73 protein-coding genes and 7 tRNA genes (2 of these 80 running past the window's edge) are annotated in these 51,737 nt (G+C 53.0%); 66 read left to right on the top strand and 14 right to left on the bottom strand.

Annotated features, from left to right (window positions below; all coding sequences use genetic code 11):
* From rplV to E3E23_RS03770, 48 genes are all read left to right on the top strand, one after another.
* Positions 1-232, top strand: partial view of a 50S ribosomal protein L22 gene (rplV, locus tag E3E23_RS04005; RefSeq protein ID WP_167906422.1) — the 3' portion only. It extends 239 nt beyond the left edge of the window; the window shows 232 of its 471 coding nt (coding positions 240-471); its start codon lies off the left edge, out of view; its stop codon occupies positions 230-232.
* 5 nt (positions 233-237) lie between these two features.
* Positions 238-861, top strand: a complete 624-nt coding sequence (rpsC, locus tag E3E23_RS04000) for a 30S ribosomal protein S3 (protein ID WP_167906420.1) — start codon at positions 238-240, stop codon at positions 859-861.
* Positions 858-1,058: a 50S ribosomal protein L29 gene (gene rpmC / locus E3E23_RS03995; protein WP_068665893.1), complete on the top strand. Its 201-nt coding sequence runs from the start codon at positions 858-860 to the stop codon at positions 1,056-1,058. The genes rpsC and rpmC overlap by 4 nt, the downstream gene beginning before the upstream one ends.
* A gap of 36 nt (positions 1,059-1,094) precedes the next feature.
* The gene (yciH, locus tag E3E23_RS03990) at positions 1,095-1,361 is read left to right on the top strand and encodes a stress response translation initiation inhibitor YciH (RefSeq protein ID WP_206204400.1); all 267 of its coding nucleotides are present in this window, start codon (positions 1,095-1,097) and stop codon (positions 1,359-1,361) included.
* Positions 1,247-1,624 carry a ribonuclease P protein component 1 gene (locus tag E3E23_RS03985; protein WP_167906418.1) on the top strand — a complete coding sequence of 126 codons (378 nt, stop codon included), beginning with the start codon at positions 1,247-1,249 and terminating at the stop codon, positions 1,622-1,624. The genes yciH and E3E23_RS03985 overlap by 115 nt, the downstream gene beginning before the upstream one ends.
* Positions 1,621-1,956, top strand: a complete 336-nt coding sequence (locus E3E23_RS03980; protein WP_167906416.1) for a 30S ribosomal protein S17 — start codon at positions 1,621-1,623, stop codon at positions 1,954-1,956. The genes E3E23_RS03985 and E3E23_RS03980 overlap by 4 nt, the downstream gene beginning before the upstream one ends.
* Positions 1,957-1,961: 5 nt before the next feature.
* The gene (locus E3E23_RS03975) at positions 1,962-2,387 is read left to right on the top strand and encodes a 50S ribosomal protein L14 (RefSeq protein WP_068665902.1); all 426 of its coding nucleotides are present in this window, start codon (positions 1,962-1,964) and stop codon (positions 2,385-2,387) included.
* A gap of 10 nt (positions 2,388-2,397) precedes the next feature.
* Positions 2,398-2,760, top strand: coding sequence for a 50S ribosomal protein L24 (gene rplX, locus E3E23_RS03970; RefSeq protein WP_167906414.1), 363 nt, complete (start codon positions 2,398-2,400; stop codon positions 2,758-2,760).
* Between the two features lie 2 nt (positions 2,761-2,762).
* Complete coding sequence (locus tag E3E23_RS03965; protein ID WP_167906412.1) at positions 2,763-3,509, top strand: 30S ribosomal protein S4e; 747 nt, start codon at positions 2,763-2,765, stop codon at positions 3,507-3,509.
* Between the two features lie 11 nt (positions 3,510-3,520).
* Complete coding sequence (locus tag E3E23_RS03960; protein WP_167906410.1) at positions 3,521-4,072, top strand: 50S ribosomal protein L5; 552 nt, start codon at positions 3,521-3,523, stop codon at positions 4,070-4,072.
* A 1-nt stretch (position 4,073) separates the two neighbouring features.
* On the top strand, positions 4,074-4,244 hold the full coding sequence (locus E3E23_RS03955; RefSeq protein ID WP_012571038.1) for a 30S ribosomal protein S14: 171 nt from the start codon (positions 4,074-4,076) through the stop codon (positions 4,242-4,244).
* An 11-nt stretch (positions 4,245-4,255) separates the two neighbouring features.
* Positions 4,256-4,648: a 30S ribosomal protein S8 gene (locus tag E3E23_RS03950; RefSeq protein ID WP_012571039.1), complete on the top strand. Its 393-nt coding sequence runs from the start codon at positions 4,256-4,258 to the stop codon at positions 4,646-4,648.
* A gap of 10 nt (positions 4,649-4,658) precedes the next feature.
* On the top strand, positions 4,659-5,213 hold the full coding sequence (locus E3E23_RS03945) for a 50S ribosomal protein L6 (protein ID WP_167906409.1): 555 nt from the start codon (positions 4,659-4,661) through the stop codon (positions 5,211-5,213).
* A gap of 10 nt (positions 5,214-5,223) precedes the next feature.
* Positions 5,224-5,604 (top strand): 50S ribosomal protein L32e, encoded by a 381-nt coding sequence (locus E3E23_RS03940; protein WP_167906408.1) that lies wholly within the window; start codon positions 5,224-5,226, stop codon positions 5,602-5,604.
* 11 nt (positions 5,605-5,615) lie between these two features.
* Positions 5,616-6,062, top strand: coding sequence for a 50S ribosomal protein L19e (locus E3E23_RS03935; RefSeq protein ID WP_012571042.1), 447 nt, complete (start codon positions 5,616-5,618; stop codon positions 6,060-6,062).
* A gap of 10 nt (positions 6,063-6,072) precedes the next feature.
* On the top strand, positions 6,073-6,678 hold the full coding sequence (locus tag E3E23_RS03930; RefSeq protein ID WP_167906407.1) for a 50S ribosomal protein L18: 606 nt from the start codon (positions 6,073-6,075) through the stop codon (positions 6,676-6,678).
* On the top strand, positions 6,675-7,382 hold the full coding sequence (rpsE, locus tag E3E23_RS03925; RefSeq protein WP_167906405.1) for a 30S ribosomal protein S5: 708 nt from the start codon (positions 6,675-6,677) through the stop codon (positions 7,380-7,382). Before E3E23_RS03930 ends, rpsE begins: the two co-directional genes overlap by 4 nt.
* 11 nt (positions 7,383-7,393) lie before the next feature.
* A complete protein-coding gene (locus E3E23_RS03920) occupies positions 7,394-7,861 on the top strand; it encodes a 50S ribosomal protein L30 (protein WP_167901100.1) in 468 nt (155 codons plus the stop codon).
* Between the two features lie 11 nt (positions 7,862-7,872).
* The gene (locus E3E23_RS03915) at positions 7,873-8,319 is read left to right on the top strand and encodes an uL15m family ribosomal protein (protein ID WP_167901101.1); all 447 of its coding nucleotides are present in this window, start codon (positions 7,873-7,875) and stop codon (positions 8,317-8,319) included.
* A 35-nt stretch (positions 8,320-8,354) separates the two neighbouring features.
* Entirely contained in the window at positions 8,355-9,800 is a 1,446-nt protein-coding gene (gene secY / locus E3E23_RS03910; RefSeq protein WP_167906404.1) for a preprotein translocase subunit SecY, read from the top strand.
* 74 nt (positions 9,801-9,874) lie between these two features.
* Complete coding sequence (locus E3E23_RS03905) at positions 9,875-10,465, top strand: adenylate kinase (protein WP_167906403.1); 591 nt, start codon at positions 9,875-9,877, stop codon at positions 10,463-10,465.
* Entirely contained in the window at positions 10,458-10,985 is a 528-nt protein-coding gene (locus E3E23_RS03900) for a DUF106 domain-containing protein (protein ID WP_167906402.1), read from the top strand. The genes E3E23_RS03905 and E3E23_RS03900 overlap by 8 nt, the downstream gene beginning before the upstream one ends.
* 42 nt (positions 10,986-11,027) lie before the next feature.
* A complete protein-coding gene (locus E3E23_RS03895) occupies positions 11,028-11,294 on the top strand; it encodes a 50S ribosomal protein L34e (RefSeq protein WP_167906400.1) in 267 nt (88 codons plus the stop codon).
* A gap of 10 nt (positions 11,295-11,304) precedes the next feature.
* Positions 11,305-11,886 (top strand): (d)CMP kinase, encoded by a 582-nt coding sequence (cmk, locus tag E3E23_RS03890; RefSeq protein WP_167906702.1) that lies wholly within the window; start codon positions 11,305-11,307, stop codon positions 11,884-11,886.
* Positions 11,887-12,138: a 50S ribosomal protein L14e gene (locus E3E23_RS03885; RefSeq protein WP_167906398.1), complete on the top strand. Its 252-nt coding sequence runs from the start codon at positions 11,887-11,889 to the stop codon at positions 12,136-12,138.
* 52 nt (positions 12,139-12,190) lie between these two features.
* Positions 12,191-12,907 carry an SDR family oxidoreductase gene (locus E3E23_RS03880; protein WP_167906700.1) on the top strand — a complete coding sequence of 239 codons (717 nt, stop codon included), beginning with the start codon at positions 12,191-12,193 and terminating at the stop codon, positions 12,905-12,907.
* 60 nt (positions 12,908-12,967) lie between these two features.
* Positions 12,968-13,972, top strand: coding sequence for an RNA-guided pseudouridylation complex pseudouridine synthase subunit Cbf5 (locus E3E23_RS03875; RefSeq protein ID WP_167906698.1), 1,005 nt, complete (start codon positions 12,968-12,970; stop codon positions 13,970-13,972).
* Positions 13,973-14,989: 1,017 nt separating this feature from the next.
* Positions 14,990-15,952, top strand: coding sequence for a hypothetical protein (locus tag E3E23_RS03870; protein ID WP_240920725.1), 963 nt, complete (start codon positions 14,990-14,992; stop codon positions 15,950-15,952).
* 50 nt (positions 15,953-16,002) lie between these two features.
* A complete protein-coding gene (locus E3E23_RS03865) occupies positions 16,003-16,386 on the top strand; it encodes a hypothetical protein (RefSeq protein ID WP_167730747.1) in 384 nt (127 codons plus the stop codon).
* Between the two features lie 94 nt (positions 16,387-16,480).
* On the top strand, positions 16,481-16,660 hold the full coding sequence (locus E3E23_RS03860) for a hypothetical protein (protein ID WP_167906396.1): 180 nt from the start codon (positions 16,481-16,483) through the stop codon (positions 16,658-16,660).
* A gap of 43 nt (positions 16,661-16,703) precedes the next feature.
* Positions 16,704-16,973 (top strand): hypothetical protein, encoded by a 270-nt coding sequence (locus E3E23_RS03855; RefSeq protein WP_167906394.1) that lies wholly within the window; start codon positions 16,704-16,706, stop codon positions 16,971-16,973.
* Positions 16,974-17,031: 58 nt separating this feature from the next.
* Positions 17,032-17,619 (top strand): class I SAM-dependent methyltransferase, encoded by a 588-nt coding sequence (locus E3E23_RS03850; protein WP_167906392.1) that lies wholly within the window; start codon positions 17,032-17,034, stop codon positions 17,617-17,619.
* Positions 17,605-17,691: transfer RNA gene (locus E3E23_RS03845), tRNA-Ser, on the top strand. The genes E3E23_RS03850 and E3E23_RS03845 overlap by 15 nt, the downstream gene beginning before the upstream one ends.
* Positions 17,692-17,730: 39 nt before the next feature.
* The gene (locus E3E23_RS03840; RefSeq protein ID WP_167906390.1) at positions 17,731-18,180 is read left to right on the top strand and encodes a 30S ribosomal protein S13; all 450 of its coding nucleotides are present in this window, start codon (positions 17,731-17,733) and stop codon (positions 18,178-18,180) included.
* Between the two features lie 10 nt (positions 18,181-18,190).
* Positions 18,191-18,730: a 30S ribosomal protein S4 gene (locus E3E23_RS03835; RefSeq protein WP_167906389.1), complete on the top strand. Its 540-nt coding sequence runs from the start codon at positions 18,191-18,193 to the stop codon at positions 18,728-18,730.
* A complete protein-coding gene (locus tag E3E23_RS03830; RefSeq protein ID WP_167906387.1) occupies positions 18,727-19,146 on the top strand; it encodes a 30S ribosomal protein S11 in 420 nt (139 codons plus the stop codon). Before E3E23_RS03835 ends, E3E23_RS03830 begins: the two co-directional genes overlap by 4 nt.
* Before the next feature lie 30 nt (positions 19,147-19,176).
* Positions 19,177-19,953 (top strand): DNA-directed RNA polymerase subunit D, encoded by a 777-nt coding sequence (locus tag E3E23_RS03825; protein ID WP_167906385.1) that lies wholly within the window; start codon positions 19,177-19,179, stop codon positions 19,951-19,953.
* Between the two features lies 1 nt (position 19,954).
* A tRNA-Leu gene (locus tag E3E23_RS03820) sits at positions 19,955-20,042 on the top strand.
* A gap of 52 nt (positions 20,043-20,094) precedes the next feature.
* Positions 20,095-20,457, top strand: coding sequence for a 50S ribosomal protein L18e (locus E3E23_RS03815; RefSeq protein WP_167906696.1), 363 nt, complete (start codon positions 20,095-20,097; stop codon positions 20,455-20,457).
* Positions 20,458-20,463: 6 nt separating this feature from the next.
* Positions 20,464-20,892 carry a 50S ribosomal protein L13 gene (gene rplM, locus E3E23_RS03810; RefSeq protein WP_167906383.1) on the top strand — a complete coding sequence of 143 codons (429 nt, stop codon included), beginning with the start codon at positions 20,464-20,466 and terminating at the stop codon, positions 20,890-20,892.
* A gap of 11 nt (positions 20,893-20,903) precedes the next feature.
* Complete coding sequence (locus E3E23_RS03805) at positions 20,904-21,311, top strand: 30S ribosomal protein S9 (protein ID WP_055430131.1); 408 nt, start codon at positions 20,904-20,906, stop codon at positions 21,309-21,311.
* Between the two features lie 39 nt (positions 21,312-21,350).
* Positions 21,351-21,548, top strand: coding sequence for a DNA-directed RNA polymerase subunit N (locus tag E3E23_RS03800; protein ID WP_068665962.1), 198 nt, complete (start codon positions 21,351-21,353; stop codon positions 21,546-21,548).
* A 16-nt stretch (positions 21,549-21,564) separates the two neighbouring features.
* Positions 21,565-21,642 (top strand) — tRNA-Pro (locus E3E23_RS03795).
* Between the two features lie 21 nt (positions 21,643-21,663).
* Positions 21,664-21,837: a DNA-directed RNA polymerase subunit K gene (locus E3E23_RS03790; RefSeq protein WP_167906381.1), complete on the top strand. Its 174-nt coding sequence runs from the start codon at positions 21,664-21,666 to the stop codon at positions 21,835-21,837.
* A 6-nt stretch (positions 21,838-21,843) separates the two neighbouring features.
* Positions 21,844-22,869 (top strand): hypothetical protein, encoded by a 1,026-nt coding sequence (locus E3E23_RS03785; protein ID WP_167906379.1) that lies wholly within the window; start codon positions 21,844-21,846, stop codon positions 22,867-22,869.
* A gap of 18 nt (positions 22,870-22,887) precedes the next feature.
* A complete protein-coding gene (gene rpsB, locus E3E23_RS03780; RefSeq protein WP_167906377.1) occupies positions 22,888-23,493 on the top strand; it encodes a 30S ribosomal protein S2 in 606 nt (201 codons plus the stop codon).
* A 40-nt stretch (positions 23,494-23,533) separates the two neighbouring features.
* Positions 23,534-23,621 (top strand) — tRNA-Leu (locus tag E3E23_RS03775).
* 59 nt (positions 23,622-23,680) lie between these two features.
* Complete coding sequence (locus tag E3E23_RS03770) at positions 23,681-23,839, top strand: 50S ribosomal protein L40e (protein WP_088855862.1); 159 nt, start codon at positions 23,681-23,683, stop codon at positions 23,837-23,839.
* 83 nt (positions 23,840-23,922) lie between these two features.
* Here E3E23_RS03770 and E3E23_RS03765 read toward each other — a convergent pair whose 3' ends face one another.
* Positions 23,923-24,249, bottom strand: a complete 327-nt coding sequence (locus tag E3E23_RS03765) for a PadR family transcriptional regulator (protein WP_068665971.1) — start codon at positions 24,247-24,249, stop codon at positions 23,923-23,925.
* A gap of 113 nt (positions 24,250-24,362) precedes the next feature.
* Between E3E23_RS03765 and E3E23_RS03760 the strand changes: the two genes are divergently transcribed.
* Positions 24,363-24,662, top strand: coding sequence for an FUN14 domain-containing protein (locus E3E23_RS03760; protein ID WP_167906694.1), 300 nt, complete (start codon positions 24,363-24,365; stop codon positions 24,660-24,662).
* 24 nt (positions 24,663-24,686) lie between these two features.
* Positions 24,687-26,012, top strand: coding sequence for a lipopolysaccharide biosynthesis protein (locus E3E23_RS03755; protein ID WP_167906375.1), 1,326 nt, complete (start codon positions 24,687-24,689; stop codon positions 26,010-26,012).
* Here the strand turns inward: E3E23_RS03755 and E3E23_RS03750 are convergent.
* From E3E23_RS03750 to E3E23_RS03740, 3 genes are all read right to left on the bottom strand, one after another.
* Positions 25,981-26,736: a metallophosphoesterase gene (locus E3E23_RS03750; protein ID WP_167906692.1), complete on the bottom strand. Its 756-nt coding sequence runs from the start codon at positions 26,734-26,736 to the stop codon at positions 25,981-25,983. The two genes, E3E23_RS03755 and E3E23_RS03750, sit on opposite strands and share 32 nt — an antisense overlap.
* A gap of 74 nt (positions 26,737-26,810) precedes the next feature.
* Positions 26,811-26,951 (bottom strand): hypothetical protein, encoded by a 141-nt coding sequence (locus tag E3E23_RS03745; RefSeq protein ID WP_167906373.1) that lies wholly within the window; start codon positions 26,949-26,951, stop codon positions 26,811-26,813.
* Between the two features lie 141 nt (positions 26,952-27,092).
* A tRNA-Arg gene (locus E3E23_RS03740) sits at positions 27,093-27,170 on the bottom strand.
* 67 nt (positions 27,171-27,237) lie between these two features.
* Here E3E23_RS03740 and E3E23_RS03735 point away from each other — a divergent pair.
* Entirely contained in the window at positions 27,238-27,690 is a 453-nt protein-coding gene (locus E3E23_RS03735; RefSeq protein WP_206205635.1) for an Lrp/AsnC family transcriptional regulator, read from the top strand.
* On the opposite strand, the gene E3E23_RS03730 is transcribed toward E3E23_RS03735, so the two are convergent.
* The 5 genes from E3E23_RS03730 to E3E23_RS03710 are packed head-to-tail and all read right to left on the bottom strand — an operon-like array spanning position 27,676 to position 30,866.
* Entirely contained in the window at positions 27,676-28,002 is a 327-nt protein-coding gene (locus E3E23_RS03730) for a hypothetical protein (RefSeq protein ID WP_167906371.1), read from the bottom strand. The genes E3E23_RS03735 and E3E23_RS03730 overlap by 15 nt on opposite strands.
* Positions 28,003-28,007: 5 nt before the next feature.
* Positions 28,008-28,724, bottom strand: a complete 717-nt coding sequence (locus E3E23_RS03725) for a phosphoribosyltransferase family protein (RefSeq protein WP_167906369.1) — start codon at positions 28,722-28,724, stop codon at positions 28,008-28,010.
* Positions 28,725-28,778: 54 nt separating this feature from the next.
* The gene (locus E3E23_RS03720; protein ID WP_167906368.1) at positions 28,779-29,279 is read right to left on the bottom strand and encodes a YkgJ family cysteine cluster protein; all 501 of its coding nucleotides are present in this window, start codon (positions 29,277-29,279) and stop codon (positions 28,779-28,781) included.
* Positions 29,280-29,283: 4 nt separating this feature from the next.
* A complete protein-coding gene (locus E3E23_RS03715) occupies positions 29,284-29,523 on the bottom strand; it encodes an Lrp/AsnC ligand binding domain-containing protein (protein WP_167906367.1) in 240 nt (79 codons plus the stop codon).
* Positions 29,520-30,866, bottom strand: coding sequence for a signal recognition particle protein Srp54 (locus tag E3E23_RS03710; RefSeq protein WP_167906366.1), 1,347 nt, complete (start codon positions 30,864-30,866; stop codon positions 29,520-29,522). The genes E3E23_RS03715 and E3E23_RS03710 overlap by 4 nt, the downstream gene beginning before the upstream one ends.
* 423 nt (positions 30,867-31,289) lie before the next feature.
* Here E3E23_RS03710 and E3E23_RS03705 point away from each other — a divergent pair, with 423 nt between their 5' ends.
* The 5 genes from E3E23_RS03705 to E3E23_RS03685 all read left to right on the top strand — a co-directional run bounded on the left by E3E23_RS03705 (position 31,290) and on the right by E3E23_RS03685 (position 36,136).
* Positions 31,290-32,141 (top strand): damage-control phosphatase, encoded by an 852-nt coding sequence (locus E3E23_RS03705; protein WP_167906365.1) that lies wholly within the window; start codon positions 31,290-31,292, stop codon positions 32,139-32,141.
* Between the two features lie 85 nt (positions 32,142-32,226).
* Complete coding sequence (locus E3E23_RS03700; protein ID WP_167906689.1) at positions 32,227-32,436, top strand: hypothetical protein; 210 nt, start codon at positions 32,227-32,229, stop codon at positions 32,434-32,436.
* A 91-nt stretch (positions 32,437-32,527) separates the two neighbouring features.
* Complete coding sequence (locus E3E23_RS03695; protein ID WP_167906688.1) at positions 32,528-33,829, top strand: hypothetical protein; 1,302 nt, start codon at positions 32,528-32,530, stop codon at positions 33,827-33,829.
* A 41-nt stretch (positions 33,830-33,870) separates the two neighbouring features.
* Complete coding sequence (mtnP, locus tag E3E23_RS03690) at positions 33,871-34,674, top strand: S-methyl-5'-thioadenosine phosphorylase (RefSeq protein WP_167906364.1); 804 nt, start codon at positions 33,871-33,873, stop codon at positions 34,672-34,674.
* A 124-nt stretch (positions 34,675-34,798) separates the two neighbouring features.
* Positions 34,799-36,136: an FAD-dependent oxidoreductase gene (locus E3E23_RS03685; RefSeq protein WP_167906363.1), complete on the top strand. Its 1,338-nt coding sequence runs from the start codon at positions 34,799-34,801 to the stop codon at positions 36,134-36,136.
* 263 nt (positions 36,137-36,399) lie between these two features.
* Here E3E23_RS03685 and E3E23_RS03680 read toward each other — a convergent pair.
* Positions 36,400-36,477, bottom strand: a tRNA-Arg gene (locus E3E23_RS03680).
* Positions 36,478-36,582: 105 nt separating this feature from the next.
* On the opposite strand from E3E23_RS03680, the gene E3E23_RS03675 reads away from it, so the two are divergent.
* Positions 36,583-36,660: transfer RNA gene (locus E3E23_RS03675), tRNA-Gly, on the top strand.
* 192 nt (positions 36,661-36,852) lie between these two features.
* On the opposite strand, the gene udp is transcribed toward E3E23_RS03675, so the two are convergent.
* Positions 36,853-37,689 carry a uridine phosphorylase gene (gene udp, locus E3E23_RS03670; protein ID WP_167906362.1) on the bottom strand — a complete coding sequence of 279 codons (837 nt, stop codon included), beginning with the start codon at positions 37,687-37,689 and terminating at the stop codon, positions 36,853-36,855.
* Positions 37,690-37,759: 70 nt separating this feature from the next.
* Between udp and E3E23_RS03665 the strand changes: the two genes are divergently transcribed.
* The 8 genes from E3E23_RS03665 (at position 37,760) to E3E23_RS03630 (ending at position 45,738) form a co-directional block, all read left to right on the top strand.
* Entirely contained in the window at positions 37,760-38,827 is a 1,068-nt protein-coding gene (locus E3E23_RS03665; protein WP_167906361.1) for a pyridoxal-phosphate dependent enzyme, read from the top strand.
* A 35-nt stretch (positions 38,828-38,862) separates the two neighbouring features.
* Complete coding sequence (locus E3E23_RS03660) at positions 38,863-39,738, top strand: MEMO1 family protein (RefSeq protein ID WP_167906687.1); 876 nt, start codon at positions 38,863-38,865, stop codon at positions 39,736-39,738.
* 45 nt (positions 39,739-39,783) lie between these two features.
* Positions 39,784-40,806: a mevalonate kinase gene (locus E3E23_RS03655; protein ID WP_371807516.1), complete on the top strand. Its 1,023-nt coding sequence runs from the start codon at positions 39,784-39,786 to the stop codon at positions 40,804-40,806.
* The gene (locus tag E3E23_RS03650; RefSeq protein WP_167906359.1) at positions 40,803-41,579 is read left to right on the top strand and encodes an isopentenyl phosphate kinase; all 777 of its coding nucleotides are present in this window, start codon (positions 40,803-40,805) and stop codon (positions 41,577-41,579) included. The genes E3E23_RS03655 and E3E23_RS03650 overlap by 4 nt, the downstream gene beginning before the upstream one ends.
* A gap of 6 nt (positions 41,580-41,585) precedes the next feature.
* Positions 41,586-41,975 carry a hypothetical protein gene (locus E3E23_RS03645; protein WP_167906357.1) on the top strand — a complete coding sequence of 130 codons (390 nt, stop codon included), beginning with the start codon at positions 41,586-41,588 and terminating at the stop codon, positions 41,973-41,975.
* 64 nt (positions 41,976-42,039) lie between these two features.
* A complete protein-coding gene (gene fni, locus E3E23_RS03640) occupies positions 42,040-43,164 on the top strand; it encodes a type 2 isopentenyl-diphosphate Delta-isomerase (protein ID WP_167906686.1) in 1,125 nt (374 codons plus the stop codon).
* Positions 43,165-43,317: 153 nt separating this feature from the next.
* The gene (locus tag E3E23_RS03635; RefSeq protein WP_167901134.1) at positions 43,318-44,640 is read left to right on the top strand and encodes an RNase J family beta-CASP ribonuclease; all 1,323 of its coding nucleotides are present in this window, start codon (positions 43,318-43,320) and stop codon (positions 44,638-44,640) included.
* A 69-nt stretch (positions 44,641-44,709) separates the two neighbouring features.
* Complete coding sequence (locus E3E23_RS03630; RefSeq protein WP_167906355.1) at positions 44,710-45,738, top strand: polyprenyl synthetase family protein; 1,029 nt, start codon at positions 44,710-44,712, stop codon at positions 45,736-45,738.
* Between the two features lie 3 nt (positions 45,739-45,741).
* Here E3E23_RS03630 and E3E23_RS03625 read toward each other — a convergent pair whose 3' ends face one another.
* Positions 45,742-46,551 (bottom strand): class I SAM-dependent methyltransferase, encoded by an 810-nt coding sequence (locus tag E3E23_RS03625; RefSeq protein ID WP_167906353.1) that lies wholly within the window; start codon positions 46,549-46,551, stop codon positions 45,742-45,744.
* A gap of 311 nt (positions 46,552-46,862) precedes the next feature.
* Between E3E23_RS03625 and E3E23_RS03620 the strand changes: the two genes are divergently transcribed.
* Positions 46,863-47,033, top strand: coding sequence for a hypothetical protein (locus E3E23_RS03620; protein ID WP_167906351.1), 171 nt, complete (start codon positions 46,863-46,865; stop codon positions 47,031-47,033).
* Between the two features lie 51 nt (positions 47,034-47,084).
* Here E3E23_RS03620 and leuS read toward each other — a convergent pair whose 3' ends face one another.
* The gene (gene leuS / locus E3E23_RS03615) at positions 47,085-49,979 is read right to left on the bottom strand and encodes a leucine--tRNA ligase (protein ID WP_167906349.1); all 2,895 of its coding nucleotides are present in this window, start codon (positions 49,977-49,979) and stop codon (positions 47,085-47,087) included.
* A 215-nt stretch (positions 49,980-50,194) separates the two neighbouring features.
* Positions 50,195-51,737, bottom strand: partial view of an MMPL family transporter gene (locus tag E3E23_RS03610; protein WP_371807515.1) — the 3' portion only. The gene runs 1,820 nt beyond the window's last position; only the last 1,543 of its 3,363 coding nucleotides appear in the window; its start codon lies off the right edge, out of view — the gene reads right to left on this strand; it ends in the stop codon at positions 50,195-50,197.

Here is a 51,737-nt window from a genome sequence, read left to right as displayed (position 1 = left end):
TCCAGGTAGGTACCCGGTCAAGGTCGCCAAGGCCGTCAAGAAGGTTCTCCTCAACGCCAAGAACAACGCCGAGCAGAAGGGCCTCGACCCGGACAGGCTTAAGATAATCCACGCCGCCGCCCACAGGGGACCAGTGCTCCGCGGATACATTCCAAAGGCCTTTGGTAGGGCCACACCGTTCAACGAACAGACCACCCACATAGAGATAGTTGTGGAGGAAGTTAGGAGGTGAGCCTTTTGGCGATCGAGAGATACTTCATCAAGGAAGGCGTTAAGGAGATGCTCATCGACGAGTACCTCGAGAAGGAGCTCAGGCGCGCGGGCTACGGTGGTATTGACATCAAGAAGACCCCCCTTGGAACCAAGGTTATCATCTTCGCCGCCAACCCTGGCTACGTCATAGGAAGGGGTGGAAGGCGCATTAGGGAGCTCACCAGGGTTCTCGAGAGGCAGTTTGGCCTCGAGAACCCGCAGATCGAGGTCGAGGAGATAAAGAACCCCTACCTCAACGCCAAGGTTCAGGCCGTGAGGCTCGCCCAGGCCCTTGAGAGGGGCGTCCACTTCAGGAGGGCTGCCTACGCTGCCATAAGGGCCATCATGAGGAACGGCGCCAGGGGTGTCGAGATCAGGCTCAGCGGCAAGCTCACTGGCGAGAGGGCTAAGAGCGTCAGGTTCTACCAGGGCTACCTTGCCAAGGTCGGAAACCCGGCCGAGACCCTCGTCAGCAAGGGCTACGCCCAGGCACTCCTCAAGCTCGGTGTCATAGGTGTCAAGGTCTCCATCATGCCACCTGACGCCAAGCTTCCGGACGAGATTGAGGTCATTGAAAAGCCCGTTGAGGAAGAGGTGAGTGGAGAATGAAGCCGAGCGAGATTAGGGAAATGAGCATTGAGGAGATCGACAAGAAGATCAGGGAGCTCCGCCTCGAGCTTGCCAAAGAGAGGGGTGTGCTCACCATGGGGGCCTCTATGGAGAACCCCATGGTCATCCGCAACCTCAGGCGCGACATCGCGCGCCTGCTTACCATAAAGAAGGAGAAGCTTAGGGAGAAAAGGTGATGGTTAGTGCCTAGGATCGTTAACCCTCTGGATGAGATGCTCTTTAAGGAGGTCCTGAAGGAGCAGCAGAGAATTAGGGTATACATAGAGAAGGCCCGTTACGGAAAGCTTAAGACCATAATCGAGGGCATAGATGAGAAGGAGTTTGACCTCGAGGACATAGCCAAAAAGCTGAAGGCGAAGCTGGCATGCGGCGGAACTGTAAAGAAAGGAAGGATAGAGCTCCAGGGCGACCACAGGGAAAGGGTCAAGAAGTTGCTAGCAGACCTTGGATTTTCAGAGGACTTGATAGAAATCGAGTGACAGCGAGAAACATCATCTGGCACGAGCTCATAGGCCTGAAAGCAAAGATTATAAGGGCATCTCATCCAGAGCTGGTTGGCATCGAGGGCTACGTCCTTGATGAGACGAGGAACACCCTCACCATCGGCGGTGAGAGGGTTTGGGTTATCCCTAAGGACGTGGTGGAGCTCGAGTTTGAAGTTGGCGATAAAAGGATACGAATCGATGGAAGGGAACTGATTGGAAGACCCGAGATGAGATTGAAGAAGAGGTGGAGACGATGAGAGAGATAGGATTGAAGATTCAGCCTCCCGCTGAGAAGTGTGACGATCCCCACTGCCCGTGGCACGGACACCTCAAGATACACGGCAGGTACTTCGAGGGCATAGTCGTCAGCGACAAGCCCAAGAGGACCGTCACCGTTGAGAGGCAGCACTACCACTACCTCAAGAAGTACGAGAGGTATGAGCTCAGGAGGAGCAGGATACACGCGCACAACCCGCCGTGCATTAACGCCAAGCCTGGCGACAAGGTTCTCATCGCTGAGACCAGGCCGCTCAGCAAGACCAAGAGCTTTGTCGTCGTTGGCATTCTCCAGAGGGCCGGTGAGAGGTGATAGCGATGGCGAAGAAGGGTGCTGGTGCTACTAGGGGTATTAGCCCCGTCAGGCCGACTCGCGCTCTGCCGATAGGTGCTTACCTTAAGGTTGCAGACAACAGCGGTGCCAAGGTCATCCAGATCATCGGCGTCGTCGGCTACAAGGGAACCAGGAGGAGACTTGCCAGTGCCGGTGTCGGCGACATGGTTGTCGCTACCGTTAAGAAGGGTAGGCCTGACATCAGGCACCAGGTCGTCAGGGCCGTTGTTGTCAGGCAGAGGAAGGAGTACAGAAGGCTCGACGGTATGCGCGTCAAGTTCGAGGACAACGCTGCCGCGATAGTCACCCCCGAGGGTGTTCCGAGGGGAACCGAGATCAGGGGTGCCATAGCCAGGGAGGCCGCCGAGAGGTGGGTTAGGCTCGGCAGCATAGCGAGCATTGTGTTGTGAGGTGAGAAGGATGAAGTTGGATACCAAGCAGCCGAGGAAGCAGAGGAAGTTCCTCTACAACGCTCCCCTTCACCTTAGGAGCAAGATAATGAGCGCTCCCCTCTCGAGGGAGCTCAGGGAGAAGTACGGTGTCAGGAACCTTCCGATAAGGGAGGGCGACAAGGTCAGGATAATGCGCGGCGACTACAAGGGCAAGGAAGGAAAGGTCGTTGAGGTCAACCTCAAGAGGTACAGGATCTACGTCGAGGGCGTCACCCAGAAGAAGGTCGACGGCACCGAGGTCTTCTACCCGGTTCACCCGTCGAATGTTATGATAGTCGAGCTCAACCTTGAGGACGAGAAGAGGGAGAAGATAATTGAGAGGAGGGCTTGAAGATGGCGAGAAAGGGAGCCAAGAGACACCTTAAGAGGCTTGCCGCTCCAAATCAGTGGTATATTGAGAGGAAGGCCTATAAGTGGGCGGTCAGGCCGAGGCCGGGTCCGCACAGCATGAAGACCTCAATACCGCTGATCTACATAGTCAGGGACTACCTCGGCTACGCCAGGACCGCTCGCGAGGCCAGGAAGATCCTCAACGAGGGCAAGATCCTCGTCGACGGCCGCGTTAGGAAGGACTACAAGTTCCCGGTCGGTATTATGGACGTCGTCTCCATCCCAGAGACCGGCGAGCACTACAGGGTTCTCCCGAACAGGATCGGCAAGCTCATACTCCACCCGATAACCGAGAAAGAGGCCAACATAAAGCCGCTCAGGATAAGCAACAAGAGGATGGTCAAGGGAGGCAACCTCCAGCTCAACCTCCACGACGGAAGCAACCACCTCATCAGGCTCAGCTCACTGACCGACGAGACCAAGGACAAGTTCAAGACCGCCGATACCATACTCATGCGCGTTCCCGAGAGGGAGATAGTCGAAGTCATACCCTTCGAGGTCGGTGCTTACGTCTTCGTTACCCAGGGTAAGAACGTCGCCAGGAAGGGTAAGGTCGTCGAGGTCAGGCAGTTCCCAATGGGATGGCCGGACGTCGTCACCATCGAGGACGAGAACGGTGAGCTCTTCGACACCCTGAAGGAGTACGCCTTCGTGGTTGGAAAGGACAAGCCGGAGATTTCCCTTCCGTGAGGTGAGATGAGATGCAGATCAACAGAGAGACCATACTTGCTGACTGGGAAGCTCACCCCATGAGGAAGCCCAGGATTGCGAAGGTCACCATCAACATTGGAGTTGGCGAGAGCGGTGAGAGGCTTACCAAGGCCGAGACCATGCTCGAGCAGCTCGTCGGCCAGAAGCCGATAAGGAGAAGGGCCAAGCAGACCAACAAGGACTTCGGAATCAGGCGCGGTGAGCCGATAGCCGTTAAGGTCACCCTCAGGGGCAAGAAGGCTGAGGAGATGCTCAGGAGGCTCCTCGCTGCGGTTGACAACAAGCTCAAGGCGAGCAACTTCGACGAGCACGGCAACTTCTGCTTTGGTATAGACGAGCACATCAACATCCCGGGCGTTGAATACGACCCCGAAATCGGTATATTCGGTATGGACGTCTGCGTCACCCTTGAGAGGCCAGGTTTCAGGGTCGCAAGGAGGAAGAGGCAGAGGAAGAAGATACCGAACAGGCACAAGCTGACCAAGGAGGAAGGTATCGTCTTCGCTATGGAGGAGTTTAACGTCCAGGTGGAGGGATTGTGAGATGGCGAAGGCTGACTACAACAAGAGGAAGCCGAGGAAGTTTGGAAAGGGCGCCAGGAGATGCGTCCGCTGCGGACAGTACGGCCCAATTATCAGGATCCACGGCTTGATGCTCTGCAGGCACTGCTTTAGAGAGATAGCCCCCAAGCTGGGCTTTAAGAAGTACGAGTGAGGTGAGAGGAGATGACTTTGCTTGACCCGTTGGCGAACGCGCTTTCACACATAACCAACAGCGAGAGGGTCGGGAAGAAGGAGGTTTACATAAAGCCCGCCTCCAAGCTCATCGGAGAGGTCCTCAGGGTTATGCAGGAGAACGGCTACATAGGCGAGTTTGAGTTCATAGACGACGGAAGGGCCGGCATCTACAGGGTTCAGCTCATAGGCAAGATAAACAAGGCCGGCGCGATAAAGCCGAGGTTCCCGGTCAAGGCGAGGGAGTACGAGGCCTGGGAGAAGAGGTTCCTTCCGGCCTTCGAGTTCGGTATCCTCATCGTCTCGACCTCTCAGGGTGTCATGACCCACAAAGAGGCCATAGAGAAGGGAATCGGCGGAAGGCTGATAGCGTACGTCTACTGAGGTGAGAGAGATGCCGATAGACGCGTGGGTAAGGGAAGAGGTTGAGATTCCAGAGGGAGTTGAGGTCACCGTCGAGAACAACGTTGTCAAGGTCAAGGGGCCGAAGGGAGAGCTCGAGAGGGAGCTCAAATACCCTGGCGTTAGGATATTCACCGAGGACGGCAAGGTCGTCGTTTACAAGGAGTTCCCGAGGAAGAAGGACATAGCCATAGCGAGGACCTTCAAGGCCCACATCGCCAACATGGTGAAGGGTGTCACCGAGGGCTTCACCTACAAGCTCAAGGTCGTTTACAGCCACTTCCCGATGACCGTCAAGGTTCAGGGTGACGAGGTCGTCATCGAGAACTTCCTCGGTGAGAAGAACCCGAGGAGGGCCAAGATACTCCCGGGAGTTACCGTCAAGGTCATGGGTTCAGAGGTCATCGTCGAGGGCATTGACAAGGAAGCCGTTGGCCAGACCGCGGCCAACATCGAGCAGGCCACCAGGATAACCAAGTGGGATAGGAGAGTCTTCCAGGATGGTATTTACATTGTCGAGAAGGCTGGTAAGCCGATAAGGTTCTGAGGTGTGAGAAATGAACGAGAAGGCGAGACTCCTTAGGATTAGGGCCAAGCTCAAGAGGAAGAAGCCAAGGTTCCTCAGGCAGGAGTGGTGGCGCTATCCCAAGTTCAAGAACAACCCGAAGTGGCGCAGGCCCAAGGGAATTGACAGCAAGATGAGGCTCAAGAAGAAGGGCAAGGCGCGCTCACCCAGCATCGGTTGGAGCTCCCCCAAGGCTGTCCGCGGGCTCCACCCGAGCGGATACGAGGAAGTCCTCGTCCACAACGTCAAGGAGCTTGAGGCAATCGACCCGACCAGGCAGGCTGCGAGGATAGCGAGAACTGTCGGTGCCAGGAAGAGAGAGATGATACTTGCCAAGGCCAAGGAGCTTGGTGTGAAGGTACTCAACCCGTGAGGTGAACGGTCATGCTTAAGATGCAGAGAAGGATTGCCGCTGACATTTTGAAGTGCGGTGAGAACAGGGTCTGGATTGACCCTGAGAGGATTGATGACGTCGCCGCTGCCATCACGAGGGAGGACATAAAGAGGCTCATCAACGATGGCGTCATAAAGAAGAAGCCCATCAAGGGCCAGAGCAGGGCCAGGGCGAGGGCCTACCAGGAGGCCAGGAAGAAGGGCCGCCACAGGGGCCCGGGAAGCAGGAAGGGTAAGAAGACCGCCAGGATGGGCAAGAAGGAGCGCTGGATGATGACCATCAGGGCCCTCAGGAAGGAGCTCAGGAAGCTCAAGGCCGAGGGCAAGATAGACGAGCACACCTACAGGAGGCTCTACATCAGGGCCAAGGGTGGTCAGTTCAAGAACAAGAGGCAGCTCTACCTGTTCATGCAGGAGCACGGCATACTGAAGGAGTGAGGTGAGAGAGATGGCGCACGGACCGAGGTATAGGGTTCCCTTCAGGAGGAGGAGAGAAGGTAAGACTAACTATCACAAGAGGCTCGCTCTCCTTAAGTCGGGCAAGCCGAGGCTTGTCGTGAGGAAGAGCCTCAACCACCACATCGCCCAGATAGTGGTTTACGATCCAAAGGGTGACAAGACCCTCGTTTCAGCTCACACCAGGGAGCTTATGAGGGACTTCGGCTGGAAGGGCCACGGTGGCAACACGCCAAGCGCTTACCTGCTTGGCCTGCTCATCGGTTACAAGGCCAAGAAGGCCGGCATTGAAGAGGCCATACTTGACATAGGCCTCCACCCGCCGACCAGGGGCTCGAGCGTCTTCGCCGTCCTCAAGGGAGCCGTTGATGCCGGCTTGAACGTCCCGCACAGCGAGGAGATCTACCCGGAGGACTACAGGATAACCGGCGAGCACATTGCCAACTACGCCAAGGCCCTCAAGGAGGAGGACGAGGCCCTCTACAGGAAGCAGTTCGGTGGCTATCTCGTTAAGGGCCTCGAGCCCGAAAAGCTCCCAGAGCACTTTGAGGAGGTCAAGGCGAGAATAATCGAAAAGTTTGAGGAGGCGAGAGAATGAGCGACCCAAGGGAGATCGCCCAGAGGGTTTTGGAGGAGTGGCAGCCGAGGACCAAGCTCGGTATGCTCGTCAAGGAGGGCCAGATAACTGACATTCACGAGATATTCCGCAAGGGCTACCAGATTAAGGAGCCCGAGATAGTTGACGTGCTCCTTCCTGAGGTTAACCTCAGGGAGAACCAGGAAGTGCTCGACATCGCTCTGACGGTTAGGATGACCGACAGCGGTAGGAGGATTCGCTTCCGCGTTCTTGCCGCTGTGGGCAACAGGGACGGCTACGTTGGCCTTGGAATCGGCCACGGCAAGGAGGTCGGAATAGCCATCAGGAAGGCCATCAACTACGCCAAGATGAACATCATCGAGATAAAGCGCGGCTGTGGAAGCTGGGAGTGCAGGTGCAGGAGGCCACACTCAATTCCGTTCGCCGTCGAGGGCAAGGAGGGAAGCGTCCGCGTCAGGCTCATGCCCGGACCGCGTGGCCTTGGACTGGTCATCGGTGACGTTGGAAAGAAGATACTCAGCCTCGCTGGCGTTCAGGACGTCTGGTCCCAGACCCTCGGTGAGACGAGGACCACTGTCAACTTCGCCAAGGCAGTCTTCAACGCGCTTTACAACACCAACAGGGTTGCAATCAAGCCGGAGATGGTTGAGAAGTACGGCATCGTCGTTGGAAGGGAGATGGCAGCCAACTTTGAGCTGGAGTGAGGTGAGAGAGAATGGCAAAGCTTGCACTCATCAGGCTTAGGAGCGGAATCAGGGCGAGGGGAGAAGTGAGAGACACCCTCGCCATGCTCCGCCTCCACAGGATCAACCACCTCGTCCTCATCGACGACACCCCGAGCTACAAGGGCATGGTTCAGAAGGTCAAGGACTACATCACCTGGGGCGAGATAGATGCGGAAACCTTGGCCAAGCTCATCAGGAAGAGGGGCAGGCTCATAGGCAACAAGCCGGTTACCGATGAGTACGTCAAGGAGAAGCTCGGAATGAGCATAGAGGAGTTCGCCAAAAAGGTCGTCGAGGGCGAGATGAAGCTCACCGACCTCCCGAACATCAAGCCCGTCTTCAGGCTCCACCCACCAAGGGGCGGTCTCAAGGGAAGCAAGAAGCGCTCATTCAAGGAAGGCGGAGCCCTCGGTTACCGCGGCGAGAAGATTAACGAGCTCATTGAGAGAATGCTCTGAGGTGGCGAGAGATGATTAGGAGAAGGAAGAAGGTTAGGAAGCTCCGCGGAAGTCACACTCACGGATGGGGCTGCAAGAAGAAGCACCGTGGCGGTGGAAGCAAGGGCGGTAAGGGAATGGCTGGAACTGGAAAGAGGAAAAACACCAAGTGGACCTGGACCATCAAGTACGCCCCGGACCACCTCGGCAAGAGGGGCTTCCACAGGCCGAAGGCTGTTCAGTACACCCCACAGACCGTAAACCTGAGCTTCCTCGACGAGAACCTCGACGAGCTCATGCAGATGGGCATCGCCTACGAGGAAGGTGGAAAGATAATCGTCGATACCACTCAGCTCGGCGTTGACAAGGTTCTCGGCTCAGGAAAGCTCACCAGGGCCATAGTCGTTAAGGCCTACTACGTCACCCCCAAGGCCGAGGAGAAGATTAAGGCCGCTGGCGGCGAGGTTCTCCTCGCCTGATTTTCCTTTAATTTAACTTCTGGCGGGTGTTAATCATGGGATTAAGGAACGTAGTGTTCGCGATAGAGAGGTACTTCCCTGAAGTTGAAAGGCCCAAGAGGCACGTCCCACTCAAGGAGAAGTTCATGTGGACAGGCATTGTTCTGCTGCTGTACTTTATCCTCGCCGAGATTCCGCTCTATGGAATCCCAGCGCAGATTCAGGACTACTTCGCCACGCTCAGATTCGTTCTCGCCGGTAGGAGCGGTTCTCTTCTGACCCTTGGTATCGGTCCAATTGTCACCGCTAGTATTATCATGCAGCTTCTCGTCGGTTCCGACATAGTTCACCTTGATCTCTCAAACCATGAGGATAGGAGGTTTTATCAAGCGGCTCAAAAGCTCTTCGCGGTATTCATGAGCTTCTTTGAGGCCGCCATATACGTCTTTGCAGGAGCGTTCGGTAAGGTTGATATGGGTCTCGGTGCGTTCCAGACGGTTACGACACCAGATGGAGCCATTTTCATAGGCCTAGGTCTTGCGATACTCATCCTTCTCCAGCTAGGATTCGCTTCCGTGATGCTCATCCTTCTCGATGAGCTGGTTAGCAAGTGGGGAATTGGCAGCGGTATCAGTCTCTTCATTGCCGCGGGAGTTTCCCAGACGGTTATCGTTAAAGCCCTCAACCCAATGACCACCGCCGAGTACATCGATCCGATCACAGGAGGACCAGCGATAATCGGTGCAATCCCGGCTTTCATCCAGCATCTGCTTCATGGGGACGTTACGGGAGCCATCTACAGAGGTACCCTGCCGGACATGATGGATCTCATGGCAACTATCGTAGTGTTCCTGGTCGTCGTTTACCTCGAGAGCATGCGTGTTGAGATACCCCTCAGCTACGGCCGCGTAACCGTTCGCGGAAGGTACCCGATAAGGTTCATGTACGTCAGCAACATACCGATAATCCTTACCTTCGCGCTCTACGCCAATATACAGCTCTGGGCCAGGCTGCTTAACAACTTTGGCTACACTTGGCTTGGGACATTCGACAGCAACGGCTATCCAATAAGTGGCTTTGTCACCTATCTCTCGCCCCCAAGGGACATCTATCATGTCATAGCCGACCCCCAGAGGGCACTCGTCTATGCCCTGATGACAATAGGCTGGTCAGTAATCTTTGGATTCCTGTGGGTTGAGCTGACTGGCCTAGATGCCAAGAGCATAGCCAGGCAGCTTCAGAGTGCCGGGCTTCAGATCCCAGGATTCAGAAGGGATCCAAGGATACTCGAGAGGGTGCTCAACAGGTACATACCCTATGTTACCTTCCTGGGTTCATTCACCCTGGCGCTGGTTGCAGTGCTGGCAGACTTCCTTGGAGCGCTCGGTACTGGAACAGGAATCCTCCTTACCGTCGGTATCCTCTACAGGTTCTACGAGGAGATAGCAAGGGAGCAGGCAACAGAGATGTTCCCGATGCTCAGGAAGTTCTTCTCCAAGTGACCCTTTCTTTTCTTCACAAAACCTTTTAAACCAGCTTGGAGTAGGTTCTCCCAGAACCTCCTTGGGTGAGCATGATGCCGTTTGTGGTCATGATAACAGGAATCCCAGGTGTTGGAAAGAGCACAATAACCAAGCTTGCCCTTAGAAAGGCTCGGATGAAGTTCAAACTAGTGAACTTTGGCGACCTGATGTTCGAGGAGGCAGTGAAGGCAGGCCTAGTGAAGCACAGGGACGAGATGAGGAAGCTCAATCCGAATGTGCAGAAGGACCTACAGATGAAGGCCGCTCGGAGGATAGTTGAGATGGCCAAAACTGAGCCCATACTCATCGACACCCACGCCACTATAAGAACTCCAGTTGGCTACCTGCTCGGATTCCCCAAGGAGGTTATAGAGGTCATAAACCCCAACTTCATAGTCATAATTGAAGCCACTCCGAGCGAGATACTAGGTAGAAGGCTTAGGGACCTCAAGCGCGACAGAGACGTCGAAACTGAGGAACAGATACAGAGGCATCAGGACTTGAACCGCGCCGCTGCGGTTAGCTACGCAATGCACTCCAACGCACTTATAAAGATAATCGAGAACCATGAGGACAAAGGTCTTGAAGAGGCCGTTCACGAACTTGTTGAAGTATTAGATCTGGCGGTGGGAGAATATGATTGAAGGAATATACTCTTTCCTTGACAGCTTGTTTGGGCCGTTGATAACTTCATACCAGCCAATATGGGTAGTCACGGTATCGGGAATAATCCTAGGTGCGTTATTTACCATAATCAACTACGTCCTGGTTGACCAGGAGAAGGTCAAGCTGCTCCAGAAGAAGAGTAAGGAGTTCCAGAAGAAGTATAAGGAAGCCCAGGCTTCCAAGGACGAGAAGAAGCTCAGGAAGCTCCAGCAGGAGCAGATAGAGCTCATGAGGCTCCAAAGCGAGGTCATGAAGGACACCATGTTCAAGGTCACCCTTCTGACCCTACCGATATTCTGGATATTCTTCGGCTGGCTCAGGAGATGGTACGTAGAGGTCGGCATAGCCAAAGCACCCTTTGACTTCTTCCTCTTCGACTGGTTCCACAAGCTCTACCACTCGGGCCTTCCAGCCAACGAGCTGGGATACATAGGTTGGTACATCATGACTTCCATGATAACCGGTTACATCCTTAGGAAGCTCCTCGATATGGGTTAAATTTAAAAACGCTTGACAAAAAGGCATTGCGAGGTGAGAGAAATGAAGCCCATGTACAGGTCAAGGTCATGGAGAAGGAAGTACGTCAGGACTCCGGGCGGGAGGACGGTCATACACTTTGAAAGGAAGAAGCCAAAAATAGCTCACTGCGCTATGTGCGGCAGACCTCTCAACGGCGTTCCACGCGGCAGGCCGAGCGAGCTCCGGAAGCTCCCGAAGACCAAGAAGAGGCCAGAGAGGCCGTATCCGAACCTCTGCCCGAGCTGCATGAGGAAGGTCATAAAGGCCCAGATCAGGGCTGCCCTCTGAAGTGATGCACATGCCCCGGGACTGCCTCGTCATAACCGTCAGCGGCCTGGCCGGTTCAGGCACCACGACCCTTTGCAGGAACCTCGCCAGACACTATGGCTTCAAGCACATCTACGCTGGCCTAATCTTCCGCCAGATGGCCAAGGAGATGGGCATGACCCTGCAGGAGTTCCAGGAATATGCGGAGCTCCACCCCGAGATAGACCGGGAAGTTGACAGGAGGCAGATCGAGGCGGCCAAGGAGTGCAACGTCGTCATCGAGGGCAGGCTCGCCGGCTGGATGGTTAAGGATGCGGATCTTAAGATATGGCTCGATGCGCCCATGCGCGTTAGGGCCGAACGCGTCGCCCGTAGAGAGGGTATCTCCGTAGAGGAAGCCTTCATGCAGATTGCCGAAAGGGAGAAGGGCAACAGGAAAAGGTATTTAAACCTCTACGGTATTGACATCGAAGACAAGTCGATATATGATTTAATCATAAACACTTCGAAATGGTCGCCCGATGGGGTCTTCGCAATCGTGAAGGCCGCCATCGACCACCTTTACCCCGATGGCGACACGGGGTTGAAAAGAAAAAATGTGGAGGTGGGATGAATGCCAGCTATTGAGGTTGGAAGAATCGCCGTTGTTATTGCCGGAAGGAGGGCCGGTCAGAAGGTCGTCGTCGTTGACGTCATCGACAAGAACTTCGTCCTCGTTACCGGCGCTGGCCTCAACAAGGTCAAGCGCAGGAGGATGAACGTCAAGCACCTTGAGCCCCTCCCAGAGAGGGTCAGCATTGAGAGGGGCGCCGACGACGAGGCCGTTAAGGCCGCCCTTGAGCAGGCTGGAATAAGCTTGGCTTGAAGTTAAGCCAAGCTATTTAACCTCTCTTTTCTATCTTACTCGGGTGGGATCTATGAAAAATGCGCTTGTCACTGGTGCTTCTGGCGGGATTGGTAGGCTCCTTGTGAAGGGGCTGGTAAAGAGAGGTTATTTTGTCATCGGCGTTGGCAGGAATGAAAAAGCTCTTGAAGAGCTAAAATCCCTAGGGAATTTTGACTACATTGTTGCGGATTTAAGTAAAAGAGGGGCGGCAAAGGAGATCAGAGATGAGCTGAAACAAAAGGAAATTGAACAGCTCGATCTCCTCATCAACAATGCCGGCTTTGCCGTAGCCAAGCCCCTTCTTGAGCAGAGCGAGGAGGAGCTTGAGGGGCTTTTCAGGGTGAATATAATAGCCCCAGTCCTGCTCACAAAGGAGCTCTTAGATATGATTCCCAGAGATGGAAAAGTCGTCTTTGTGATAAGCGCGGCGGCGTTCGTGAACACCGTTGATTTACCCTCCTATGGCGCAATGAAGGCTGCCCTCCACTACATGGTGCTCAACTTTGAGAGGGAGCTGAAGGATAAAGGCATTCACGTGATAAGGGTCTACCCCAAGCAGGTGAAGACGGCTTTCTTCACGAGGAACGACTTAGCTTATCCGAAGGGTTCAATTGAACCGAAAGACGTTGCCGATGCCATCCTGCGGGCAATTGAGAAGAACAGGAGTGAGGTCTTCGTGCCGTCTTACGTAAAGGCCGTTAAATACCTGCCGGGATGGCCCGTCTTTGATTATAAATTCAAATTCTGAGGGCAGGTTTATAAGGCAAGACCGTAACACTCCCACAGTAACGATCATCGGGTGATGCTCATGGCGAGGGATGAAGTTAGGAGAATCCTTCCAGCTGACATAAAGCGCGAGGTTCTGATAAAGGACGAGAAGGCCGAGACCAATCCTAAATGGGGCTTTCCGCCCGAGAAGAGGCCGATGGAGATGCACATGCAGTTCGGCATAATCAACCTCGACAAGCCTCCAGGCCCTACAAGCCACGAGGTAGTTGCCTGGGTTAAGAAGCTCTTCAACCTTAACAAAGCCGGTCACGGTGGAACCCTCGACCCCAAGGTGAGCGGCGTTCTTCCCGTTGCCCTCGAGAGAGCTACAAGGGTAGTTCAGGCTTTATTGCCGGCCGGAAAGGAGTATGTCGCTCTGATGCACCTCCACGGCGAGGTTCCGGAGGACAAAATCTACGCCGTCATGAAGGAGTTTGAGGGGGAGATAATCCAGAGGCCGCCCCTTAGGAGTGCCGTGAAAAGAAGGCTGAGGACGAGGAAGGTGTACTACATTGAGATACTCGAAATAGATGGCAAGGACGTGCTCTTCCGGGTTGGAGTAGAGGCGGGAACCTACATCCGTTCACTGATCCACCACATCGGCCTTGCCTTGGGTGTTGGGGCCCACATGGCCGAGCTTCGCCGTACCAGAAGCGGCCCATTCAAGGAAGACGAAACTTTAGTGACCCTCCACGACCTTGTTGATTACTATCACTTCTGGAAGGAGGACGGCATTGAGGAATACTTCCGCAAGGCAATACAGCCGATGGAGAAGGCCGTTGAGCACCTGCCTAAGGTGTGGATTAGGGACTCTGCTGTAGCTGCCGTCACTCACGGTGCCGACTTAGCCGTTCCAGGAATAGTCAAGGTTCACAAGGGTATCAAGAAGGGCGATTTAGTTGCTGTGATGACCCTTAAGGACGAGCTCGTCGCACTCGGTAAGGCCACCATGACGAGCGGTGAGATGCTCCAGAAGAGCAAGGGAATAGCGGTTGACGTCGATAAGGTCTTCATGCCGAGGGACTGGTACCCAAAGATGTGGTAGAAACTTTGCGGGGCAAAGTTTCATCAAAGTTGGTAGCTCCTTCCCAAAGTTCCTTTTTTGAGTGGTTCCTTAATCAATAGGATTGTTTGAAAGGGAGAACTAAGTTAAATACTCTTTTGCCGAGGTTTAGCTCTAAAAAGACGCCCGAAGGGCGTCAAAAGAAAAGCAAACCTATACAAAAGGGCCCCTACAAAAGGATTCTCACTTAAAACGTCGGGCCTTAAGTTGGGAAACCAGCCCTTCAGGGGTAACGCAATGAGGAGCTACAATTTTTTGGTGAAGCTCTTTCCCAAAGTTTCCTGTACTCTCAAACCCCCGGAGTGGGGCTTTGTCCCACGAACCCTGTTTTCTCTTAAACTACGGGGGGCTCCGCCTCCACACCCCCGATCAGCCCTTGCTTGCGCAAGCGCTGGCGGAAGAGTGAGTGCTATTTTAAGAGTGGCAATTTTCAAGGGGTTTACTCGTTAATTGCCATCTCTCAGGGTTTGCCCTCCACAAGGCGTCTTTTGGATGCCAGGATAAAGTGCAAACTGTTTGAAGGGCTTCTTTTGGGGTAAACCCACGCTTCAACAGGTTTTGAAAAGTGCACTCTAATACTATCCGTTATTTTATGAGAAGGAGACTCTTTTGGTCAAGCTTTTCCCAAAGCTTGCTTGCCTGCGCGATGTTGGAGCGAAGCTCCAACGCACGGGACGATAGTCCCGTTGAGTTTCATCAAGGTTTGTGATTCTTTCCTTAGTTCCCCTCTCCATTATGTTTGCCTTTGTCATGTTGGCTTGATGGGTGGAATTCAACTCGTCCCGCGCCCCTGAAACTCTGGTTGCACAAGTAACGGTTGTTTGTGTTCATTTGTCTACTCTTTTACTCTCCCCTCTTTTGACTCACTCTCGTCGTTTTGATATTGTTGAAAATTGAAAATGATGACGAAAAAAAAACGGAACTAATTCAAACTTGTAATTAGAAAAATTTTTAAGGTGTTTAACATTACATTTGGTGACAATCTTTGGGGTGTCTATCATGGAAGGCTGGGCTAAGAAGGTTGGTGCTGTCTTCTTGCTTGCCCTGCTGTTGAGTCTCCAGTTTGGAACTGTCCAGGAGACTAAGGCTTTGACTGAGAACGCCACGAGCATAACCTTTAGGAGAGCCGTGGTCGCTTGGTATGATGACAAGGGAAAACTCCAGCTTAACATTACTTGGGTAAATCAAACAATAGACTTCGCGAACTTGACGAACTCTTCATGCGCTTGTCATAATTCAAGCTCATGCAGTGCTTCGAATCTGACTGCTAACCTCAACGTTTCCGTGGTCACGCTTTATAACATGAGTGAAGGGCATGAGCAGTTGCTGTTCTTTGGGATTAACCTGTACAATGAGACGTTCAATTACACGATGTACGCGCTCGTTTACAAGGCTGAGAGAAGCCAATACAACTTCACTCTGGTCACTAGAATATTCACGGATCCAAAGACCGGTGAGTATAGGGTCTTCCTTACGGGCATGGACATTGCTCCGAAGGATGAGGATAGGGTTGTGCCCGTTGGGGACACGATTATTACTGCCGACAACCTGACCCTTTCGGAGTACTACTGGACGCTGAATAAGGTTCTCATGGAGCTACGCAGGGGTGATGAGACGAACTGGATTTGGGGCAGGAGCGCTTATGAGCTGAGACACCTCTCGCACTTGGTAAGACTCAAGCTCCCAGAATATAACCAGGAGAAAGCAGGAGGAACAGCTTTTATTATGGACACAAATATTATCTGGTGTTCTATTAACTGTACGCTGTGTGGCTCTGTGATCCAGGCTATACTTGGATGCATTGCCATAACTGGAGGGACAGGAGTTATATTCTGTGTTGCTACTGTACTTGGGATTTCTATCGCTACAGCATATCTTCAGCTTGCAGCAGCTTCAGGGATTGCATATGTTTGTATCTACTGTTGCTTTGGTGTACCAGCATGTTGTAATGCACTACCATGAGTGTCAAAATCTTTTTTATTTTTCATGTCTGAGATAGTGGAGGGGGGAGTATGTCAGAAAACGTAATCTACTTGATTGCATTTATACTCGGGGCTTTGTTATCGGTGCTCTTAGTTAAGACATCTATGCGAAAAAAATGGCCTTTAGTTGGGATTTTCATTACCCTGCTTCTGTTGTTCGGAGCATGCTATGGGGCCCTTGTGGGAAATTTTTACATGGTTCTTGTTAACTTGTATTTGGCTGCTTTATTTGTTCCCGAACTTCACAAGAACATTCGGATTGTTAAGTGCTCTCTAGTTGTGATGTTTGGGAGTTTGATTTTGATATTGTTAGAGGGGAATTTTATTAAGGCTGTGGCGATCATTGGGATAGTTAGTAGCTTGCTTGAAATGTATAACTGGAGAAATACGAAACCAGCAATGGAATCTGGGTAGGTCAATGATATCCGTGTTAGAGGGTAGTATCTGTTGAATTATTGCTTTAATATGATGAGTTTGGTTAGGATTAGTATCCCGACAGGTGAGTCTAATGATTAAGTTTGAAAATGGTTGGTTGAAAATGTGGATATTACTGGGAGCGATTGGAGGTGCCATTGGATTACTGGCAGTATCGACGATTATGGGGCGAGAGTTCCCAGCAGTTGTCTATTTCGGGTTCATTGCAGGATGGAGTATTGTGGGAATTGGGTTATCCAGGGCAGGAAGATGACGCTGCTCCTGTTGTACATCATAAATAATAGATGGTGAAACTTATGTCGTGGGTAGAGTATGGGGCATACGCGGGAATACTTGGAGGGGCTGTATACCTCCTTTTACTTTTTGCGTTCAGAGATTCCTTTGCAAGCCGCAACAAGGTTTCGTGGATAATCCAGCTGGAAATGGCGATCTTCATGGTGCTCATGGGCTTTATGGTTTGGGGAACCCGTAGCGGAAGTGTTCCTTCCATGTACCTGGGTGCAATGGGGTGGGTATGGCTAATTGTGGTCATAGTTACAGTACTTGTTGGTTTTAAAGAGCATTAGGTTACCTAAACCGTTCTACTCCCTTCACCTTTATAAACCCCTTTTCTTATCCCCGCACATGAGCCACTACTACTCCGAAGAGCCAAACGTTCCCCTCAAGACAAAGACCATCGAGGTCTGCCTCAGGGGTTATTGTTTCAAGTTCATAACGGCCAGTGGAGTCTTCTCCTTCGGGAGACTCGACAGGGGAACAGAACTGCTCATAGAGAGCATGATACTTGACGGGAACTGGCGCGTTCTCGACCTCGGCTGCGGCTACGGTGCAATAGGCATTGTCGCTTCCCGCTTTGTAGACTATGTCGTCATGACCGACGTGAACAGAAGAGCGGTGAGCATAGCGAGGAAAAATTTAAAAATCAACAACGTTAGAAACGCCGAGGTTAGGTGGGGAAGCCTCTACGAGCCCGTTAAGGGTGAAAAGTTCGACACAATCATCACTAACCCCCCGGTGCACGCGGGAAAGGAAGTCCTGAGGGAAATAGTTATAAATGCTCCCCGGCATCTCAACGATGGAGGCCTGCTTCAGTTGGTTATCAAGACGAAGCAGGGCGCAAAATATATTAAGGCTCTGATGGAGGAGCACTTCACTGAAGTGAGAGAACTGTCAAAGGGGAGCGGCTACCGCGTGTATGCCGGGATCGCCTAGCCTGGGATGGCGCGGGCCTTGAGAGCCCGTGTCCGTATGGACACCGGGGTTCAAATCCCCGTCCCGGCGCCAAAATCCTCGTTGAAGGATTGGTATGGAGGTGTATTCGTAATGACGGACAACTTCAGACACATCGTCCGTATAGCGGGAGTTGATTTGGACGGAAATAAGCAGCTGAGATGGGCCCTTACGGGCATCAAGGGCATAGGAATAAACTTTGCAACGATGGTGCTCAGAGTTGCAGGGCTCGACCCCTACATGAAGACCGGTTATCTGACAGACGAGCAGGTCAGGAAGATAGAGGAGATCCTTGAGGATCCAGTTGCCCATGGCATACCTGCTTGGGCAGTCAACAGGCCGAAGGACTACGAGACCGGCAAGGACATGCACCTTATCACCGCCAAGCTTGTCATGGCCTGGCGTGAGGACATCAACAGGCTCAGGAGGATCAGGGCTTACCGCGGCATAAGGCACGAGCTCGGTCTTCCACTCAGGGGACAGAGGACCAGGTCGAACTTCAGGCACGGTACCACCGTTGGCGTGAGAAGAAAGAAGAAGTGAGGTGGTGTAAATGGGAGACCCAAAGAGGCAGAGGAAGAAGTACGAGACTCCCTCTCACCCTTGGATTAAGGAGAGGCTTGAGAGAGAGCGCGTGCTCATGAAGAAGTACGCTCTCAAGAACAAGAAGGAGCTCTGGAGGCACGAGACTCAGCTCAAGGAGTTCAGGCGTAGGGCCAGGCGCCTCCTCGCTGCCCGCGGTAAGCAGGCCGAGGTCGAGAGGATTCAGCTCCTCCAGAGGCTCAACAGGCTTGGACTTCTTCCGGCCGATGCGGTGCTGGATGATGTCCTGTCCCTCACCGTGGAGGACGTTCTCGACAGGCGCCTCCAGACCATAGTCTTCAAGAAGGGACTCGCTAGGACCATCAGGCAGGCCAGGCAGCTCATCGTCCACGGCCACATAGAGGTCAACGGTCAGATAATCCGCTCTCCTGGCTACCTCGTCCTCAAGGAGGAGGAAGACACCATAACCTACTCGAAGACATCCCCGTTCGCCAAGGAGAGCCACCCCGAGAGGGTTGTTATTGAGCAGGCTAAGGGTGAGGCCTCATGAGCGAGGAGCAGCAGGTTGTTAACCTTAAGAAGAAGGAGAAGTGGGGCGTTGCCCACATCTACTCCTCCTACAACAACACCATCATCCACATCACCGACCTCACCGGGGCCGAGACCGTCTCCAGGTGGAGCGGTGGTATGGTCGTTAAGGCCGACAGGGACGAGCCCTCGCCCTACGCGGCTATGATAGCCGCCAAGAGGGCCGCCGAGGAGGCCATGGAGAAGGGCTTCGTCGGTGTACACATCAAGGTTCGCGCCCCGGGCGGAAGCAAGAGCAAGACCCCTGGTCCGGGTGCCCAGGCAGCCATCAGAGCCCTCGCCAGGGCCGGACTGAAGATAGGAAGGGTCGAGGACGTTACCCCGATTCCGCACGACGGCACCAGACCGAAGGGCGGAAGAAGGGGCAGGAGAGTCTGACCCTCTACAACTTCTTTTTTGGTGAGGAAAATGAAGTTTGAGATTCTTGACAAAAGGGAGGACTCGATTAAGTTCATCGTTGAGGGAGTTGACATTCCCTTTGCCAACGCCCTCAGGAGAACCATCCTCTCAGAGGTTCCCACATTTGCTGTAGATGAGGTTGAGTTATTCGAGAACGATTCGGCCCTCTTTGACGAGATTATCGCTCACCGCCTGGCAATGATTCCACTCACTACGCCAGTTGGGAGGTTTTCCCTCGATGCTTTAGAGCTTGACGACTACACGGTTACCCTTTCTCTGGAGGCAGAGGGCCCGGGTATGGTGTATTCGGGCGACCTTAAGAGCGACGACCCGGACGTCAGGCCAGCAAACCCAAACATCCCAATAGTCAAGCTCGCTGAGGGACAGAGGCTCACGCTCAACGCCTATGCCAAGCTCGGCCGCGGAAAGGACCACGCGAAATGGCAGCCAGGGTTTGTCTACTACAAGTACCTGACCAAAATCCACGTCAGCAAAGAGGTTCCGGACTGGGAGGAGCTTAAGGCCTTGGCTGAAAAGCGCGGTCTCCCGGTGGAGGAGACTGAGAACGAGCTGATCATAACGACAATTAAGGCGTTTTACCTTCCAAGAAAGTTCGACCGGTTTGTGGGTGATAAGATCACCGAAGAGGTTGTGCCCAATACGTTCGTCTTTACCGTGGAAACCAACGGGGAGCTCCCCGTTGAGGAAATAGTTACCATAGCTCTCAAGATTCTGATGAGGAAGAGCGATAGATTTATAAGCGAACTCCATAAATTAGCCGAGTGACGCGGGGGTTGCCGAGCCTGGCCAAAGGCGCGGGATTCAGGGTCCCGTCCCGTAGGGGTTCCGGGGTTCAAATCCCCGCCCCCGCACCAAATTCACGCTCACCCCGTCCCTCGGTGCGAGAATTGTGAAGGAGGAATGCTCATGAAGAGAACCGGTCCAACTGACATCAACCTGAGGAGGCTCATCCGCTACCTCAGAAAGAAGTCAAACGAGGAAGGAGTGAAGATATGGAAGGACATAGCCTGGCGTCTTGAGAGGCCTAGGAGGCAGAGGGCTGAAGTGAACGTCAGCAAGATCAACCGCTACACCAAAGAGGGTGACACCGTTATCGTTCCAGGAAGCGTCCTCGGTGCCGGAAAGCTCGAGCACAAGGTTGTCGTTGCTGCCTGGAAGTTCAGTGAGACGGCTAAGAGGAAGATAGCCGAAGCCGGTGGGGAGGCTATCACGATTGAGGAGCTCCTCGAGAGAAACCCGAAGGGAAGTGGAGTAATCATAATGGAGTGATGGGCCATGAGGATTATTAACGCTGAAGGACTCATACTTGGGAGACTCGCCTCAAAGGTCGCCAAGATGCTCCTCGAGGGCGAGGAAGTGGTCATAGTCAACGCTGAGAAGGCCATCATCACCGGCAACAGGGAGGACATCTTCGCCAAGTACAAGCAGAGGACTGAGCTCAGGACCAGGACCAACCCGAGAAGGGGTCCGTTCTACCCGAAGAGAAGCGACGAGATAGTCAGGAGAACCGTCAGGGGCATGCTTCCGTGGAAGACCGACCGCGGAAGGAAGGCCTTCAAGAGGCTCAAGGTCTACGTCGGTGTTCCCAAGGAGTTCGAGGGCAAGGATCTGGAGACCCTGATGGAGGCGCACATGTCGAGGCTCGCCACGCCTAAGTACGTTACTGTTGGCGAGGTCGCGAAGTTCCTCGGTGGAAAGTTCTGAGGTGAGAGAAAATGAAGGTCATCCAGACTGCTGGAAAGAGGAAGACGGCCATTGCGAGGGCCACCATTAGGGAAGGAAAGGGTCGCGTCAGGATCAACCACAAGCCGGTTGAGATAATCGAGCCGGAAATTGCGCGCTTCACCATTATGGAGCCTCTCGTCCTTGCCGGCGAGGAGATCGTCAGCAAGGTCGACATCGACGTCAAGGTGGAAGGCGGAGGTTTCATGGGTCAGGCGGAGGCTGCCCGCGTTGCCATTGCTAGGGCCCTCGTCGAGTGGACCAACGACATGAACCTCAAGGAAAAGTTTATGAAGTACGACAGGACAATGCTCGTTGGCGACTCGAGGAGAACTGAGCCGCACAAGCCCAACCGCTCGACCAAGGGTCCAAGGGCCAAGAGGCAGAAGTCCTACCGCTGATCCCTGCCTTTAATATTCATTTCGAAGAAGGTGATACGGGTGATAGTCCCCGTAAGGTGCTTCACGTGTGGAAAAGTCCTGGGAGATAAATACTACGAGTTTAAGGCCCGCGTCGAGAAGGGCGAGGACCCTGAGAAGGTGCTCGACGACCTCGGAGTAGAGAGGTACTGCTGCAGGAGGACGCTCCTCAGTCACGTCGAGCTGATAGATCAGGTAATGGTCTACAGGGTATACTGAAAAACCACATTTCTGGGGGGCCGTGGGGTAGCTTGGTCTATCCTCCCGGCTTGGGGTGCCGGAGACCCGGGTTCAAATCCCGGCGGCCCCACCAAAATTTGCACGGGTGGTTGGAATGTTCAGGTACACAAGGTTTGAAAGGGCGAGGATTGTGGGAGCGAGGGCTCTCCAGATAGCGATGGGTGCGCCCATACTCATAGACGTCCCGGAAGGAATCACGCCGCTTGATGCAGCGCTCCTTGAGTTTGAGAAGGGCATAATTCCGCTCACCGTAATAAGGCCGAGCTGATGAAAGATGACCGTGATAGAGAACGTAATCGGCAGGGTCGCGGTGCTCAAGGGCGGAAAGTACTCCGTCGAGGTAGATGTTATCACCAGCTCGGGATTCGGTCGCTTTGCGGCTCCGATAGACGAGAATCCGAGCCTTTACATAGCGGAGGCCCACAGGGCCGTTAGCGAGGTCGACGAGATAATAGGTCCCGAGCTGATAGGATTTGACGCAAGCGAGCAGGAGCTCATCGACAGCTATCTGTGGGAGATAGACGGCACCGAGGACTTCAGCCACATAGGCGCAAACACGGCTTTGGCGGTTTCCATAGCGGTTGCGAAGGCCGCTGCCAGCGTCAAGAGGATGCCGCTCTACAGCTACATAGGTGGAACCTTCACCACCGAACTGCCCGTTCCAATCCTTGAGATAGCGAGTGGAGAGGATTTCGACTACTACGTGATGGTGCGCGACCTGATGGAGATAACCGATGTGGTTGACGCGTCCGCAAAAGTGCTTGAGAACGCTGAGACTATGACCATTGAGGCCCTCTCAAAGGCCACTGAGAAGGCCGGAAGCGAGCTTGGTCTGGAGGTTGCGCTTGGCCTTGTCCAGAAGAGGCCGATGGAGACCGAAGTGGTGCTCAATGTGGTTGAGGACAACAACGTTGCCTACATAAAGCCGATGGGCGATGAGGAGCTGTTCCTTGAGTTGATAGCGGGAACCCATGGGGTGTTTGTGGATGGTGAACACCTCTTCCGCGAGAAGGACATCCTTGACAGGCGCTACTACAACGCACTCTCCATAAAGCCCATCAACCTCGGCACGCTCACCGACTTATACAACCTCGTGAACGACGCGAAGTCGGAGAGAATCACGCCCATCCTGGCGGAAGCCAGGTACGAGTCCTCTGATGAGGCCCTGCCGCATCTCGCGGTCGGCCTCAAGTGCCCGGCGATGGTCCTGGGGAAGGATTCCATCGCCAAGCTGAACGAGCTAATAAGAATCGCTGAAGATTTGGGTGAAAGAGGAAGGATAATAACATTCGAAGGATGAGAAAGGAGGGTGAAAGAAATGGAGGAGTATTTGGTTCCACTCGACCAGTACCTTGCTGCGGGCGTCCACATTGGAACCCAGCAGAAGACCCAGGACATGAAGAAGTTTATCTACAGGGTCAGGCAGGACGGTCTCTACGTCCTCGATGTTAGGAAGACCGATGAGAGGCTCCGCATTGCCGGCAAGTTCCTCGCCAAGTTCGACCCCGAGAGCATTCTCGCGGTCAGCGTCAGGCTCTACGGTCAGAAGCCCGTCAAGAGGTTTGGCGAGGTCACCGGCGCCAGAGCTATCCCCGGAAGGTTCCTCCCGGGAACTATGACCAACCCACAGGTCAAGAACTTCTTTGAGCCCGATGTCCTTATCGTTACCGACCCGAGGGCCGACCACCAGGCCATGAAGGAGGCCATAGAGATCGGCATTCCAATAGTTGCCCTCGTTGACACCGAGAACTTCCTCAGCTACGTTGATGTTGCCATCCCGACCAACAACAAGGGTAGGAAGGCCCTCGCGCTTATCTACTGGATCCTTGCGAGGGAGATACTCTACAACAGGAAGGAGATCGAGAGCAGGGAGGACTTCAAGGTCCCGGTTGAGGACTTTGAGATGAGGATAGTCAGGACTTGAGAGCAAACCTTTTAATTTTGCCCTTCCCACTCTCACTCGCGCGGGGGTGCCCGAGCCTGGCCAAAGGGGGCGGACTTAAGATCCGCTGCCGTAGGGCTGCGCGGGTTCGAATCCCGTCCCCCGCACCAAAGCTTTAAAAGCAGGGAGAAAAAGGTGTGTTGGAGTTCAAGATCATGAGGTGATTACGATGGCGAGATTCCCAGAGGCTGAGGCCAGGATATTTAGGAAGTACATCTGCATGCGCTGCGGTGCCACTAACCCGTGGAAGGCCAAGAAGTGCAGGAAGTGCGGCTACAAGGGGCTTCGCCCGAAGGCCAAGGAGCCACGCGGTGGAATGGGACGCTGAGGGCTTTTGCCCTCATTGCTTTGTCCATTCAAGTACCTTTTCTTTTGTTCACTTGTTATTTCAACAGTAATTTAAAGAAAAGCTCAGCCTTTGAGCTTTGAGAGCATCATTTCCAAGAAGGCGAGCCCTTCTTCGAGGAGCTTTTCTCCCTCTGGAGTGAGCCTGTAGTACTTCCTCGACGGCTTTCCAGTCTCGCTTTCCTGCCACTCTGCTGTGACATAGCCGTCCTTCTCGAGCTTGTAGAGGACGACGTAAGAGCTGACTGTCGCCGGCTCGAAGTTGAAGGCCTCTTTTATCCTCTCCTTCAGCTCATAGGCGTACATGGGTCTCTCTTTTAGCAGGCGGAGGATGTAGAGCCAGAGAACCTCTTTAGTTATCTTATTTTTAAGTCTCTCCATCGGACTCGTCATGCTCCCACTTCCGGACTTTTATCTACTGCAAATATTTTGGACTCGTTTAATTTAAACATTTTGGGGCAAAAACGTTTTATCTCCCTGCGATGTACATCCAAATGGTGGTGTGGATGGATTTGAATGTAAATGCCATGGTTGGGGACGTGGGCGTTGGCGGAATAGCGGGATTCCTCACAGGCTTCGCCCTCAAGAAAGTCATGAAGCTTGCGATGGCTTTAATAGGTGCGTACATGCTCAGCCTCTTTTGGCTCCAGCAGAAGGGTGTGATAACAGTCAACACCGACAAGCTCTTTAACCTTGCTGGAGACCTGACGACCCAGATAGCCACGCTCGGGCAGAAGGTTCTCGGAATCCTGCCCGGAACTGGTGCCTTTGTAGCTGGCTTCTACCTCGGATTCCACAAAGGTTAAATTCATTCCTTCGATTTTTTAGCCATGAGCTACGAGCGCCGCGTTCTCCTGCGTCATTCCCTAGCGTCCATAATAGCCCTCGGTCTGACTGGGTTAAGCAGGTTCCTCTACAGCGTAATCGTCTCTCGGCGCTTTGGCGTTGAGGAACTCGGGAGGGCAAACTCACTTATCTCACAGGCATTCTTTCTGGCAATCCCACTGAGTTTTTTCGCGGTTGCGCTCGGGAAATATGCATCGGAGTTTCTCGGAAGGGGTGATAAAGATGCAATCCGCTCAATAACACTTCCATCATTCCTTCTCCCTCTCGCTGGCCTTCTCCTGATTCCCTTCAATGTCTACCTCTCCCTCCTAGCAACCTTCAGGGGAATACAGCTCACGCTGAGAAGCTTTCTCTATGGAATCCATCGCGGCGAGCACTACGCATACATCATAACGTTGGCGTTTTTCGGATTCCTCTTTGGTTTTCTCCTCCCCAACGTCTTTGCACCGTACCTTCTCTTCCTTGGCTTCGTCTCCCTTTTTTCCCTGGGCTACCTGGTGAAATTCAATCTTTTGGGAAAGCCCAGAAAAGATGAGCTCACACTCCTCTTTTCCTACTCTTCGTTCGCTTTCCTTGGCACGCTCTCGGGTGTTTTCCTAGTCCAGGGACCCTATTTCATAAGCGAGTATCTCGCGGGAGTGGAAGTCGCTGGTAGGGTTGCCGCAGTCCTCTCGGCGGCCTTCCTGCTCACGTACCTCCCCCAAGTGGTCCAGTCTGCAATAATGCCTCTTTTCTCCTACAAGTACGGCAGGAGTGAAGATGATTACGTCAGGTTTCTCGCTGAAAAGACCACAAGAGTTCTAGTACTCCTCACTGCTTTGGGCGTTTTTCTCCTCATGCTCCTTGGTAGGGAGGTTCTTTCAATGTTCTTCAGCTTTGATGTTGGGCCAGCCTTTTACCTTGCCCTGATGGCGATGGAGGTTTACATAGCTTATAACCCCTGCATAGTTGCACTCAACTCGACGGCCTACGTAAGGAAAGGCACTTTCGTTGCTCTGCTGGGTGCAATTTCATCTCTCCTGTCATGGCTTTATCTGATTCCCACGTTTGGTTCCTTCGGGGTAATGATCGGTTTGATCATTGGCTACGCGATTATACTGCTCGGCTCCGCTCACTACTCAAAAAAACTCCTTGGGATTTCTCCCGGAATATACCTTCCACTCCTTGCCGCGCTGGCCCTTCAGTCTCTAGTCTTCGTCTCAAAAGTCGCCCTTATGGTTGGCCTGCTACTCTTCGTGATCTACGAGAGAAAAGATATTAGGGAGGTTCTAAGCTCCTTCAAATCCTTCCGTGGTAAAGAATCCGGATGATCTCCTCGGGAAGGCCTTCCTGTTTTATTCTCTCCTCAACGAGCTTCTTGTCGTATTCCACTTCGATGAACTTAGTGTGAAGCGTATCCACGTCTATGAGCGCGAAGGTCGCCTTGTGGTTTTTGGCCGGTGGGAAGCCCACGCTACCAGGACAGACGACCCTTCCGTACCTCGTCATGGCATTGACTGGATACTTGGGCGATGCAACGAGGAGTATCTCGTAGTCCTTGACGGGCCTCATGATGGACTCATAGTAGCTCGTGGGCTGGTCTGGAAGTACCATGCCCTCGAATGGATTGAGCGGGCTTCCGTAGACGCCGAAGACATCGTTTTTGCCTATCCTGTCCACGAGGTATATTGGCAGATCGCGGATGAACTCCCTTCCCTCGTGACCGAGAGCTTCCCAGGTGTATTTGAGGGCGGCCTTTACGTGGGGCTCAAGGTCGAGCCGGTCGATGTAGTCCGAACCCTCTGCGTGAGGGTCGCTCATGGCGATGAGCTGGTCGAATTGACCACGGATGACCTTGACCAGGTTGTTTTTTATCAGATCATCGAGGGTATCAAGGACCTCCCTCGGGTATGGGAAGAGGCCAACTATGTTTCCAAGGATGTAGTATCTCTCGATTTCGTATCCTTCCTCCTTGAGCTCTTCTATCCTTTCAAGTGCCTTGGCCAGCGCAGGGAGGTTCCCGTTGATGTTGGCCAGAACCGCCACGTAGACCATCGTCATCACCTCCACAATTTTTCTTACTCAAATTAACTAAAAGTGGCAAAAATATTTAAAGGTTTCGGAAGGGTTCAGAGGAGAAAGCGCTTTTTCTTCTTCCTCTGCTCGCTCTCCATTCTTATGCTCGCTATGTAAAACAAGAGCGCGTCCTCCACCATATCTCTCACCCCCTTCAGCTTTTTCTCGCCGAATGGTCGATAGCGGCACATCAAAAGGTGATTTATAGTGTGGCCGGGGAGCATAAAGAGCTTCTTATGCTGGGCATGGAGAGAACCTCAAGTGGGCTCCTAAGAGTCGGCACAATGAATTAACCGTGGAATATGCCCCGTTCAAGCCCAGCGAGAAACTTTGTATGGCGGACCGGCGGGGATTTGAACCCCGGACCTGCGGCTTAGGAGGCCGCCGCCCTATCCTAGCTAGGCTACCGGTCCACTGCCCGCTATTCCCTCACAGGGAAGGATATTTAAACTTTACGGTCTATTTGGTGTGGTGGTGAAGATGGTGGATGAACTTGACCTCAAAATCCTCTCGCTACTTCAGGAGAATGCTCGCCTATCTTACCGTGAGATAGCCCGTGAGCTTAAAATCGCCGTGGGAACGGTTTATAACCGCATCAAACGGATGGAAGAGGAAGGGATAATCAAAGGATTTGCCCCTATCCTTGACTACGAGAAGCTTGGTTTTGGCCTGACAACGGTCATCGGGGTTAAAGCTCAGGGAAGGAAGATTACTGAAATTGAGCGCCAAATAGCCGAGAACGATAGGGTGATAATGGTCTACGACATAACGGGAGAATTCGACATAGTAGTGGTTGCCAAATTCAGGGACAGGGCCGACATGAACAGGTTTGTCAAGTGGCTCCTCTCACTTGATGGTGTGGAAAAAACGAACACGAGCGTCGCCATGCAAGTTGTAAAAGAGGATCTAAGGATTAAGCTAACGGAGGACTAAAACCTCGTCCATGAATCGCTTGGCGAAGTCGTCCATGCTCTCCACGGGGAGCTTAACCTTTTTCCCGTTTACCCTCCCCTCAAATATGAGGTTCCTTGCGGTGATTTCCTTTATCCTCTCGAAATCGGGATTTTCCGAGATGGTATCCTCAAGAACACTATTGAACTCGAGCTCATCTACGGTTCTCACAATGCCTTCGATGATTATCTCCTTGCCGCATTCCTCCGAACTGCAGTGGAAGGTGAAGGGGAGGCCAGGCTCGACCTCCACCGGGAGGGTTAGGCCATCAACGTTGTAAATCAGCACTTTCATTTCAATCACTCCAGCCTTATGAGGCTCTCCACGGGGATGTTGTACTCTTCCTTGAGTTTGTCAATGACGTCGCCGACGCTTATCAGGAAGAACATGCCAACGGGCTTTGCACCAGCCTGCCTGCACATCTCCAGCAGGGCTTTCTGGGTTTCACCGCTCCTAATGACATCATCGACAATGAGGACGTTCTCGCCCTTTTTGAGAGCCCATTGGGGGAGATAGAGTGTTGTAACGCTTCCAGAGGCGCTTGGCACGTAGCTTACCTCATAGAACTTCTCAACTCCGACTTCCTTCTTCTTTTTGGCGTAGACCACATCGACGTTGAGCTCCCTTGCAACGTGGACACCGAGGGGTATTCCATCGGTCGCTGCCGTTAGAACCTTGTCCACGTTCTTGTCCATGAACCTGCTTGCCACGTCTTCGGCTATTATGCTCATCAGGGCTGTGTCGCTGATGACGGGCATGTTGTCGAAGAAACCGTACTCATCGAATTTTATCCTCTTTTTAACCTCCTCCTCAATGTTAATGTAGGGGAGCAGCAGCTCAAGGAGCTCCCTTGTTCTTTCAGCACTTGGAAGGACCTTTCCCCTGACGTATCTGTTGAGGACGGTTATGGGGAGGCCCGTTATCTTCGAGAGCTCCTCGTAGGTGTAGGTTTTCTTAAGCAATCTAAGGATTCTGACGAGTCTGAGTTTCTCCTGGACCGACTTTAACTGGCTCATTCTCTCACCTCCGGTGGCCAGAAATTAACAAGAAAATGTATAAATATGTTTCGGTTATCCTTCGAGGTTTACAGCCTTTCTGCGGTAGTCCTCTATAATGTCCCCGTATTCCCTGAGGAGGAACTCCTTCGTTATGGGCTCGCCTTCAGGATGGTTAATGCCCGGACAGAATGGATCTTCTTTGACGTAGATCTCCATCTTGTTCCCATGCTTCACGAAAACGAAAGGATACAGCCTGCACGCTAGGGGCCTGTGCTTGTAAATTTTGCACCTCATCGTCTCTGGGTCTAAAAATACACAGCCGCCGTCGAAGGGTCTCTTTTTAATCGCGTAGCTGAGGAACTTGTCCCCTCTGTAGAAACTCTTGTTGTAGTCCACGAACTCCCAGGCATTATAGCCGAGCTCCTCTATCCTGACTATATCCTCGTCCCTTATGGGTATCTCAAGCTCGTAACAGCACTTCCCGCAGTTCTCGAGGCACTTAAATTTAAAGGTGGGGTCCGATTCTACCTCTAACGTATCGAGGTGAATCGTGGCGACCCACCTCTTCTCCAAGGGTTCACCCCCTGTAGGAGCTTGCTATGAGGGTCTCTGTCATTTCTATGTTGTTTATTCTCCTCAGGACCTTATCGTGGAAGCTGTCTAATTCCCCGATGTTCCCAACCTCCACGCGGAGAATGATGTCGTATTCCCCATAGACGCGGTAGATTTCCTTAATCTTCTCGTTTTTGGCAAGAGCTTCGTAGACTTTCTCTTCGGTTCCGGGCTTAACAACAACCAGCACGAAGGCCTCTATCATAACCCAAACCCTCCCAGGTTAAATTTACGGGCAATTTTGGAGAGTTTTCTCTTATCCATGCTCTTGAACATCTTTTTCATCTGGTTGTACTGGTTTAGAAGCTCCCTGACATCCTGGGTGCTGGTTCCGGAGCCCCTCGCAATCCTTTTAATCCTCGAGTAGTTGATTATCTCTGGGTGCTCAAGCTCCTCTTCTGTCATTGAATCCATTATGACTTTAAACTTCTTCAGCTTTTCCTCTCCGACCCTAACCGCTTCCTCCGGGAGGGAGTATCCCATTCCTGGGATCATCTGCAGTATCTGTTTGAGCGGACCCATCTTCTGCATGGCCTCGAGCTGGGCATACATGTCCTTGAGATTGAACTTGCCTTTGAGGAACTTTTCCATATCCTCCTCGCTGAATTCCTGCTGTTTCTGGAGCTCCTCAAACTTCTCAAGAAGTCCCTGAATGTCGCCGAGGCCGAGGAGGCGCGAGACGAACCTCTTGGGGTCGAAGGGCTCGAGGTCGTCTATCCTCTCACCGACACCGATGAACTTTATCGGTGCCCCCGTTGCGGCCACAGCAGAAAGCGCTCCTCCACCTTTAGCGGAGCCATCGAGCTTTGTAACGATGATTGAGCCTATTGGGGTTGCCTCTTTAAAGGCCAGTGCCTGGTTGTAGGCCTGCTGGCCGATAGTTCCATCTATGACGAGGATGACTTCGTGCGGTTTTATGGCATTGCTTATCTGCTTCATCTCCTCTATGAGGCCCTTCTCCTCTTTGTGCCTTCCCGCGGAATCAACTATAATGATGTCTGCTCCTTTCTCTTTGAAGTACTCAACTCCCTCTTTGGCGAGCTTTATCGCATCCTTCTCGTCCGGGTCTCCAAAAACCTCTATGCCAAAGGGCTCGACGAGCTGTTTGAGCTGGTAGTAAGCTCCTGGACGCCAAGTGTCCGAACAGACGAGGCCCACTTTATAACCACGCTTCTGGAAATAGCGCGCCAGCTTCGCTATGCTGGTGGTCTTGCCCGAACCTTGAATACCAACCGTTAGCAGAACGGTGGGCTTCTCCTTTATCTCAATTGGTTTAGCCTCTGTTCCAAGGAACCTGGTGAGCTCCTCATAGACGATTTTAATTATGTGCTCCTTCTTCGAAACACCCGCGGGGGGCTTCTCTTCGAGGGCTCTCTTTTCTATCCTCTTGGTCAGGTCAAGAACGAGTCGAACGTTAACATCTGATTGAATGAGCGCCCTTTGGATGTCTCTCACGACTTCCTTTATCGTGGCTTCATCCACAGTGCTTGAACGAGCGAGCTTCCTTAGGGCGTTGTTGAGTGCCTTTCCGAGCTTTTCTAAGGCCATCTTCTCCCACCATAGTGAAGGAGGCTTCAAAGTTTATAAACAGTTAGGTTATTTTTGCCTGTTTGAATGTACTCTTTTGTTGAAAAATACGGCATGAGGGCTTTTTAAATTGTCCATTTATGTCCATCCAATTCCAAAAACCATCATCGCTGCTTTTCTGGGCGATTAAAGATATTTCGATGGCATTCATGGAATTTTAAAGTCTCACAAGGCTTTTAAACTTAAAATATAGTTAATATATGCTGGAGAGACCAAAAGGAGGTGAGAGAGATGACTTGGATGACTGCACTTTACGAGTACATGCTCACGAGAGAAATGGAAAGAAGGAAAAAGAAGCATATACCTGAGGAGCTCGAGTACGTCGAGCAGCTCATGATGGTTTGATTTATATAACCCATCTCTCCTATTTCCCCCGGTGATAATATGAAGATTCACTACGAGTGCATCACTTGTGCGGTCAATCAGGTCCAGAAGATAGTGGAGATGAGCACATCCAATCTTGAAAAGCGCAGGGAGGCAATGGTTTTCCTTGCCAAACAGATTGGCGAATTTTTCAATGAAGACTCCGTGCCTGCAACCGACGGTGGAATGCTGTTCCTTGAGCTCTACAAGTTTCTGGGCAATGATGACCCTTTTAAGGAATACAAGCGCCGCTCCAGTGAGCTCGCCAGAAAGGTTGCGAAAGACATCGGTACAGTTGACGATTTCAAAACCGCCATGCGGCTGGCTATTGCTGGAAACGTGATAGACTTTGCCGTCGGGTATGACCCAGAGAAGATAGAGGAGGACATCCTCCGCATGGCGGGAGAAGAGCTCTACATAGATGAGAGTGACGTGTTGTTCCGCGAGCTTGAGAAAGCTCGGGTTCTCCTGTACCTCGTAGATAACTGCGGTGAGATTTACTTTGACAGGCTCTTCATCGAGACGATCAAGCGCCTCTTTCCCGGCCTTGAGGTGTACGTCGCCGCCAAGGAGGGGCCGATAATCAACGACGCCACCGTGGAAGACTTGTTGGAGGCGGGGTTCGACAGGTTTTCACACGTGATTTCAACTGGATCCCGTCTTCCCGGAACGCCATTGGAATATGCGTCAGAGAACTTTATAGAGCTCTTTAAGAGGGCTGACGTCATAATCGCCAAGGGACAGGCAAACTTCGAAACGTTAAGTGAACTCCGGGATTCGAGGATATTTTTCCTTCTCAAGGCCAAATGTTCGCCCATAGCAAGGGAGCTGAACGTTCCTAAAGGTTCCGCTATGTGCATTAGGTGGCTTTGATAGACAACTGTCGATATTAACTTTAACGAATGTCTATGGGAAACCTTTTTATATTTTGAAGTGGTATAGTTAAGTGGTGATAATGGTGACCACAGTAATTAAACGTGACGCAGGTAGATTTATGAAGGAGCTTAGGGCCCATTACGGCGATGTCTGGAAGATACCCACCAGTAAGTACCTCTTACAGCCGGATTTTGTTGTTGTGGATCCTAAAAGCGGAAAGAAAACAAAGGTAAGCTTCGTGTCCCTCGACGATGGTGAGGTCGTGGGTGTCGTTTACGACGAGCTTGGCTGAATTTTCGTTTTTTGTCTAATTCTCCCGTTTCTGTCCCAACTGTTGGAAATCATTAAATACTCCGATGTCGTAAATCAACTAGGTGGAAATAATGTCCGTGGACGTTTATCGTGAGGCTCTTAAGCTGGCCTCGAGCATTAGAGACAAATACCTTCGAGCGGTCACCTACGCTAGAATTGGTTACTACATGTACAGATCCAGAAACCCTAGGTACAAAGAGGCATTCAAATACGCATTCAACGCTGCGGGATCCATCGACAATCCCGTGCTTATGGTAAAGGCAGTGATTGAGATAGGCACTTACCTTTATGGAACCGGTTCTAAAATCGCGTCTAAGGTTTTCCAACAGGCCTACGAATCAATAATCACGTTCCCACAGCCCCTGAGGGATGATCTGCTTGAGAACCTTGTGGGCAGGCTTCTGGAATTGGATATTGCCGACGATGCACTCTTCTACGTTATGGACATTGAGGACAATGTGAAGCGTAACGATCTCCTCCTCGAAATACTCCGCGTTTATCTCAAAAAGGGCAATATGCGCAAGGCCAAGATTATCATAGATCGGATCGAGGAGGAGCCATGGCGTTCAATCGGTGCCATCGAGGCAATAAAAGAACACCTCAAGCGCGAAGAGTTCGGGAGTGCAATACGGTTGCTCTCGGAAATGAAGAGCGAGTACTGGTTGGGCCAGGTCATGAAGGATGTTGCGGTTTACCTGAAGACCTCGGATGTTCCAAAGACAACCTACGAAAAATTCGTTGAGATCGCCCTTAGCATGTCATCTGAGACTGGATTCGACGTTCTCAAGTCACTCTTGGTGGGGCTGGTCAACCAGGGCGAACTTGAGTTCGTCATGACAGTACTCGAGAAGTTATCGCCCGATGAGAGGCTTGCTATCTTAAAGGACATCGTTGAGACCTCTCTCGACAGGGAAGAGGTTTTATCCCGCCTTTTGGAATCCTTGAAGGGTTTGGAGTTTGAAGAGGTTGCCAGCTTTGTCATCCATTGGCTTCTTGAGCGGCCAGTTGATGAGAAGTACAGACCTCTCGTGGAGATGATAGGTAACCGTACGACTGATGATGCCCTCCTAGTAAAGGTGGTTACTTACCTATCCAAGCTGAGAGACTTTGAGGATGCCGTCAGGTTCGCCCAACGCGTCCGCGGCCATTACCTCCGCTCCCTCGCCTTCGGAAGCATAGCCGTTGCGAGGCTTAAGGTGGGGGATATCGATGGAGCGATAGATGCCGCCCTTGAGGTTAAAGACCCCAAATGGGGCTCTTGGCTGCTCAGCGAGATACTGACGAAGATATTGGAGCTTCAGACCGAGGGCCGGATCGAGGAAGACATTGAAAAGAAGGCAGCACACCAGAAGGCTTTCTGGGAGAAGCACTAACATTTTAAGCCCTCGCCCGTTTCTTCCCTTTAGGTGATACCATGCCGAGGATAGCCATTATAGGAGGTTCTGGAGTTTACGATCCGAAGCTCTTGGCAAACGTCAGGGAGGAGTGGGTCAGCACGCCCTACGGGAGGGTCAGGGTGAAGATAGGCGAGTACAACGGGGAGGAGATAGCTTTCCTGGCCAGACACGGTGAGGGCCACAGCGTTCCACCGCACAAGATAAACTACCGTGCCAACATCTGGGCCCTGTACGAGCTCGGCGTTGAGAGGATTCTCTCAACGTCCGCCGTTGGTTCTTTGAACGAGGCCATGAAGCCGGGCGATTTCGTTATCCTCGACCAGCTTCTGGACTTCACAAAGACGAGGCACTACACATTCTACGACGGTGAGGACAGTCCTCACGACAGGAAGTTCGTGGCCCACGTTGATTTCACGGACCCATACTGTCCGGAGCTCAGGAAGGCCCTCATGACCGCTGCAAGGGAGCTGGGATTCAATTACCATCCCACTGGGACGTACGCCTGCATGGAAGGGCCGAGGTTTGAGACGAGGGCAGAAATAAGGGCGCTTAAGATACTCGGTGCCGACGTCGTTGGCATGACGCAGTGTCCCGAGGCGATTCTCGCGAGGGAGCTTGAGATGTGCTACGCCAGCGTGGCCATAGTTACCAACTTCGCCGCCGGAATAAGCAGGGAGAAGCTCACCCACACTGAGGTCGTCGAGCTGATGGCAAAGAAGAGTGAGGAGATAAAGTACTTGCTCATGAATTCCATTAAGCACATTCCGAAAGAGCGCCGCTGCGGTTGCAAGGACGCCCTTAAGGGCGCGACCGGAGAGTGATTCCTCTGTTCTCTTTTCTTCATTGATGAAATCCCCTGTGCCCGCGTTTTGAACCCAAGGTTAACGAAAGGTTAAAATCCTTTGGTGAGTAACCCCGACTGAAAACCGTTAGGAGGGCCTAAATATGAAGTACGATGTTGTTGTTATCGGCGCGAGCGCGGGTGGATTAACCGCGGCGATCTCGGCCAAGAGGTTTTACCCTGACAAGAGCGTTCTTGTAATTAAGAAGGAGCAAATCGGCATGATTCCCTGCGGCATTCCCTACATCTTTGGAACCTTCGAGGGCGTTGACGATGATATCCTTCCAGCCGAGAAGTTTCTCGAGCCCCTCGGTGTGGAGATACTCGTCGATGAGGTCGTCGAGATAGATCCGAAGGCCAAGGTCGTGAGGACTAAGGGTGGAAAGGAAATTGCTTGGGAGAAGCTCGTCATAGCAACTGGCTCGAAGCCGGTCTTTCCGGAGATACCCGGGGTCGAACTTGACGGTGTTTACACCGTCCCTAAGGACTACCACTACCTGAAAGCTCTCCGTGAGAGGCTTGAAAATGCCGAGAAAGTAGTCATCGTTGGTGGGGGCTTTATAGCCCTCGAAGTTGGTGACGAGATAAGGAAGCTCGGCAAGGACGTAACTTTGCTCGTTAGGAGCAGACTCCTGAGGGCCTCTTTCGATCCGGAGTTCAGCGAGATGGTTGAGGAGAAGCTCAGGGAGGCTGGCATAAATATCGTCTACGGCCAGGTTGAGAGACTTCTGGGAAGCGGAAAGGTCGAGAAAGTTAAGCTGGTCGACGGTAAGGAGCTCGACGCTGACCTCGTGATATTCTCCATTGGCTACCGTCCGAATGTTGATCTGGCCATCAAAGCCGGCCTGAAGGTTACTCGCTACGGCATCTGGACGGACGAGTACATGAGGACTTCTCACCCAGACATCTTTGCAGTCGGTGATTGTGTCGAGCACAGGGACTTCTTCACGGGCAAGCCCTATGGCTTAATGCTCGCATCAACTGCAACCTTCGAGGCGAGAATCGCTGGAGCCAACCTCTTCAAGCTCCAGATAGTCAGGGAGAACAGGAGGACGATAGGCGTTTACTCCACCCACGTTGCTGGTCTAACCCTGGCCGCAGCGGGTCTAACCGAAGAAGCCGCAAAGAAGGAGGGCTTTGAGGTCATCATCGGCCGCGCCAAGGGTCCGGATAGGCATCCGGCGAAGTTCCCTGATACCTCCATGGTGACGGTGAAGCTGATATTCTCCAGGGATAGGGGAGCAATCCTTGGGGCCCAGATAGCTGGAGGAAAGAGCGTTGGCGAGATGATAAACATCCTTGCTCTGGCAATACAGAAGCGCCTAACCGCGAGTGAGCTCTACACGTTGCAGATAGCTACCCATCCGCTTCTCACGGCATCGCCCGTCGGCTACCAGATAGTCAAGGCCGCTGAAGATGCCCTCGCGAAGCTGAGGACTTGAGGCTTTTCTTCTACCAATTTTTGCTCTGCAAAATTGGCTGGAATGAGTTTGCATGTCTTTTTGATCTTGCAAGCTTAACGCGGATTTGACTCAAAGACTTGCGAGTAAAGGGTTTCTCCTCTTCTTAACGCCTGAAGGGTGTTATACTCACAGTAAAACATGGAAAAGTGGCAAGTTAAAAGTAAACCCACTGAAATGGCAGCAATTATAAAAGCGACATGCCAACCTTGATCAAACTTTGCCTGCGTGAAGTTTTGTTAGAATGGCGCCCCGGCGGGGATTTGAACCCCGGACCTCGAGGTCCGCAGCCTCGCGCCCTATCCAGACTAGGCCACCGGGGCACTGCCCGCTAAACCTTCTTAGGGACGCTTTATAAATTTAACCTTTTTCTGCCACCGAAAGATTTATAAAGCGCCCAGGGGTGAGTATCTAACGGGCCGCGCAGTGCGGTGGTAGTCTAGCCTGGTCTAGGACAGCGGCCTGCCACGCCGCTGGCCCGGGTTCAAATCCCGGCCACCGCACCATATTCTACCAAACTCTTCTGCTGGAAGTTTAAAAAGACCTACCTGTTTTGGGTGATCAGAATTAGCATTTAGTTAAACTGCCGAACTGATGGGCAGATGCTCTCTAAAATGGCTCTTTATGCAGTGGATTTTATAGTCAATCCTGCCGGACAGAAGAGCCTCTGATAAAATGTTTAATGAAAAAAGAAGGCCTCAAAGCCTCCTCAATCCCGGGAACCACACTTTCTTGCCTTTCTGCTCCTTCTCCTCGTCCCATTCGGCGAGTATCTTGACGGCTTCGCTGGCAACTAAGGCGGCCTCCTTCTCACCGGCCTTGCCGAACTCGTTGGTTACTCTGTTGGCGAAGACGGCACAGACACAGCCGGCCCTGAGGCCGTAGATGTTGGCCAGTGTGTAGAGCGTTGCCGCTTCCATCTCAAAGTTGGTAACCCTTGCCTGCCTGAGGTCGTCGAGGATGTTCTTGGCGAAGCTCGGGAAGTAGCCGTTCAGTCCGGGTCTTCCCTGGCCAAGGTAAAAGCTGTCAGTCGAGGCAGTTATGCCGATGTGATAGCGCACTCCGAGGGTCTCGGCGGCCTCAATTAGTGCGAGGGTAACCTCCAGGTCGGCAACGGCGGGATATTCAATCCTCACGTACTGCTTCGATGTCCCCTCGAGTCTCACCGCTGCCTTCGCTATAATGAGGTCGCCTATTTCCATTCCCGGCTGTATGGCTCCTGTTGAGCCGACTCGGATGAACGTATCTGCCCCTATGGCTGCAAGCTCTTCAATCGCTATCGCCGTTGAAGGCCCGCCTATTCCGGTTGAAGTAACGCTGATTGGAACACCCTTGTATTTTCCGGTGTGTGTCCTATACTCCCTGTGGAAGGCTATCTCCTTTGCCTCATCCCATAGGGAGCTTATCTTCGGAACTCTCTCGGGGTCACCTGGCAGGAGGACGTATCTTGCAACGTCCCCCGGCTTGCATGCTATGTGGTACTGATATCCTTCCTCGGTCTGCGGCCTCTCGGCAGATAGGAACTTCTCACCCATCTCAATCACCTTTTTATCTTGTGTGACATAGATATAGCAAGAAGCCTCTAAAAACCCTTGGGTGGTTCGGGTGCTTGTATGTTCACGCTGTGGGCTCAGGTATCCCGAGGAATTTCGCTTGAGGTGTGACTGCGGGGGAACCCTCTTCGTGGAGAAGAACATAAGCGGACGCTTTGGGGAGAACCTTCGGAACCACTTTGATATCAGGCGCTACCTGAGTTTTCTACCCGTCTCGGAGGGACATCTACCTGTCATTATCCCGGCAATAACTCCAATCGTGGAGCTTGCCCTGGATGGAGTAAACGCGCTCTTCAAACTTGAATACCTCCAGCCAACGGGCTCCTTCAAGGACAGGGGCACCTATGTAACAATTGCCAAGCTCATGGAGGAGGGCTTGACTGAGGTTGTCCTCGACAGCTCGGGCAACGCGGCGTTAAGTCTGGCCGCTTTTTCCAAAGCTGAGGAAATATCCGTCCACATCTTCGTGCCCGCGCGCACAAGCTCCGGAAAGCTTGAACTCTTGAAAAGACTTGGTACAGAACTTCACGTCATCGATGGTTCGCGGATGGAAGTCCACAGGGCGGCTATCGAGTTCGCCGAGAGGAGGGGCATCACCTATGTCTCCCACTGGCTCAATCCATATTTCATCGAGGGGACGAAAACAATCGCCTTTGAGGTTTACGAGAGCACTGGCGTTCCAGACTACGTTTTAGTCCCAACCGGCAGCGGTTCCCTCTTCATCGGCCTCTGGAAAGGCTTCTACGAGCTTAAAAAAATGGGCGAGATTGATAGGCTTCCCCACTTTGTGGCGGTTCAGGCTTCCGGCTACGAGAGTCTCTGCAAGCGCTCGGAAGAGAAAAGTCACCTCGCAGAGGGCATAGCCATCCCGGAGCCGCCGAGGCTGGAAGAGATGAGGAAAATACTAATCGAGACCGAAGGGAAATGCATGAGCGTTGGTGATGCTGAAATAGCGGAAGCCATTCGCTGGCTCTGGGAGTGGGGCTTCATCGTTGAGCCGACATCAGCAACGGTGTTGGCCGCCCTGTGGAAGCTCAGAAAAGACGGCTCTGTCCCCGAGGGTTCGAAAGTCCTCCTTCCCCTCACCGGCTCGGGCCTTAAACTAACCCAAGGTATTTAAACTTTCGAGTTGATTACCTCCTGGAGGTGATGGATATGGCGAGGTATCCGGCCGTTGCTGGGAGCTTCTATCCAGAGGGTGAGGCGCTCATCGAGATGCTCGAGAAGTTCTTCAGAGACTTGGGTGAGCACGGAAGCGAGAGGAAGATAACAGCGGGCGTTGTGCCCCATGCAGGCTACATATTTTCTGGCTACACAGCCTCAAGAACATTTAAGGCCATCTACGAGGACGGTCTGCCGGAGACCTTCGTAGTCATCGGGCCGGACCACACAGGCCTTGGCTCGCCGATAGCGGTCTATCCTGGCGGTAAATGGCTCACACCGCTCGGCGAGATTGAGGTCGATTCCGAGATGGCCAAGGCCATAGCGAAGCTCTCTGGAATAGCAGACCTCGACGAGCTGGCCCACAAATACGAGCACTCCATTGAGGTTCAGCTGCCCTTCATCCAGTATCTGGGCGAGAGGGCAGGGAAGGAAGTGAGGATAGTGCCGATATCCCTTGGCATCCAGGACGAGGAGGTTGTAGAGGATCTTGGCAAAGCAATCTACGAGGCCGCCAAAGAACTCGGCAGGGACACCATTGTTATAGCGAGCACTGACTTCATGCACTACGGTCCGGCCTATGGCTATGTTCCCTTTAGAGCCAGGGCGGATGAGCTTCCCCACAGGGTCAAGGAGTGGGACTTCAGGGTTATTCAGAAAATCCTCGACTTCGACGTTAAGGGCATGTTCGACGAGATAAGGAAGATGGGCCACACCATGTGTGGGCCCGGGGGAGTTGGAACTGCGGTAGTCTACTCCCGCTTGGCTGGAGCCCTTGAGGCCGAGCTTTTACACTACACGACGAGCTTTGAGGTGAGCAGGAGTACCGATGCAATAGTTGGCTATGCCTCTATAGTCTTCAGGAAGTGAGCGTGAAATTTTGACCAAAACCCACATAAACTTTCTTTCCTTTTCTTGTTTGGAGGGTCAGAGATGAGGGTTCTAGCATCAGCTCCTGCTAAAATTATCCTCTTCGGCGAGCACAGCGTCGTCTATGGAAAGCCTGCCATAGCGGCTGCGATAGATCTAAGGACCTACGTCTGGGCAGAGTTCAACAACAAAGGGGCGATAAAGATTGAGGCCAAGGACATCAAGGTGCCCGGATTGACGGTCTCCTTCTCAGAGGACGAGATTTACTTCGAGAGTGACTATGGAAAGGCCGCTGAGGTTCTCAGCTACGTCAGACAGGCAATAGAGCTCGTCAGAGAGGAGGCCGACAAGAACGGAAATGGTGTCACAGTCTCAATAACCTCCCAGATTCCCGTTGGGGCTGGTTTGGGCTCCTCAGCGGCCGTTGCGGTTGCCACCATCGGTGCCGTCTCGAGGCTCCTCGGCTTAGAGTTAAGCAACGAGGAAATCGCCAAACTTGGCCACAAGGTCGAGCTTCTCGTCCAGGGTGCTTCGAGCGGGATAGACCCCACAGTCTCGGCCATAGGTGGATTCCTTCACTACGAGAAGGGCAACTTCGAGCACCTGCCCTTCATGGAGCTGCCCATAGTTGTCGGCTACACGGGCTCAAGCGGCTCGACGAAGGAGCTCGTCGCGATGGTAAGGAGGAGCTACGAGGAGATGCCCGAAGTTATAGAACCGATCCTCGTTTCTATGGGCAAGATAGTGGACAAGGCGAGGGAAGTTCTCCTCTCTGAGCTCGACGATGAGGTCCGCTTTGTCCAGCTTGGCAGGCTCATGAACATCAACCACGGTCTGCTCGATGCCCTCGGTGTTTCTACCAAGAAGCTCAGCGAGCTTGTTTACGCTGCCAGAACGGCCGGAGCGCTAGGAGCGAAGATAACCGGCGCTGGAGGAGGCGGATGCATGTACGCCCTCGCCCCTGAGAAGCAGAGTGAGGTGGCAACTGCAATAACCATCGCCGGAGGAACGCCGATGATAACTAAAATCAGCGATGAAGGATTGAGGATAGAGGAGGTTCTGCCATGATAATTGTCAAGCTTGGTGGAAGTGTTATAAGTGACAAAAATGTGGAGAAGTCCTTCCACGAGGACGTCGTGAGCCAGATAGCGAGTGAGATAGCCCAGTTCTATCCAAAGGAGGACTTCATTATCGTCCATGGCGGCGGGAGCTACGGTCATCCCCTCGCGAAGGAGTACAACCTCAGGGAGGGCATCGAGCCGAATCCCGAGAGCAAACGCATCGGCTTCTCCAGAACTCATCAGGCTATGCTTGAGCTCAACGGAAAAATCATTGAGGTTTTCCTGGAGAGGGGCCTTCCGGCATTTTCCGTCTCAACTTCATCGGTCTTCATAACCGAAAACGGTTCGGTCGCTTACGGTGACGTGGAGGTCCTCAAGAGGCTAATTGAGCTGAAGTTAATCCCAGTTCTCTTCGGCGATGTTGCCGTGGATTTGGAGAAGGGCATAGACATTCTCTCGGGCGACCAGATAATAACCTACCTGGCAAAGATGCTGAGGCCGAGCAAGGTGATATTCCTCATGGACGTGGATGGGATATATGACGGTAAGCCTGGCGAAGGAGGTCTTATATGGGAGCTCAAGGCTGGGGAGATTGACAGGCTAATCGAGAGGCTCTCCGGCTCGGCTGGAATAGACGTTACCGGCGGCATAGCCAACAAGCTCAGGGAGGCGAAGGAGATAGCCCAGTTTTCAGAGGTCTGGTTCGTGAACGGCAAAGTTCCCGGAAGGCTGAGCGGCGCGATCATTGGAGGGGGAACTGGGACGAAAATTATGCCGTGAGGTGGGGTGGAGAAACGGCAACTGCTTCTCTATCTCTTCATAATTTCCGAAGCCGTTGCAACTTTTTTCTATCTCCTCCACCAAGAACTGCTCCTTAGGGTAGCGGGTTATCCGCTGTGGGAGACCTACGAGGCTGAATACGCCGCTTACGGAACTCTACTTCTACTCCACGGTTTCTTTCTGACTCTCCCAACGACTTTGACTTCCAATCAAGAAAAGCTCCGGCACGGGCTTGCACTCTCGCTTTTGCCCCTCATCGGGCTCTTCCTGAGCGGTCTCCTGTTAATGATCCCAGTTCTGCTGATCCGTATGATTCCTTCTACTTTTCCAAATACGCTCTCGCGAGCATACTCTTGGGGGGGCTTTGGTCGTACTCCTACTCATGAGCAACGGTGAACCAGAGACGGGCCTTCCAAAAACCTCTTAACCTCCTTCTTCCCTTTCCATTCAGGTGGTGGATGTGGAAGTTTTCGATAAGGAGGAGCTCACCGTAATCAGGAAGTTCGAGCATATAGAGCACTGCCTCAAGAGGAACGTTCAGGCTCATGTCAGCAATGGTTTTGAGGACGTACACTTCGTCCACATGAGCCTGCCTGAAATTGACAAGGATGAAATCGACCTCAGCGTCGAATTCCTTGGCAGGAAATTTGACTACCCGATAATGATAGCCGGCATGACCGGCGGAACGAAGGGCTCTCAGCTCGCCGGAAAGATAAACAAGACCCTGGCAAAGGCGGCTCAGGAGCTGAACATCCCCATGGGCGTCGGAAGTCAGAGGGCTATGATAAGGAAGCCGGAAACGTGGGAGAGCTACTACGTTAGAGACGTCGCTCCCGACGTTTTCCTAGTTGGCAACCTCGGCGCTCCTCAGTTCGCCGAGACGATGCCCGATAGATATGGGATTGAGGAAGCACTGAAGGCAGTCGAGACAATTCAGGCCGATGCTCTGGCGATACACATGAATCCCCTCCAGGAAAGCGTCCAGCCTGAGGGTGACACACAGTACCGCGGAGTGCTGAAGGCCCTGGCCGAGCTGAAGGCGGAGTTCCCCTACCCGATAATCGCCAAGGAAACCGGCGCGGGTGTTTCAATGGAGGTCGCGATAAGGCTCGAGAGCATTGGAATAGACGCGATTGACGTCGGCGGCCTCGGCGGAACCAGCTGGAGCGGCGTCGAGTACTACCGTGCCAAGGACGAGATGGGCAAAAACCTGGCCCTGAAGTTCTGGGACTGGGGCATAAAGACCGCCATAAGCGTGGCTGAAGTCAGATACGCCACCGAGCTGCCGATTATAGCCACGGGGGGAATGCGCGACGGAATAACGATGGCGAAGGCACTAGCGATGGGAGCCACCTTCGCCGGCGTTGCCCTGCCCCTGCTCAGACCAGCGGTCAAGGGCGACGTTGAGGGCGTCATCAAGGTGCTGGAGCGCTACATCGAGGAGATAAGGAACACCATGTTCCTCATCGGTGCCAGAAACGTCGAGGAACTGAGGAAGGTTCCGCTTGTTATAACAGGCTTCACAAGGGAGTGGCTCGAGCAGAGGATTGACCTGCCTGCTTACCTGCGGGACAGGCGGATTTAACCTTCCGTTTTCACGTTTTTAGGTTGTGTCTAGTCGGTGTCTACGTTCTTGACGCCCTCCTCTTCGATGCACACCTTTTTAAACTCACCTAGCTTACTATCTCCAACGGGGCCTTATGCTCTTATGAGCTTAGAGGCCGAAGGAGGAAAGAGTATGATAAAGATTTACACACTCAGCGGTTACGAGGAAGTCGGTAAAAACATGACCGCCGTTGAATACAACGGAGAGGTCGTTATAATCGACATGGGAATAAGGCTCGACCGTGTCCTCATCCACGAGGATGTGAACATTCAGCAGTTCCCCACGAAGGAGCTCCAGAAGCTTGGGGCTATTCCTGACGATTCACCAATCAGAAACAAGAAAGTCGTTGCCATCGCTTTTACCCACGGCCACCTCGACCACATAGGTGCCGTCGGCAAGCTCGCTCCCCATTATCCAGACGTGCCGATATATGGAACTCCTTACACCATAAAGCTCGCCAAGAGCGAGGTCAAGAGCGAGCAGTACTTCGAGGTCAAGAACCCGATGTACGAGACCGAATACGGCGAGATAGTCCAGGTGAGCGAGAACTTAGCTATTGAGTTCGTTCAGATTACCCACTCCATCCCTCAAGCTGCCATTGTTGTAGTTCACACGCCCGAAGGCGCCGTTGTCCACACAGGAGATTTCAAGTTCGACAACAACAGCCCTCTCGGCGAGAGGCCCGATTACGACAGGCTTAAAGAGCTCGGGAAGGAGGGTGTCAAGGTTCTCATCCCCGAATCGACGCGCGTTGCTGAACCCACCAAAACGCCGAGCGAGGCAGTTGCTCAGATGCTCCTCGAGGACTTCTTCCTCTATGAGGGCATGGAATCTGACGGACTGATAGCCACAACCTTCGCCAGCCATATAGCACGCCTTCAGGAGCTCATCTGGATAGCCAACAAGATGGGCAGGCAGGCTGTCTTAGTTGGCCGCTCCCTGGCTAAGTACACGGGCATAGCCAAGCAGCTTGGTCTCATCAAAATGAAGGGAGCCAAGGCCGTGAGGAGCCCAAACGCCGTCAGAAAAGTCCTTAAAGAAGTCTCCCAGGCAAGGGAAAATTACCTTCTCATAGTTACCGGTCATCAGGGTGAACCCGGTGCCGTTTTAACCAGGATGGCAAATGGGGAGCTCTACGACATAGGCAAGCGCGACACTGTCGTTTTCTCCGCCGGCACCATTCCCAACCCCCTCAACAGGGCCCAGCGCTACGTTCTCGAAACCAAGCTCAGGATGAAGGGCGTTAGGATGATAAAGGATCTCCACGTTTCAGGCCACGCCAGCAGGGAGGACCACCGCTACCTACTGAGAATGCTCAACCCAGAGAACATCGTCCCTGGCCACGGCGACTTCAGGATGCTCACCCACTACGCTGAGCTGGCTGAAGAAGAAGGCTACCTCATAGGCAGGGACGTCTTCGTCTCGCGCAATGGCTACACTGTGGAGATTAAGTAGGGGTAAAACTGATAAAGAGTTATCCCTTTTTCCTTTTGACGTTGCTTTCATCGCTCACGGGGTGATAAAATGGCGAAGTACGATGAGCTGTTTGCAAGGGTTAAGGAGATGGCAAAGGACGTTGATGGTGTGCTCTTCAAGCTCATTCCGGAGAGAGAACCGAGGAAGCTCTACGACGCTGCCAGGCATTATCCGCTCGCCGGCGGCAAGAGGGTTCGCCCGTTCGTCGTCCTGAGGGCGGCTGAAGCCGTTGGCGGTGATCCAAGCAAGGCACTCTATCCAGCGGCCGCGGTCGAGCTTATACACAACTACTCCCTCGTCCACGACGACATAATGGACATGGACGAGCTCAGGCGCGGAAGGCCGACCGTCCATAAGGTCTGGGGCATCAACATGGCAATCCTCGCCGGCGACCTGCTCTTCAGCAAGGCCTTCGAGGCTGTTGCCAGGGCCGAGGTCAGTCCCGAGAAGAAAGCGAGGATTTTAGAAGTCCTCGTCCAGACTTCCAACGAGCTGTGCGAGGGACAGGCTCTCGACATCGAGTTCGAGACGAGGGAAGAGGTCACCGTTGATGAATATCTCCAGATGATAAGCGGCAAGACCGGAGCACTCTTCGACGGCTCCGCGACGATCGGCGCTATTGTTGGAACTGACAACGAGGAGTACATTCAGGCACTCTCGAAGTGGGGCAGGAACGTTGGCATAGCCTTCCAGATATGGGACGACGTTCTCGACCTCATCGCCGACGAGGAAAAGCTTGGCAAGCCCGTCGGCAGCGACATAAGGAAGGGCAAGAAGACCCTCATAGTCAGCCACTTCTTCCAGAACGCCAGCGAAGAGGACAAGGCCGAGTTTATGAAAGTCTTTGGAAAGTACGCAGGCGACGCCAAAGACGATGCTCTGATTCATGAGGACGTTAAGGAGGAAGTGGCTAAGGCCATCGAGCTCCTCAGGAAGTATGGCAGCATAGACTACGCCGCAGAATACGCTAAGAACCTTGTCAGGGAGGCCAACGATGCCCTGAAGATCCTTCCCGAGAGCGAAGCACGCAGGGATCTGGAGCTCCTCGCCGAGTTCCTCGTGGAGAGGGAGTTCTGAGTTTTACTCATCTTTTTCCGCCAGAATCCATCCCACCGGCGGATGCTCCGCACCAGCTTTCCATTTCTCGTAGGCTCTATCCCACCGCTTCAGAAGTTCGGCGCGCTTTTTCCCGTCTTTTATCTGCTCCACGTATTCCCGCGGGATGTAGGCTAAGTAGTGTGGCAGACCCGGCTCAAAGGTTCCGCTTTCGATTATCTCTCCACCGGCCGTTTCCACCAGCTCCTTCAGCCTTTCCAGCGGGAGATAGTGCAGGTCGTCCTTCTCGCCGAAGAGCGCTTCAAAGATATCCTCGCGCAGGTTGTAGAGCTCAAGATGTGCCCTTTGCCTCTCGCTGTTCGCTATGGGAAGACTCTCCGCTATGAAAACCCTGTTTGCCACGCGGAGCATCTCGGAGAAGACCGTAACCATCGTTTCCTCATTTTTCAGGCTTCTAACTCCATGAACGAGAACGGCTAAATCGAAGGCCTTAAACGGAAAAGGCAGCTCCTTCGCGTCCACCTTGAGTGGGATTATCCGGTGCTTCATTCCGGTGGAGGATGTCACTTCTCCGAAGAAGCGCCACCTGCTCAGATCAACGGCAACGACCCTGCCGGTCTCGCCGACGAGGTAAGCCAGGGGGACTGTGGTGAGTGCATGAGCCCCACAGCCAATTTCAAGGACGTTCATGCCGGGCTTTATCGGGGCGAACCTGAGAACCCTGAAGCGTTCAATCATTTCTAGATGAAGCCAATTTTGGGGAAGTGGAGGCTCGTCTCGGAGTGGAATTCTGGAGAGGACATCTTTCTTAAACGTTTCCTCGTCAGTGGGCATGGAAAACACCGAAAAATGCTAAAGCAGTTGTCTTTAAGCCATTTTCGGAGAAAAGTTTTATAAAATGAGGTTGAAGTTATAGCAGGGGCGAATTTTTGGGCTTGAGATTGCGAAAGAGGAATTGGCCTCACTACTAGCCGCACTGGGAATAGCCCCAGAAATCGTCGGGATTATTGCAGTAGCACTCTTAGCTGCAGGAGCCTATGTGTACACGATAGATGCGATTGGAGGTCATAATGGTATTTATGTCATGCAAACAATTTTTAGTCCAACAATAATAATATAGCACAACTAGAAATGGAGGAGACTCTATGAATGTCGACATGATAGATGCCATCGTTGGAGTCTTTTTCTTTATTTACTCTATAGTGGTTGGAATAATTGGCATAAAAGCCAAAGATCATGCCAAGCAGATGTGGGCTGCAATGGCGCTGTTCTTCGGGGCGATTATCTTCGGCCTCTGGAGTGAGTATCGTCATTAATGCTTTCTCTTCTTCCTCATCAAGAAAATAGATAAAGGCTATGAAATCCAATCACTCCACAAACACCGCCGGCTTCATCGGCATCGCGGCCTTCTTCTTTCCTCCCTTATCCTCCTCTGGGTTGATGATTATTTCGATGCCAAGCTCCTTCTCGATGAAGTCCTTGGCTTCTCTCAGAGCCTTCTCCTCGTCGATGCGCTTGATTTCAAAGGTCCTGTCCTTTATCAGGCGCTGTATCATCTTGCTTATCTCCTTGCCGTGCTTCCTCATCTCCGGGTCCTTCATGAGCTCGGACATGGCTGCCTTGAAGTCCCTCTTTTCAGCGACGACCTCAGCAACGCGCCACTTCCACTCTGGAGCCGTGTAGATGTATGCCCTCTTTGCATCCTCTATCTTTGCCACGCGGATTATCTCCTTGATGTCCTCGATGAGGTTCTTGACGTACTCTTCCTCCAGTTCGATGGTCTCGTTCCACCAGGCCGGGTTAGGCTCGGGCCACTTCGCCAAGCTCACGAAGCCCTCTCCGCCGAGCTTCTCCCAGAGCTCCTCGCTGATGTGCGGTGTGAACGGGGCCATGAGCCTGACCCATACGTCGGCGAGGGTTCTCAGCACGTAGCGCTTTGCCTCGTCGTCTCTTCCCTCGGTTCTCCTTAGATACCAGCGCAGGTCGTTCAGCACACTGTAGAAAGCCCACTGCACGGCCGTCCTCGTCCTGAACTCCTCCAGGGCCTTGGTGGCTCCTTCAATGGCCTTGTTCAGGCGGTGCAGCATCCACCTGTCGATGTCCTTGAGTTCGACATCCTCCTTTGCTTCATAGCTCGCGAACTCGCTCACCAGCTCGTAGAACCTCTCGACCTGCTTCCTGAGCTTGCCGACCTCCTTCCTGCGCCAGTCGAAGTCACTGTCGTGTTCAGCCAAACCCATTATGTAGAGCCTCACAACGTCTGCGCCGTTCTCCTCGATGGCGTCAATGAAGTTCAGCACGTTGCCCTTGCTCTTGCTCATCTTCTGGCCTTCGAGCGTTCCGAAGCCGTTTACGGCTATGCCCCTCGGCCAGTGCTCCTTCCTGAATATCGCCACGTGGTTGAAGATGAAGAACGTCAGGTGGTTCGGGATTAAGTCTTTCGCCGAGCAACGCCAGTCGAGCGGGTACCAGTACTCGAACTCCTCCTTCATCTCGTGGATTATCTCTGCCGGAATGCCTGTCTTCTCAGCCAGCTCCTTCTCCCTCTCTTCGCTGAACTCCTCCCTGAACAGGTAGTCGAAGAACTCCCTGTCGAGCTTCTCGGGGTCGAGCCTGCCCTCTTCTCTCAGCTTGTTGATGTGCCTGCTTATGGTGTAGTAGGCCATGTAGATGGTCGAGTCGCTCAGGCTCTCGATTACCCACTCTGGATCCCATGGGAGTGGTGTTCCAAGGCCAACTTTCCTCGCGCAGGCCTTCTTGTCGAGCCAGTCTATTACCGCCTCGAACTGTGTGCGCCTGCTCTCTGGATAAATCGTCATGTTGGCTAGAGCTTCCCTCGCCTTCTCCTTCCACTCAGGGTTTCCGTAGTCGATGAACCACTGGTCGTGGATTATCTTGATAACTGCCTGGTTGCCGAACCTTGAAATGACCGGCTTCTCGGCGAACTCGTACATTATCTCGGCGATGCCCTTCTCCTGGAGCTCCTTCGCTATTAGGTCCTTAACCTCCTGAACGGGCTTGCCTGCGTAGGGCTCAATCTTGAAGACTCCTTTGTGATACTCTGCCTTGTAGATGTTCTTTGTGGCCTCTTCGAGCTTCTCCTCATCCTTCTGGCTCTTCACGCCGAGCTTCTCAACTTCCTCAACCGCCGGGAACTCGCCGTAGCCCTCAAGCTTTATCAGCGAGATGTAGCTTATCTCCTCAACCACACGCGGGTCGATGTCGTACTTCAGCAGAATCTCGGTTTCCTTCTTCAAATCCTCTAAAGCCACGTGGTCGAATGGGGCATGAGCAGGAACGCTCATAACAACTCCGGTCGCGTTGTCCGGGTCAACAAACTCAGCCGGCAGAATTATGACCTCGTCGCCCGTTACGGGGTTCTTCACGTACTTACCAATGAGTCTCTCGCCCTTGAACTCCTCGATGACCTCAATTTCCCTGTCCTGGAAGGAGAGCTTATAGGCTGCCTCCTTGCTGATTATCCAGGTCTCTTCCCTATCGCCGCGCCTGACCTTTGCTTTGACGTAGATCGCCTCTGGATTCAGCCACATGTTGGTTACTCCATAGACCGTCTCCGGCCTCAGCGTAGCGGCCGGCATGTATATTTCCTCGCCGTTCTCCTCCAGGATAAACTTGATGATGACGTACTCAAGTATCTGAACGTCCTCGCCCTCCATTATATCGTGGTCGCCGAGCGGAGTGCCAACAACTGGATCCCATCTAACCCTGTGGGCGCCCTTAACGACCAGCCCCATGTCCTTGAGCGTCCAGAACTGCCACTCTATGAACTTGCTGAAGGGCGGGAACAGGTTGGTGGTGTGGAACTCCCTGCTCCAGTCAACGGAGAAGCCGGCCCTTATGAAGGTCTCCCTCGCGGCCTTCATGAAATACTTGACTATCTCCTTCGGATCCTCGAACTTCCACAGTATCTCCTCGGGCACCTTGTAGACGTCGCGGTAGATGTGGATGGTTTTGGGGTCGCGGTTCTTTATCCTCTCGGCGATTCCGACTATCGGGGCCCCTGTGATGTGCCAGCCCATTGGGAACAGCACGTTATAGCCCTGCATCCTCTTAAAGCGCGCTATGACGTCGGGAATCGTGTAGGTCCTCGCGTGGCCGACGTGCAGGTGTCCTGAGAGGTAGGGGAAGGCGACCGTTATGTAGAACTTTGGCTTATCTTCTCTCTTCGGCTCGAAGACCTTTTCCTCCAGCCAGCGCTTCTGCCACTTCTCCTCAATAGCCTTGAAGTTAAGCTCCTCCATGCCTAAACCTCCTCGAAGTTTTTTCAAAAGAGCCTGAGAATGGAAACTCCAGAATAGGGGGGTTATTGGGGTAATCAGACATCGGCGTGATTCCAGCGGTGGAGAAGACACTCCCCCCTCATAGGCATCGGGGTAGGTAACGGGTTTTGGTATTTAAGGTTTTTGGGTTTTCACTCCCACGCAAAAAGGATAGAAAAGAATGGAAAAGTGAAAGTTCAATCCTTCTTTCTCTTGAACAGCGGCCACCAGGCCTTCTCGCCGAAGAGGGCCATAGTGGCAGGTCCTACGAAGTACACTGCCATTGCGGCCGTTAGGAGAACTCCAATGGCTAGGGCGAATCCTATCTCCCTGACTCCCCAGGTTGCGCCTGTCATCAGCGAGCCGTAGGTAGCCGCCAGCACCGCTGCCAGGCCGATGACGAGCAGGTCCATGGTTCCCGCTGCAACTACCAGGGCCTCCCTCGGTTCTCTTCTCTCGAACTCGTCTCTTGCTTTGATAAGGAAGAAGCTGTTGTAGTCGATGCCGACTCCCATGAGCACTACGAAGACCATCATGGGCAGGAACCACATTATCTGCTGCCCGAAGACCCTCTCGAAGAGCCAGCTGGAGAGCCAGATGCTCAGCAGGACGCCAGTGGCTATGGTGGCCATTGTAGTAATTACCGCCGGCAGTCCCTTGAGGGTCGGTATGAGCGACAGGAACATCAGCAGCAGCGCCACTGGGAATATCCTGTGCCAGAAGACGTCGTTGATGAGGTTGCTGAGGTCGAGGGCCAGTGCAGTGGCTCCGCCTACCAGCCCGTCTTTGAGCTCTCCTGAGCTCTTCTCGTCCTTGAGGAGGGACCTTATCTCCTTCACCATGTCCTTGGAGTGCTCGTCGGTGGCGCTGTACTTTCCTGTCACCTGGATGAGCACCTTCTTTCCGTCCTTGGAGATGTAGCGGTCGCCGCCGAGGCTCTTGAGCCCGTCGAGGCCGACGCCGCTAATCGGCTCTCCGTAGGGCTGGGTCACTGTGTAGACGTACTTAACGCCCTCAACCTTCTCTATCTTCTTCACGATGCTGTCGATGGTGGCCAGATCGCTGTCGCTCACCGGGTGGTCGAACTCGATGACGACGTAGGTCGGCGACGCCACACTGGCACCTATCTTCTCCTCCGTCAGCTGGAGGAAGTGGTAGGTATCGCTGTCCTTCGGGATGAAGAGCTTGATGTCGTGTGTTCCGTGGAAGTTGGCGAAGTTGTAGGCGGCCGGAACCGTCAGGAGTAGGGCTATGAGAACGACAACCTTGGCGTGCCTCGTTGCCCAGTCGGCTATTCTGCTCTTCTCGTGGATGTCTATCCCCTCAATGTGCTTGATATGCCTCGGCCACCAGAATATCGGCTTGTTGCCTATCAGGACAGTTATTGCTGGTATGAGTGTCAGAGACGCCAGGAGCACCGTTATGACGGCTATTGGGGCTATTATGCCCATTGTCTTGAATATCGGGAACTCGTAGGCGAGCACGAAGGAGGCGAAGGCTATTATGTCTGTCGAGGCCGAGGCAAGCACAGCGTCCTTGGCGCGCTTCAAGGCCTCGCTTGCCGCAGTGTTGTGGTCGTAGCCTTCAGCTAGGTACTCCCTGAACCTGTGGAGGTAGTAGGTTGAGTAGTCTATTCCCAGTCCGAGGGCGGTGGTGACGGTGAGCATCTGGGCCCAGCTACCGACGTCAAGGATATCGCCCTTGGCGAGGAGGTAGAGTATTCCGAGGGCAGTGAGGGTG

Source organism: Thermococcus sp. CX2 (assembly GCF_012027555.1).
GTDB lineage: Archaea > Methanobacteriota_B > Thermococci > Thermococcales > Thermococcaceae > Thermococcus.
The sequence above is the reverse complement of the archived record's forward strand: the minus strand, read 5'-3'. Positions and strand labels throughout refer to the sequence as shown.

Coding starts and splice junctions, on each gene's coding strand:
- E3E23_RS03875 (WP_167906698.1), top strand. CDS start 12,968: ATGGCGAGGGATGAAGTTAGGAGAATCCTTCCAGCTGACATAAAGCGC.
- E3E23_RS03895 (WP_167906400.1), top strand. CDS start 11,028: ATGAAGCCCATGTACAGGTCAAGGTCATGGAGAAGGAAGTACGTCAGG.
- E3E23_RS03735 (WP_206205635.1), top strand. CDS start 27,238: ATGGTGGATGAACTTGACCTCAAAATCCTCTCGCTACTTCAGGAGAAT.
- E3E23_RS03830 (WP_167906387.1), top strand. CDS start 18,727: ATGAGCGAGGAGCAGCAGGTTGTTAACCTTAAGAAGAAGGAGAAGTGG.
- E3E23_RS03730 (WP_167906371.1), bottom strand. CDS start 28,002: ATGAAAGTGCTGATTTACAACGTTGATGGCCTAACCCTCCCGGTGGAG.
- E3E23_RS03860 (WP_167906396.1), top strand. CDS start 16,481: ATGATTAAGTTTGAAAATGGTTGGTTGAAAATGTGGATATTACTGGGA.
- E3E23_RS03815 (WP_167906696.1), top strand. CDS start 20,095: ATGAAGAGAACCGGTCCAACTGACATCAACCTGAGGAGGCTCATCCGC.
- E3E23_RS03685 (WP_167906363.1), top strand. CDS start 34,799: ATGAAGTACGATGTTGTTGTTATCGGCGCGAGCGCGGGTGGATTAACC.
- cmk (WP_167906702.1), top strand. CDS start 11,305: ATGCCCCGGGACTGCCTCGTCATAACCGTCAGCGGCCTGGCCGGTTCA.
- E3E23_RS03835 (WP_167906389.1), top strand. CDS start 18,191: ATGGGAGACCCAAAGAGGCAGAGGAAGAAGTACGAGACTCCCTCTCAC.
- E3E23_RS03620 (WP_167906351.1), top strand. CDS start 46,863: ATGAATGTCGACATGATAGATGCCATCGTTGGAGTCTTTTTCTTTATT.
- E3E23_RS03765 (WP_068665971.1), bottom strand. CDS start 24,249: ATGACGAGTCCGATGGAGAGACTTAAAAATAAGATAACTAAAGAGGTT.
- E3E23_RS03885 (WP_167906398.1), top strand. CDS start 11,887: ATGCCAGCTATTGAGGTTGGAAGAATCGCCGTTGTTATTGCCGGAAGG.
- rpsE (WP_167906405.1), top strand. CDS start 6,675: ATGAGCGACCCAAGGGAGATCGCCCAGAGGGTTTTGGAGGAGTGGCAG.
- E3E23_RS03980 (WP_167906416.1), top strand. CDS start 1,621: ATGAGAGAGATAGGATTGAAGATTCAGCCTCCCGCTGAGAAGTGTGAC.
- E3E23_RS03760 (WP_167906694.1), top strand. CDS start 24,363: ATGGATTTGAATGTAAATGCCATGGTTGGGGACGTGGGCGTTGGCGGA.
- E3E23_RS03715 (WP_167906367.1), bottom strand. CDS start 29,523: ATGATAGAGGCCTTCGTGCTGGTTGTTGTTAAGCCCGGAACCGAAGAG.
- E3E23_RS03770 (WP_088855862.1), top strand. CDS start 23,681: ATGGCGAGATTCCCAGAGGCTGAGGCCAGGATATTTAGGAAGTACATC.
- E3E23_RS03915 (WP_167901101.1), top strand. CDS start 7,873: ATGATTAGGAGAAGGAAGAAGGTTAGGAAGCTCCGCGGAAGTCACACT.
- E3E23_RS03950 (WP_012571039.1), top strand. CDS start 4,256: ATGACTTTGCTTGACCCGTTGGCGAACGCGCTTTCACACATAACCAAC.
- E3E23_RS03710 (WP_167906366.1), bottom strand. CDS start 30,866: ATGGCCTTAGAAAAGCTCGGAAAGGCACTCAACAACGCCCTAAGGAAG.
- E3E23_RS03755 (WP_167906375.1), top strand. CDS start 24,687: ATGAGCTACGAGCGCCGCGTTCTCCTGCGTCATTCCCTAGCGTCCATA.
- udp (WP_167906362.1), bottom strand. CDS start 37,689: ATGGGTGAGAAGTTCCTATCTGCCGAGAGGCCGCAGACCGAGGAAGGA.
- rplM (WP_167906383.1), top strand. CDS start 20,464: ATGAGGATTATTAACGCTGAAGGACTCATACTTGGGAGACTCGCCTCA.
- E3E23_RS03960 (WP_167906410.1), top strand. CDS start 3,521: ATGCAGATCAACAGAGAGACCATACTTGCTGACTGGGAAGCTCACCCC.
- E3E23_RS03855 (WP_167906394.1), top strand. CDS start 16,704: ATGTCGTGGGTAGAGTATGGGGCATACGCGGGAATACTTGGAGGGGCT.
- E3E23_RS03975 (WP_068665902.1), top strand. CDS start 1,962: ATGGCGAAGAAGGGTGCTGGTGCTACTAGGGGTATTAGCCCCGTCAGG.
- rplX (WP_167906414.1), top strand. CDS start 2,398: ATGAAGTTGGATACCAAGCAGCCGAGGAAGCAGAGGAAGTTCCTCTAC.
- yciH (WP_206204400.1), top strand. CDS start 1,095: ATGCTCTTTAAGGAGGTCCTGAAGGAGCAGCAGAGAATTAGGGTATAC.
- E3E23_RS03870 (WP_240920725.1), top strand. CDS start 14,990: ATGGAAGGCTGGGCTAAGAAGGTTGGTGCTGTCTTCTTGCTTGCCCTG.
- E3E23_RS03945 (WP_167906409.1), top strand. CDS start 4,659: ATGCCGATAGACGCGTGGGTAAGGGAAGAGGTTGAGATTCCAGAGGGA.
- E3E23_RS03825 (WP_167906385.1), top strand. CDS start 19,177: ATGAAGTTTGAGATTCTTGACAAAAGGGAGGACTCGATTAAGTTCATC.
- E3E23_RS03955 (WP_012571038.1), top strand. CDS start 4,074: ATGGCGAAGGCTGACTACAACAAGAGGAAGCCGAGGAAGTTTGGAAAG.
- E3E23_RS03985 (WP_167906418.1), top strand. CDS start 1,247: ATGCGGCGGAACTGTAAAGAAAGGAAGGATAGAGCTCCAGGGCGACCA.
- E3E23_RS03905 (WP_167906403.1), top strand. CDS start 9,875: ATGCCGTTTGTGGTCATGATAACAGGAATCCCAGGTGTTGGAAAGAGC.
- E3E23_RS03660 (WP_167906687.1), top strand. CDS start 38,863: ATGGCGAGGTATCCGGCCGTTGCTGGGAGCTTCTATCCAGAGGGTGAG.
- E3E23_RS03930 (WP_167906407.1), top strand. CDS start 6,073: ATGGCGCACGGACCGAGGTATAGGGTTCCCTTCAGGAGGAGGAGAGAA.
- E3E23_RS03705 (WP_167906365.1), top strand. CDS start 31,290: ATGAAGATTCACTACGAGTGCATCACTTGTGCGGTCAATCAGGTCCAG.
- E3E23_RS03965 (WP_167906412.1), top strand. CDS start 2,763: ATGGCGAGAAAGGGAGCCAAGAGACACCTTAAGAGGCTTGCCGCTCCA.
- E3E23_RS03785 (WP_167906379.1), top strand. CDS start 21,844: ATGACCGTGATAGAGAACGTAATCGGCAGGGTCGCGGTGCTCAAGGGC.
- E3E23_RS03625 (WP_167906353.1), bottom strand. CDS start 46,551: ATGCCCACTGACGAGGAAACGTTTAAGAAAGATGTCCTCTCCAGAATT.
- E3E23_RS03725 (WP_167906369.1), bottom strand. CDS start 28,724: ATGAGCCAGTTAAAGTCGGTCCAGGAGAAACTCAGACTCGTCAGAATC.
- E3E23_RS03840 (WP_167906390.1), top strand. CDS start 17,731: ATGACGGACAACTTCAGACACATCGTCCGTATAGCGGGAGTTGATTTG.
- E3E23_RS03850 (WP_167906392.1), top strand. CDS start 17,032: ATGAGCCACTACTACTCCGAAGAGCCAAACGTTCCCCTCAAGACAAAG.
- secY (WP_167906404.1), top strand. CDS start 8,355: ATGGGATTAAGGAACGTAGTGTTCGCGATAGAGAGGTACTTCCCTGAA.
- E3E23_RS03630 (WP_167906355.1), top strand. CDS start 44,710: ATGGCGAAGTACGATGAGCTGTTTGCAAGGGTTAAGGAGATGGCAAAG.
- E3E23_RS03635 (WP_167901134.1), top strand. CDS start 43,318: ATGATAAAGATTTACACACTCAGCGGTTACGAGGAAGTCGGTAAAAAC.
- E3E23_RS03750 (WP_167906692.1), bottom strand. CDS start 26,736: ATGGTCTACGTGGCGGTTCTGGCCAACATCAACGGGAACCTCCCTGCG.
- E3E23_RS03695 (WP_167906688.1), top strand. CDS start 32,528: ATGTCCGTGGACGTTTATCGTGAGGCTCTTAAGCTGGCCTCGAGCATT.
- E3E23_RS03805 (WP_055430131.1), top strand. CDS start 20,904: ATGAAGGTCATCCAGACTGCTGGAAAGAGGAAGACGGCCATTGCGAGG.
- E3E23_RS03790 (WP_167906381.1), top strand. CDS start 21,664: ATGTTCAGGTACACAAGGTTTGAAAGGGCGAGGATTGTGGGAGCGAGG.
- rpsB (WP_167906377.1), top strand. CDS start 22,888: ATGGAGGAGTATTTGGTTCCACTCGACCAGTACCTTGCTGCGGGCGTC.
- mtnP (WP_167906364.1), top strand. CDS start 33,871: ATGCCGAGGATAGCCATTATAGGAGGTTCTGGAGTTTACGATCCGAAG.
- E3E23_RS03900 (WP_167906402.1), top strand. CDS start 10,458: ATGATTGAAGGAATATACTCTTTCCTTGACAGCTTGTTTGGGCCGTTG.
- E3E23_RS03880 (WP_167906700.1), top strand. CDS start 12,191: ATGAAAAATGCGCTTGTCACTGGTGCTTCTGGCGGGATTGGTAGGCTC.
- E3E23_RS03920 (WP_167901100.1), top strand. CDS start 7,394: ATGGCAAAGCTTGCACTCATCAGGCTTAGGAGCGGAATCAGGGCGAGG.
- leuS (WP_167906349.1), bottom strand. CDS start 49,979: ATGGAGGAGCTTAACTTCAAGGCTATTGAGGAGAAGTGGCAGAAGCGC.
- E3E23_RS03865 (WP_167730747.1), top strand. CDS start 16,003: ATGTCAGAAAACGTAATCTACTTGATTGCATTTATACTCGGGGCTTTG.
- E3E23_RS03935 (WP_012571042.1), top strand. CDS start 5,616: ATGCTTAAGATGCAGAGAAGGATTGCCGCTGACATTTTGAAGTGCGGT.
- E3E23_RS03650 (WP_167906359.1), top strand. CDS start 40,803: ATGATAATTGTCAAGCTTGGTGGAAGTGTTATAAGTGACAAAAATGTG.
- rpmC (WP_068665893.1), top strand. CDS start 858: ATGAAGCCGAGCGAGATTAGGGAAATGAGCATTGAGGAGATCGACAAG.
- E3E23_RS03940 (WP_167906408.1), top strand. CDS start 5,224: ATGAACGAGAAGGCGAGACTCCTTAGGATTAGGGCCAAGCTCAAGAGG.